Annotated in this window: 54 protein-coding genes, 3 tRNA genes and 1 pseudogene (1 of these 58 cut by a window edge); 17 read left to right on the top strand and 41 right to left on the bottom strand. The window is 65.0% G+C overall.

Annotated features, from left to right (window positions below; translation table 11 throughout):
• Nucleotides 1-97 precede the first annotated feature (97 nt).
• From ACVWY0_RS07230 to ACVWY0_RS07305, 16 genes are all read right to left on the bottom strand, one after another.
• Nucleotides 98-1,138, bottom strand: coding sequence for an alpha/beta fold hydrolase (locus ACVWY0_RS07230; RefSeq protein WP_485836087.1), 1,041 nt, complete (start codon nt 1,136-1,138; stop codon nt 98-100).
• A gap of 94 nt (nt 1,139-1,232) precedes the next feature.
• A complete protein-coding gene (gene pyrE / locus ACVWY0_RS07235; protein ID WP_485836088.1) occupies nt 1,233-1,814 on the bottom strand; it encodes an orotate phosphoribosyltransferase in 582 nt (193 codons plus the stop codon).
• A 127-nt stretch (nt 1,815-1,941) separates the two neighbouring features.
• On the bottom strand, nt 1,942-4,221 hold the full coding sequence (locus ACVWY0_RS07240) for a gluconokinase, GntK/IdnK-type (protein WP_485836214.1): 2,280 nt from the start codon (nt 4,219-4,221) through the stop codon (nt 1,942-1,944).
• Nucleotides 4,222-4,274: 53 nt separating this feature from the next.
• A complete protein-coding gene (manD, locus tag ACVWY0_RS07245) occupies nt 4,275-5,504 on the bottom strand; it encodes a D-mannonate dehydratase ManD (protein WP_485836089.1) in 1,230 nt (409 codons plus the stop codon).
• Between the two features lie 45 nt (nt 5,505-5,549).
• Nucleotides 5,550-6,980: a glucuronide transporter gene (gene uidB / locus ACVWY0_RS07250; protein WP_485836090.1), complete on the bottom strand. Its 1,431-nt coding sequence runs from the start codon at nt 6,978-6,980 to the stop codon at nt 5,550-5,552.
• 300 nt (nt 6,981-7,280) lie between these two features.
• Nucleotides 7,281-8,711, bottom strand: a complete 1,431-nt coding sequence (locus ACVWY0_RS07255) for a mannitol dehydrogenase family protein (protein ID WP_485836091.1) — start codon at nt 8,709-8,711, stop codon at nt 7,281-7,283.
• Nucleotides 8,708-10,114: a glucuronate isomerase gene (gene uxaC / locus ACVWY0_RS07260; RefSeq protein WP_485836092.1), complete on the bottom strand. Its 1,407-nt coding sequence runs from the start codon at nt 10,112-10,114 to the stop codon at nt 8,708-8,710. The genes ACVWY0_RS07255 and uxaC overlap by 4 nt, the downstream gene beginning before the upstream one ends.
• Before the next feature lie 81 nt (nt 10,115-10,195).
• Complete coding sequence (locus ACVWY0_RS07265; RefSeq protein ID WP_485836093.1) at nt 10,196-11,257, bottom strand: LacI family DNA-binding transcriptional regulator; 1,062 nt, start codon at nt 11,255-11,257, stop codon at nt 10,196-10,198.
• A 106-nt stretch (nt 11,258-11,363) separates the two neighbouring features.
• The gene (locus ACVWY0_RS07270; protein WP_485836094.1) at nt 11,364-12,530 is read right to left on the bottom strand and encodes a Gfo/Idh/MocA family protein; all 1,167 of its coding nucleotides are present in this window, start codon (nt 12,528-12,530) and stop codon (nt 11,364-11,366) included.
• A gap of 52 nt (nt 12,531-12,582) precedes the next feature.
• Entirely contained in the window at nt 12,583-13,443 is an 861-nt protein-coding gene (locus tag ACVWY0_RS07275; RefSeq protein ID WP_485836095.1) for a sugar phosphate isomerase/epimerase family protein, read from the bottom strand.
• Nucleotides 13,444-13,490: 47 nt separating this feature from the next.
• Entirely contained in the window at nt 13,491-14,396 is a 906-nt protein-coding gene (locus tag ACVWY0_RS07280) for an ATP-binding cassette domain-containing protein (protein ID WP_485836096.1), read from the bottom strand.
• On the bottom strand, nt 14,393-16,267 hold the full coding sequence (locus ACVWY0_RS07285; RefSeq protein WP_485836097.1) for a dipeptide/oligopeptide/nickel ABC transporter permease/ATP-binding protein: 1,875 nt from the start codon (nt 16,265-16,267) through the stop codon (nt 14,393-14,395). The genes ACVWY0_RS07280 and ACVWY0_RS07285 overlap by 4 nt, the downstream gene beginning before the upstream one ends.
• Entirely contained in the window at nt 16,264-17,205 is a 942-nt protein-coding gene (locus tag ACVWY0_RS07290; protein WP_485836098.1) for an ABC transporter permease, read from the bottom strand. Before ACVWY0_RS07290 ends, ACVWY0_RS07285 begins: the two co-directional genes overlap by 4 nt.
• Before the next feature lie 108 nt (nt 17,206-17,313).
• Nucleotides 17,314-18,840, bottom strand: coding sequence for an ABC transporter substrate-binding protein (locus ACVWY0_RS07295; RefSeq protein ID WP_485836099.1), 1,527 nt, complete (start codon nt 18,838-18,840; stop codon nt 17,314-17,316).
• 191 nt (nt 18,841-19,031) lie between these two features.
• Nucleotides 19,032-20,045: a Gfo/Idh/MocA family protein gene (locus ACVWY0_RS07300; protein WP_485836100.1), complete on the bottom strand. Its 1,014-nt coding sequence runs from the start codon at nt 20,043-20,045 to the stop codon at nt 19,032-19,034.
• Nucleotides 20,042-20,902, bottom strand: coding sequence for a sugar phosphate isomerase/epimerase family protein (locus ACVWY0_RS07305; RefSeq protein WP_485836101.1), 861 nt, complete (start codon nt 20,900-20,902; stop codon nt 20,042-20,044). Before ACVWY0_RS07305 ends, ACVWY0_RS07300 begins: the two co-directional genes overlap by 4 nt.
• 222 nt (nt 20,903-21,124) lie before the next feature.
• Here ACVWY0_RS07305 and ACVWY0_RS07310 point away from each other — a divergent pair, with 222 nt between their 5' ends.
• Nucleotides 21,125-22,141: a LacI family DNA-binding transcriptional regulator gene (locus tag ACVWY0_RS07310; protein WP_485836215.1), complete on the top strand. Its 1,017-nt coding sequence runs from the start codon at nt 21,125-21,127 to the stop codon at nt 22,139-22,141.
• A 141-nt stretch (nt 22,142-22,282) separates the two neighbouring features.
• Nucleotides 22,283-23,104 (top strand): ammonia-dependent NAD(+) synthetase, encoded by an 822-nt coding sequence (gene nadE / locus ACVWY0_RS07315; protein WP_485836102.1) that lies wholly within the window; start codon nt 22,283-22,285, stop codon nt 23,102-23,104.
• A 169-nt stretch (nt 23,105-23,273) separates the two neighbouring features.
• Here the strand turns inward: nadE and ACVWY0_RS07320 are convergent, their stop codons facing one another.
• Nucleotides 23,274-24,056 carry an IclR family transcriptional regulator gene (locus ACVWY0_RS07320; RefSeq protein ID WP_485836103.1) on the bottom strand — a complete coding sequence of 261 codons (783 nt, stop codon included), beginning with the start codon at nt 24,054-24,056 and terminating at the stop codon, nt 23,274-23,276.
• Nucleotides 24,057-24,256: 200 nt separating this feature from the next.
• Here ACVWY0_RS07320 and ACVWY0_RS07325 point away from each other — a divergent pair, with 200 nt between their 5' ends.
• From ACVWY0_RS07325 to ACVWY0_RS07345, 5 genes are all read left to right on the top strand, one after another.
• A complete protein-coding gene (locus ACVWY0_RS07325; protein WP_485836104.1) occupies nt 24,257-24,976 on the top strand; it encodes a CoA transferase subunit A in 720 nt (239 codons plus the stop codon).
• An 80-nt stretch (nt 24,977-25,056) separates the two neighbouring features.
• Nucleotides 25,057-25,755, top strand: coding sequence for a 3-oxoacid CoA-transferase subunit B (locus ACVWY0_RS07330; RefSeq protein WP_485836105.1), 699 nt, complete (start codon nt 25,057-25,059; stop codon nt 25,753-25,755).
• On the top strand, nt 25,752-26,948 hold the full coding sequence (locus ACVWY0_RS07335; RefSeq protein WP_485836106.1) for an acetyl-CoA acetyltransferase: 1,197 nt from the start codon (nt 25,752-25,754) through the stop codon (nt 26,946-26,948). The genes ACVWY0_RS07330 and ACVWY0_RS07335 overlap by 4 nt, the downstream gene beginning before the upstream one ends.
• Nucleotides 26,949-27,192: 244 nt before the next feature.
• Nucleotides 27,193-29,346 carry an amylo-alpha-1,6-glucosidase gene (locus tag ACVWY0_RS07340; protein ID WP_485836107.1) on the top strand — a complete coding sequence of 718 codons (2,154 nt, stop codon included), beginning with the start codon at nt 27,193-27,195 and terminating at the stop codon, nt 29,344-29,346.
• A 22-nt stretch (nt 29,347-29,368) separates the two neighbouring features.
• Nucleotides 29,369-30,379, top strand: coding sequence for a glycosyltransferase family 4 protein (locus tag ACVWY0_RS07345; RefSeq protein ID WP_485836108.1), 1,011 nt, complete (start codon nt 29,369-29,371; stop codon nt 30,377-30,379).
• Between the two features lie 7 nt (nt 30,380-30,386).
• On the opposite strand, the gene ACVWY0_RS07350 is transcribed toward ACVWY0_RS07345, so the two are convergent.
• Both ACVWY0_RS07350 and ACVWY0_RS07355 read right to left on the bottom strand, forming a co-directional pair.
• Nucleotides 30,387-31,133 carry an ankyrin repeat domain-containing protein gene (locus ACVWY0_RS07350; protein ID WP_485836109.1) on the bottom strand — a complete coding sequence of 249 codons (747 nt, stop codon included), beginning with the start codon at nt 31,131-31,133 and terminating at the stop codon, nt 30,387-30,389.
• A 10-nt stretch (nt 31,134-31,143) separates the two neighbouring features.
• Nucleotides 31,144-31,728 carry a GlcG/HbpS family heme-binding protein gene (locus tag ACVWY0_RS07355; RefSeq protein ID WP_485836110.1) on the bottom strand — a complete coding sequence of 195 codons (585 nt, stop codon included), beginning with the start codon at nt 31,726-31,728 and terminating at the stop codon, nt 31,144-31,146.
• A 246-nt stretch (nt 31,729-31,974) separates the two neighbouring features.
• Here ACVWY0_RS07355 and ACVWY0_RS07360 point away from each other — a divergent pair, with 246 nt between their 5' ends.
• The 3 genes from ACVWY0_RS07360 to ACVWY0_RS07370 all read left to right on the top strand — a co-directional run bounded on the left by ACVWY0_RS07360 (nt 31,975) and on the right by ACVWY0_RS07370 (nt 34,234).
• The gene (locus ACVWY0_RS07360) at nt 31,975-33,237 is read left to right on the top strand and encodes a sensor histidine kinase (protein WP_485836111.1); all 1,263 of its coding nucleotides are present in this window, start codon (nt 31,975-31,977) and stop codon (nt 33,235-33,237) included.
• The gene (locus tag ACVWY0_RS07365; protein ID WP_485836112.1) at nt 33,234-33,860 is read left to right on the top strand and encodes a response regulator; all 627 of its coding nucleotides are present in this window, start codon (nt 33,234-33,236) and stop codon (nt 33,858-33,860) included. The genes ACVWY0_RS07360 and ACVWY0_RS07365 overlap by 4 nt, the downstream gene beginning before the upstream one ends.
• A 170-nt stretch (nt 33,861-34,030) precedes the next feature.
• Nucleotides 34,031-34,234: a cold-shock protein gene (locus ACVWY0_RS07370; RefSeq protein WP_013599688.1), complete on the top strand. Its 204-nt coding sequence runs from the start codon at nt 34,031-34,033 to the stop codon at nt 34,232-34,234.
• A gap of 77 nt (nt 34,235-34,311) precedes the next feature.
• On the opposite strand, the gene ACVWY0_RS07375 is transcribed toward ACVWY0_RS07370, so the two are convergent.
• Entirely contained in the window at nt 34,312-35,445 is a 1,134-nt protein-coding gene (locus ACVWY0_RS07375) for an acyl-CoA dehydrogenase family protein (RefSeq protein WP_485836216.1), read from the bottom strand.
• A 162-nt stretch (nt 35,446-35,607) separates the two neighbouring features.
• On the opposite strand from ACVWY0_RS07375, the gene ACVWY0_RS07380 reads away from it, so the two are divergent.
• Entirely contained in the window at nt 35,608-37,335 is a 1,728-nt protein-coding gene (locus ACVWY0_RS07380; protein WP_485836113.1) for an AMP-binding protein, read from the top strand.
• A gap of 2 nt (nt 37,336-37,337) precedes the next feature.
• On the top strand, nt 37,338-37,844 hold the full coding sequence (locus tag ACVWY0_RS07385; protein ID WP_104063182.1) for a MarR family winged helix-turn-helix transcriptional regulator: 507 nt from the start codon (nt 37,338-37,340) through the stop codon (nt 37,842-37,844).
• Between the two features lie 34 nt (nt 37,845-37,878).
• Here the strand turns inward: ACVWY0_RS07385 and ACVWY0_RS07390 are convergent, their stop codons facing one another.
• Nucleotides 37,879-38,460, bottom strand: a complete 582-nt coding sequence (locus ACVWY0_RS07390; protein WP_485836114.1) for a helix-turn-helix domain-containing protein — start codon at nt 38,458-38,460, stop codon at nt 37,879-37,881.
• Between the two features lie 66 nt (nt 38,461-38,526).
• Here ACVWY0_RS07390 and ACVWY0_RS07395 point away from each other — a divergent pair, with 66 nt between their 5' ends.
• On the top strand, nt 38,527-39,501 hold the full coding sequence (locus ACVWY0_RS07395; protein ID WP_485836115.1) for an NAD(P)/FAD-dependent oxidoreductase: 975 nt from the start codon (nt 38,527-38,529) through the stop codon (nt 39,499-39,501).
• A gap of 7 nt (nt 39,502-39,508) precedes the next feature.
• Here the strand turns inward: ACVWY0_RS07395 and ACVWY0_RS07400 are convergent, their stop codons facing one another.
• From ACVWY0_RS07400 to ACVWY0_RS07415, 4 genes are all read right to left on the bottom strand, one after another.
• On the bottom strand, nt 39,509-40,285 hold the full coding sequence (locus ACVWY0_RS07400; RefSeq protein ID WP_485836116.1) for an enoyl-CoA hydratase: 777 nt from the start codon (nt 40,283-40,285) through the stop codon (nt 39,509-39,511).
• Nucleotides 40,286-40,350: 65 nt separating this feature from the next.
• On the bottom strand, nt 40,351-41,265 hold the full coding sequence (gene mmsB / locus ACVWY0_RS07405) for a 3-hydroxyisobutyrate dehydrogenase (RefSeq protein ID WP_485836117.1): 915 nt from the start codon (nt 41,263-41,265) through the stop codon (nt 40,351-40,353).
• Complete coding sequence (locus tag ACVWY0_RS07410; protein WP_485836118.1) at nt 41,258-42,340, bottom strand: enoyl-CoA hydratase/isomerase family protein; 1,083 nt, start codon at nt 42,338-42,340, stop codon at nt 41,258-41,260. The genes mmsB and ACVWY0_RS07410 overlap by 8 nt, the downstream gene beginning before the upstream one ends.
• A complete protein-coding gene (locus tag ACVWY0_RS07415; protein ID WP_485836119.1) occupies nt 42,340-43,839 on the bottom strand; it encodes a CoA-acylating methylmalonate-semialdehyde dehydrogenase in 1,500 nt (499 codons plus the stop codon). Before ACVWY0_RS07415 ends, ACVWY0_RS07410 begins: the two co-directional genes overlap by 1 nt.
• Before the next feature lie 163 nt (nt 43,840-44,002).
• On the opposite strand from ACVWY0_RS07415, the gene ACVWY0_RS07420 reads away from it, so the two are divergent.
• The gene (locus tag ACVWY0_RS07420; protein ID WP_485836120.1) at nt 44,003-44,809 is read left to right on the top strand and encodes an exodeoxyribonuclease III; all 807 of its coding nucleotides are present in this window, start codon (nt 44,003-44,005) and stop codon (nt 44,807-44,809) included.
• A gap of 34 nt (nt 44,810-44,843) precedes the next feature.
• The gene (locus tag ACVWY0_RS07425) at nt 44,844-45,860 is read left to right on the top strand and encodes a DUF8083 family protein (protein WP_485836121.1); all 1,017 of its coding nucleotides are present in this window, start codon (nt 44,844-44,846) and stop codon (nt 45,858-45,860) included.
• 51 nt (nt 45,861-45,911) lie between these two features.
• Here the strand turns inward: ACVWY0_RS07425 and ACVWY0_RS07430 are convergent, their stop codons facing one another.
• From ACVWY0_RS07430 to ACVWY0_RS07505, 16 genes and pseudogenes are all read right to left on the bottom strand, one after another.
• Entirely contained in the window at nt 45,912-46,964 is a 1,053-nt protein-coding gene (locus ACVWY0_RS07430; protein WP_485836122.1) for a LacI family DNA-binding transcriptional regulator, read from the bottom strand.
• Nucleotides 46,965-47,112: 148 nt separating this feature from the next.
• The gene (locus tag ACVWY0_RS07435; protein ID WP_485836123.1) at nt 47,113-48,090 is read right to left on the bottom strand and encodes a carbohydrate ABC transporter permease; all 978 of its coding nucleotides are present in this window, start codon (nt 48,088-48,090) and stop codon (nt 47,113-47,115) included.
• The gene (locus tag ACVWY0_RS07440) at nt 48,087-49,052 is read right to left on the bottom strand and encodes a carbohydrate ABC transporter permease (RefSeq protein ID WP_485836124.1); all 966 of its coding nucleotides are present in this window, start codon (nt 49,050-49,052) and stop codon (nt 48,087-48,089) included. The genes ACVWY0_RS07435 and ACVWY0_RS07440 overlap by 4 nt, the downstream gene beginning before the upstream one ends.
• Before the next feature lie 93 nt (nt 49,053-49,145).
• Complete coding sequence (locus ACVWY0_RS07445; RefSeq protein WP_485836125.1) at nt 49,146-50,486, bottom strand: ABC transporter substrate-binding protein; 1,341 nt, start codon at nt 50,484-50,486, stop codon at nt 49,146-49,148.
• Between the two features lie 310 nt (nt 50,487-50,796).
• The gene (locus ACVWY0_RS07450) at nt 50,797-51,000 is read right to left on the bottom strand and encodes a hypothetical protein (RefSeq protein ID WP_485836126.1); all 204 of its coding nucleotides are present in this window, start codon (nt 50,998-51,000) and stop codon (nt 50,797-50,799) included.
• 105 nt (nt 51,001-51,105) lie between these two features.
• Nucleotides 51,106-51,717, bottom strand: coding sequence for a hypothetical protein (locus ACVWY0_RS07455; protein WP_485836127.1), 612 nt, complete (start codon nt 51,715-51,717; stop codon nt 51,106-51,108).
• Nucleotides 51,714-52,283, bottom strand: a complete 570-nt coding sequence (locus tag ACVWY0_RS07460; RefSeq protein WP_485836128.1) for a hypothetical protein — start codon at nt 52,281-52,283, stop codon at nt 51,714-51,716. The genes ACVWY0_RS07455 and ACVWY0_RS07460 overlap by 4 nt, the downstream gene beginning before the upstream one ends.
• 71 nt (nt 52,284-52,354) lie before the next feature.
• Nucleotides 52,355-52,735: a hypothetical protein gene (locus ACVWY0_RS07465; protein WP_485836129.1), complete on the bottom strand. Its 381-nt coding sequence runs from the start codon at nt 52,733-52,735 to the stop codon at nt 52,355-52,357.
• Complete coding sequence (locus ACVWY0_RS07470) at nt 52,732-52,923, bottom strand: hypothetical protein (protein ID WP_111907359.1); 192 nt, start codon at nt 52,921-52,923, stop codon at nt 52,732-52,734. The genes ACVWY0_RS07465 and ACVWY0_RS07470 overlap by 4 nt, the downstream gene beginning before the upstream one ends.
• Nucleotides 52,920-53,417 carry an Asp23/Gls24 family envelope stress response protein gene (locus ACVWY0_RS07475; protein WP_485836130.1) on the bottom strand — a complete coding sequence of 166 codons (498 nt, stop codon included), beginning with the start codon at nt 53,415-53,417 and terminating at the stop codon, nt 52,920-52,922. The genes ACVWY0_RS07470 and ACVWY0_RS07475 overlap by 4 nt, the downstream gene beginning before the upstream one ends.
• A 71-nt stretch (nt 53,418-53,488) precedes the next feature.
• A complete protein-coding gene (locus tag ACVWY0_RS07480) occupies nt 53,489-53,827 on the bottom strand; it encodes a glycoside hydrolase family 32 C-terminal domain-containing protein (protein ID WP_485836217.1) in 339 nt (112 codons plus the stop codon).
• A 77-nt stretch (nt 53,828-53,904) separates the two neighbouring features.
• Complete coding sequence (locus tag ACVWY0_RS07485) at nt 53,905-54,171, bottom strand: hypothetical protein (protein WP_485836131.1); 267 nt, start codon at nt 54,169-54,171, stop codon at nt 53,905-53,907.
• A gap of 101 nt (nt 54,172-54,272) precedes the next feature.
• A pseudogene (locus ACVWY0_RS07490) lies at nt 54,273-54,440 on the bottom strand (glycoside hydrolase family 32 protein); the annotation flags it as partial.
• 410 nt (nt 54,441-54,850) lie between these two features.
• A tRNA-Phe gene (locus ACVWY0_RS07495) sits at nt 54,851-54,926 on the bottom strand.
• 48 nt (nt 54,927-54,974) lie between these two features.
• A tRNA-Asp gene (locus ACVWY0_RS07500) sits at nt 54,975-55,048 on the bottom strand.
• 90 nt (nt 55,049-55,138) lie between these two features.
• A tRNA-Glu gene (locus tag ACVWY0_RS07505) sits at nt 55,139-55,211 on the bottom strand.
• A gap of 166 nt (nt 55,212-55,377) precedes the next feature.
• Here ACVWY0_RS07505 and ACVWY0_RS07510 point away from each other — a divergent pair.
• Nucleotides 55,378-56,424: a PHP domain-containing protein gene (locus ACVWY0_RS07510; RefSeq protein WP_485836132.1), complete on the top strand. Its 1,047-nt coding sequence runs from the start codon at nt 55,378-55,380 to the stop codon at nt 56,422-56,424.
• Nucleotides 56,425-56,477: 53 nt separating this feature from the next.
• Nucleotides 56,478-56,782, top strand: partial view of a DMT family transporter gene (locus tag ACVWY0_RS07515; protein ID WP_485836133.1) — the 5' end (the start) only. The gene runs 640 nt beyond the window's last position; the window shows 305 of its 945 coding nt (coding positions 1-305); it begins with the start codon at nt 56,478-56,480; the stop codon falls past the right edge of the window.

Below are 56,782 nucleotides of genomic sequence, written 5' to 3' on the forward strand. Positions count from 1 at the left end.
ACGCCGACAACGCACCGTTCCCCGCGCCGTCAAACGCAAAATGTCCAACTGGCCACTCAAGCGAACACCAAAAACCACAAAGTAAACGGCATTGGATCTAGAAGACCGTCACCTTCGAGCCGCCGCGGGGCAGCGGGAAAAAGTCGTCCATCAGCCGCTCCACGATGGGCCGGTAGATGAGCGGATTCCAGCCCGGGCTCGCGTGCGCCGGCAGGGCACCGTCCGTTTGCAGGTCCATGGAGACCAGGTGGGGTTGGAACGCTGCCGACCACGCGTCCTTGGCCGTCTGGTAACGGACTGTGCGGTCTTTCGGGTTGCCGATGTACGCCATCCGCGTGGCGCCGAGCTTGTCCACAAACCGGTTGCCGTCGAAGTGGTAGATGTAGGCCGACTCGGACTGGATGAGCACACTGGAGGGGGCGATCGGGGACAGCTGCTCCAGTGTCTGGTCCAGGATCTGACGCCAGGTGCGCTCGTCCTTGTGGATGACGCGCTCCCCCAGTTCGTAGCTGCCGCGGACCACGGACGGGACCCGGAAGCCGCTCTCGTACAGGAACACCACGCCGTCGAACCAGCTCTCGTCCAGCACGTCGCTCCGGCTGTAGGGGCTGGAGTCCAGCAGGATGAAATCCACCTCCACGCCGTGGAATTCCCGGAGCCGCGCTGCCACCTGGGTGGCCACCATGCCGCCGAAGCTGTGGCCGTAGAAGAAGAGCTCGGTGAGCTTTTTCGCCCGGACGTGTTCGATGACGGCGATCACCACCTCGTCGATGTCCAGCCCTTGGTTGGAATAGCCGACGGCGGCGAGCTGGCCGCGCTTGTTCAGCGCACCACGCATCGCGTTCAGGATCCAGAGAGCCTCTTCCCAGCTGGTCTTGTAACCGGGGAAGAGGAACCAGCTGGCATTCGGGTAGTAGGCGTCGGCGAAGTCGTCCGCGACCTGCAGGATCCTGTTGACCCGCCGCTCCGCCTGGACACGGCGGGTAACCAGCATGTCCGCCGCCAACAGGGCCGAGGCGCCCGTGCCGGCCAGGAACCCGCGGCGCGAAAACCGCTTCAGTGCGGCGGCATTGGCAAGCAGCCGGGCTTGGTGGACACCAGGCTGTTCCTGCGGATCTGCTTCCTCCCTGTACGGCACACCTCTACCGTAGCCACAGCGGAAGCCGCCGCTGCAACCCCGGCCCTCGACAACCCTGGGCGGGAGCGGCTGCCGTACCCGCTAGGAGGCCGAGCTAGGAGAGCCCCAGCTCGTCTTTGCCGAATGCGAACAGATACGGCACGCCGGTCTCGGCTTCGATTTTTTCCTTGGCGCCGGTGTCCCGGTCCACGATGACGGCCACGGCCACCACGTTGCCGCCGGCCTTTTTGACACCCTCAACAGCGGTGAGCGCGGAGCCGCCGGTGGTGGACGTATCTTCCAGCACCAGGACCTTGCGGCCCTCAACCGACGGACCCTCAACCTGGCGGCCCATGCCGTAGGACTTCTGGGCTTTGCGAACCACAAAGGCGTCCACGGTGCGGCCGGCGTCCACCGCGGCGTGCATAACAGCGGTTCCCACGGGGTCAGCACCCATGGTCAGGCCACCGGCGCACTCAAAGTCGATCCCGGCGTCGTCCGTCAGTGCCAGCATTACCTGGCCCACCAGCTTGGACGCCTCATGGTGCAGCGTGATGCGGCGCAAATCGATGTAGTAGTCGGCCTCGGCGCCGCTGGAGAGGATCACCTTGCCGCGGACCACGGCAAGTTCCTTGATCAGTTCCAGCAGGCGGGCACGGGCAGCAGTGCTGGAAGCAGCATCAGGGGTGGCAGTCATGGTCTCCAGTTTACTTGAGGCCTCGACGCGGAAATGGCCCTGTGACGCAGAAACGGAATGGCGCTACGCGTATCCGCGTAGCGCCATTCCATCTGCGAGTCGTCAGCCTAAAACCGCAGCGATAACCCTAGAGCCGGGTGTCGAAGGAATCGCAGAAGACATTCTCGTTAAACGTCCCCTGGAACTCGGACTTACCCATGATCTTCTCGATCGTTGCGCGGATAGCCTCCACGGTTCCCGCATGGGCGTGGATGGCGGTCTTGACCATCGGCACGTCAATGAGGTGGTTGGGCTGGTTCAGCGATACAAACACCGTGGGAACCTCGGTGACGTACCACGGGATTTCCGCGGCCATCGGGGTGGACCACTTGATCCGGATCGCCGCTTCCTGGGCGAAGCCCTTGACGTTCGCGACGACAAACGCCGCGTCGTACTTGTCCGCGTAGTCGCCGGTGGCTTCCTCGGAGATGATGGACATGAAGTTGATGCCCGTCTCCCCCGCAGCTTCGCGCTGAGCGGCGGTTTTGAACAGGTGCACCTCGAAGCCGGCCTTTTCCAACTCGTCCTTGACCGTCTCCAGGTACGCCAGCGGGTCCGCCCGGGTGAAGTCCGAGCCGCCGGAGATGCCGTACAGGCGGATCCGCTTGTGCGTTTCCGGCCGGATGGGCAGGTTATGCGCCGTGTCCTTGACCAGGGTGACGGTCTTGTCCGCGATCTCCGCAGCGATGGCGCGGTGGGCGTCGCTGCCGATCACAGCGAGTGCCTCCACCGGAGGAACCAGTTCGTTGCGGTCCTTGAGGTGGAGCCCCAGCGAGGCCTTGAGGGCCAGGATGCGGCGCAGGGCGTCGTGCAGGCGCCGCTCCGTGATGACGCCGGACTTGTAGCCGTCCAGCATGTACTGGAAGTCTTCGTCGGCGTTGCGGAAGAACAGGAACATGTCGCAACCGGCGGCTATGGTCGCGGGAACCAGGTCCTTGCGCTTCATGGCCTGGGTGAGCCCGATCATCTGCGAGGCGTCCGTGAGGATGAGCCCGTTGAAGCAGAGTTCGCCGCGCAGCAGGTCCTGGAGCAGTTCCGGGGCCAGGGTCGCGGGACGGATATCCTTGTCCGCGATGCCCGGGCGGAAGTGCCGGGAAAGCTCCGGCGCGCCGATGTGCCCGATCATGATGGACTGCACGCCGTGCCCGATCATTTCGCGGTACACGTGGCCGTATGTCTTGTTCCACTCGTCGTAGCCGAGAGTGTTGTAGGACGTGACCACGTGCTGGTCCCGCTCGTCCATGCCGTCGCCCGGGAAGTGCTTCATGGCACAGGCAGTGGGTGATTCACTGATCCCGTCGAAGTACTCCTTGGCCCGTTCCACCACGATCTCCGGCGTGTTGCCGAAGGCCCGTGTGGAGATGACCGTGTTCCGCCAGTTGTAGTGGATGTCCACGATCGGGGCGAAGGCCCAGTTGCAGCCGAGGGCCGCGGTTTCGACTCCGGCAACCTGCCCCATCTGGCGTGCGATGGACTTGTCCGGGTGCGAACCTGCCTGCAGGTGCGTGGACACAAACGTGCCGTCGTCGCAGCTTCCGGCGCCACCCATTTCCGGGTTGGACGCCACCAGCAGCGGCACCTTGGACTTCGACTGCGCGTGCCGGATGTGTTCCTGCACGGCAGCGGACGGGCCCGGCCGGTACCGCATGCCGCCCACGTGGAAGTTCTCCAGCACACCATCGAGGTACTCCGGGGAGTAATCGTTGTTGTGGTTGATGAACAGCTGCCCGATCTTTTCCTCAAGCGTCATCGATTCCAGGGTGGTGTTCACCCAGGTGACCGCTGCGTCGTCGAGGTTGAACGGCGCGGCCTGGAGGTCGACGTCGAACTGGCGCTCTGGGGTGCCGGTGGCACCAGCGGCACTTTCGTCGGCGGAATTTCCGACGGCGGCAGTCACCGCAGCTGCGATGCCCGCCAGCGCGTCGGCCACAACCTGGTCCACGGGACCGGCGATGTCCACCACAATGCCTGCCTCATCGGCTTCGAGCGCTTCGAGGGTGGCCAGCTGGGATTCCAGCAGCGCTGCCGGCATGAAGTGCCCGGAGCGGCCTTCCAGCCGCGAACCCAGGACTTCCTTGCTGCCATGCAGGTGCAGGAACACCGTATCCGGCGCCTTGGCACGGATGGCGTCGCGGTAACTGCGGCGAAGAGCCGAGCAGGCCAGAACCAGGCCGCCCTTGGCCGCTGCCAATTCAGAGCCCACCGTGGCGAGCCACGGCCAGCGGTCCTCGTCGGTCAGCGGAGTGCCTGCTGCCATTTTGGCGACGTTCTCCACCGGGTGGAGGGAATCGCCGTCGAGGAACGGCACGCCCAGTTCGCGGGCCACCAGGTCACCGATGGTGGTCTTTCCGCAGCCGGAGACGCCCATAACGATGACGCGGGGACCGGCGGCTCCCGTCGTGGAGTGGGAAATGGTGGCGGTCACCAGTCGTGCACCGTTCCGTCCACCAGGCGGTTGTACGGCAGGTAGGCCTGCTGGTACGGGTACGCCGCTGCGGCTTCCTCGTTGAATTCGACGCCGATGCCGGGCTTGTCGCCCGGGTGCAGGTAGCCGTCCTTGAAGGTCATGGACTGTTCGAAGACCTCGTTGGTCTTGTCCGAGTGCTGCATGTATTCTTGGATGCCGTAGTTGTGGATGGCCAGGCCAACGTGCAACTGGGCGGCGAAGCCCACCGGGGAGATGTCCGTGGGGCCGTGGAAGCCGGACTTGATCTGGTACTGGGCGGCGAAGTCCATGACCTTCTTCAGCGGGGAGATGCCGCCGAAGTGGGTGGAGGCTGCGCGGACGTAGTCGATCAGCTGTTCCTTGATGAGCGTCTGGTAGTCCCACACGGTGTTGAAGATTTCACCGATGGCCAGGGGGGTGGTGGTGTGCTGGCGGACCAGGCGCAGGCCCTCCTGGTTTTCGGCCGGGGTGCAGTCCTCGAGCCAGAACAGGTCGTACGGTTCCAGGGCTTTGCCGAGCTTCGCGGCCTGAATGGGCGTCATGCGGTGGTGGCCGTCGTGCAGCAGCGGGATTTCCGGGCCGAACTCGTTGCGCACGGCTTCAAAGACGGTGGGCAGGTGGCGCAGGTATGCGCGGGTGTCCCAGTCCTCTTCCTGCGGGAACGCGCCGCGGCCGGCGGGCTCGTAGTCGTAGCGTTCGCCCGAGGCCTGGGCCTGCGCGGCCACACCGTAGACGGCCTTGATGCCGGGGACAGCGGTCTGGATGCGGATGGACTTGTAACCCAGGTCCAGGTGCTCACGGACTGAATCGAACAGCGACTCGAGGTCAGCGCCGGAAGCGTGGCCGTAAGCGCGCAGGCCGTTGCGTGAAGCGCCGCCCAGGAGCTGGTAGACCGGCATGTTCGCCATCTTGCCCTTGATGTCCCACAGGGCCATGTCCACGGCGGCGATTGCGGCCATGGTGACCGGGCCGCGGCGCCAGTACGAGCTGCGGTACAGGAACTGCCAGGTGTCCTCGATCTTGTGCGGATCCTTGCCGATCAGCAGCTGGGCCACGTGCTCTTTGAGGTAGGCGGCAACAGCCAGTTCGCGGCCGTTCAGCGTGGCGTCACCGATGCCGGTGACCCCGTCGTCCGTAGTGATGCGCAGGGTCACGAAGTTACGTGACGGGCTTGTCACGAAGACTTCAGCGGCAATGATTTTCACGGCAGATCCTTTCGGGGACTTCTGGTCAGTTTGTGGTGCTGGGAGTTAGTGGCCGGCAGCGCCGGCGCCAACCGGCGTGCCGGCGTCAGCGGTTGTGCTGGCATCGGTGGTGGTGCTGGCGTCAGCGGCTTCGCCGGCGCCCACAGTTTTGGTCCGGCGTTCCTGGATCTCCTTGAGGATCTCCGCGTGCTTGGCGTCGGTCAGCGTGTACTTGGACATTACTAATACGGCAAGGATAGTCAGCACGGAAGGGATCGCGCCCGCCGCAATCTGGATGCCGAACAGGGCGTCCGCGGTCTGCGCCGCTCCGGACTTGTAGCCGCCCAGTGCCAGGGCGTATGCCGCCAGGGCACCGCCCACAGCCTGGCCGGACTTGCGGGTGAAGGAGAACAGCGCGTACGTGATGCCCTCGGTGCGGACACCGGTCCGCCATTCGCCGTACTCCACCGTGTCGGCTTCCAGGGCCCACACCACGATGTTGACGGCCAGGACACCCACGAGGCTGACCACGAGGCCGGTAAAGCCCATCCAGACCTGGCCGGCCGGGGCGAAGAAGATGATCGCACCGCCGAGGACAGTGACCAGCGAAGAGTAGATGTAGACGCTCTTCTTGCCGACGTTACGGACAAGTTTGGGCATAAAGGCGGCCAGGAAGAAGGTAAGCGCCAGCTGGATGATGGACAGTACGGGGTACAGGTCCAGGCGGCCCAGGACGTCGCGCAGGTAGTACAGCTGCACGGAGGTCAGGGCGAGGTAGCCGGAGAGGAAGAAGAAGGAGCTCAGGCACAGCATCAGGAGGGGCTTGTTGCCTTTGACTGTGTCCACGCTCTGCTTGAACGTCACCTTGGGGACGGCGCGGTGCACGCGTTCCTTGGCGGTCAATGCGGTGAAGAAGTACAGCGCCGCCCCGATGACCACAAACACAAGGGTGATGGTGGTGAACATCGGCTGGAGATCGGCACCGGGCTTGATCAGCGGCGCAACGAAGATGCCCAGTGACGAGCCCACCAGCAGGGCGCCCACCATGCGGGCCGAACCCAGCTTGGCGCGCTCCCCCGGATCCTGCGTCATGGCGCCGGCCAGCGAGCCGTACGGAATGTTCACGAGGCTGTAGGCAAGGCCGAGGGCCGCATAGGTGACGTAGGCATACAGCAGTGTGCCGGATTCGCCCAGCTGCGGAACGGAGAAGGTTGCCACGCTCAGGAGGAGCAGCGGGATGGAGCCGAACATGATGAAGGGACGGAACTTGCCGAAGCGCTTGCTGTAGGTCCGGTCAACGATCCGGCCGGCGAAGACGTCAGCGAAGGCGTCAAAGAGCCTGACCACGAGCAGCAGGGTTCCGGCAGCCGCTGCGGAGATGCCGGCAACATCCGTGTAGTACACCAACAGGAACATGGTTGCGGTGGTGAATGCGAGGTTGTTAGCTGCATCGCCGGCGCCATAGCCGATGATGCTGAGCTTGTTTAGCTTTTTCATGAATTGGGCTCCTTTACCCTTGCCGCCGTGTTGGCCAGCGAAAATTATTGAAATGCTATGAAGCGGTGAATCTGTGGCGATGCTGGAGGCGGCAGGATCCGCATCCGGCGGGCGTACCGCCGTGTGTTTCTCGTTGTCTGTAATCCTAGTCATTTGGCAATAAAATGGCAAGCGGTTGCCATAGATTTCTGTTGAAGCTTCACAAAACTGCCCGTCATCGAAACAGCACTGCCCGGTCCAGGAGCCTGGACCGGGCAGTGCTGTTCTTGATGAAACAGAAGAGCCGCTGGGGCGTGATGCTTAGGCGTCCGCCGGGAATGTTCCGAGCAGGCCGGAAACCAGCTCCACTACGGCGTCATCCGCTGCGACGGCAGGATCCACCAGCGCCAGGACCGCCCGCAAACGCTCCGTGCCTTCCAGCTGGTTGGCCGCGGCCACCTCGGTTGCCAGCGGATCGTGGAACGTCTCGGCCGCTGCGCTGAAGTCAATCCAGGCCGCGATCATCAGCGCTGCAGCGGCACCGGACTTGCCCTGGGCCCGTTCGGCCAAGAGGACAGGCACGGCCCGCATGCGCAGCTTGGTGCTGCCGTCCATGGCGATCTGGGCCAGGTGGTGGGCAATGCGCGCATTGCTGAAGCGGGCCAGCAGGGCAGCGCGGTACGCCGGGATCTGCAGGTCCGCGCCACCGGCCGCGGCGCCGGACAGGTTCGCCTCGGCTTCGTCCCAGAAGCTTTCGACGGCGGTCAGGCACTGCGGGTCCGCGAGGGCCTGCGCCACCGTGGTGTGTCCGCGGAGCTGGCCGGCGTAGGCCAGCAGGGAATGAGCGCCGTTCAGGAGCCACAGCTTGCGGTTCTCGTAGGGCTCGATGTGGTCAACGAAGACCGCGCCGGCATCTTCCCAGCGCGGACGGCCAGCGGGGAAATCTCCGCTGAGCACCCAGTTGGTGAAGGGCTCAGCCACTACGGGCGAGTTATCCCGGTAGCCGCAGGCGGCCTCGACGGCGGCGATGTCCGCTTCCGTGGTGCGCGGCGTGATGCGGTCCACGGAGGTGCTGACAAAACTGACGTTTTCCTCGACCCAGGCAGCGAGCTCCGCGTCCCAGGCCTGTGCCAGGCCCGCCACGGCGTTGCGGGCTACCGTGCCGTTGTTGGCGAGGTTGTCGCAGCAGACGACAGCGAGCGGTCCGGCTCCGGCAGCCCGGCGCGCGGCGAGGGCGAAGACCAGCCGGCCCAGCGGCGTCGACGGGTTTCCGCTGCCGGAAGCCAGCAGCGCAAGGTCGCCGGCGACGTCGGACGCCGTCGTGTCCAGCTGTCCGTCGGCACCGAGCCGGTACGCCGCTTCGGTGACTGTCAAGGTGACTATGGCGGTGGCCGGTGCCGAAACGAGCTCTGCGAGCCGCTCCACGTCCGCGCCGTCCACCGCTTCCACGATGCTGCCGACGACGGCGAACGAGTCGCCGCTGTCAGCGCGCTCCACGAGCGTGAAGAGGCCGTCCTGCTCGGCAAGTGCCAGGGCAGCGTCCGGGCGCCGGCCGGTGAAAGCCGCAATGCCCCAGTCCGCGGCGTCGCTGGCCTGGCTGGTGTACCAGGCCTGGTGCGAGCGGTGGAAGGCACCAAGTCCGAGGTGGACGATGCGCACGGGTGGCTTGGCGGCGGCGTGCGTGCTCCGGTTCAGGTGCGGCAGCGATGCGGCAGCAGCCTTGCCCGTGGTGTCTGTCTCTTCGATGCTCACAGCTTGAAAACCCTTCGCGGGGAGGAATCGACGGTGTCCACGATGATTTCGTGGGCGCGGTCTTCACTGACACGGTGCTCGGCCACCAGTCGGGCCAGGAAGGAGGCTTCGATCCGGCGGGACGCATCGTGGCGGGCGGGGATGGAGCAGAAGGCTCTGGTGTCATCGATGAAACCGGAAGAACGCGAGAAGCCGGCCGTTTCGGTCACGGCGGAGCGGAACCGGAGCATGGCATCCGGGGCGTCCAGGAACCACCACGGTGCGCCCAGATACACGGACGGATAGAAGCCGGCCAGCGGCGCGAGCTCGCGGGAAAACACGGTCTCGTCCAGGGTGAACAGCACCAAGTGGAAGTCCTTGGCGGTGCCGAAGTCCTGCAGCAGGGGCCGGATGGCCTCGGTGTAGTTGGTGGCGAACGGGATGTCGTGGCCGGTGTCGGCGCCGAAGGCCTCGAACGTGGGCGTGTGGTGGTTGCGGAAGGAGCCCGGGTGGATGGTCATGACCAGCCCGTCCTCCACCGACATCCGGCCCATCTGGTACATCATGTGGGCTTCGAAGGTGTTGCGGTCCTCGGCCGTGGCCTTGCCGGCGCGGGCGAGTTCGAAGATCCGCTCGGCTTCGGCCTGGTCCAGCTTGAGCGTTGCCGGGGTGGCCACACCGTGGTCTGCCGAGACTGCGCCGTGCTCCACGAAGTAGCGGCGGCGGTTCTCCAGGGCGGTGATGTAGCCCGCGTAGCCGGTTGCGCCGTCAGCGGCGGAATCGATCAGGCGGTCAACGTTGGCACTCCAGGTGGGGTGCGCAATGTTCAGGTATGCATCGGGACGGAAGGTCGGCAGGACGCGGCCGTTGAACGTGGAGTCCTCGGCGATGGCCTTGTGGCTTGCGAGGTTGTCCAGGGGATCGTCCGTGGTGGCCAGGACCTCGATGTTGAAGTCCTTGAAAAGCTGGCGGGGACGGAAGCCCGGCTCCACGAGTTTGGCGGCGATGGCGTCATAGCTGGCGTCAGCGGACATCTCGCCCAGGTCTGCGTCCAGGTTGAAGACACTGTCGAACTGATTGCGCAGCCAGTATCCGGAGGCCGTGCCCTCGAAGAGGGGCCAGGCATCCACGAACGTGCGCCAGATTTCGCGTGACCCGGGCGTGGTGGGACCGCCGGCGCGCAGCTTGTCCAAGGGGGCGCCGTTGGCGTGGATCAGGCGGGTGACGTAGTGGTCCGGGCTGACGAGCAGCGCTGCCGGGTCCGGGAACGGCGTGTTGTGCTCGATGACGGCGGCGTCAACGTGGCCATGCGGGGAGATAATGGGGAGGTCCTGTACGCGCGCAAGGAGGTCCCGCGCAATGCTGCGCGTTCCGGGGTCGGCGGGCAGGAGCCTGTCTGGGTTGGCAGCAATCGACTGTGACATAGATCAATAATCTGCCTGGCGCCTCGTTTTGTCAACCGGTTGCCATGAATTGCCAAATGCTGGAATCGGCCCGTCCAGGACTCACTTCGCGGGCAGGATCCTCCCACTGGAACCCCGCAGCACCAGCTCAGTCTCCACGCTCAAAGTGCCGGCCTGCTCCCCGCTCCCGTGGAGGAAGTCCAACAGGCGCGTCGCGGCAGCCTCGCCGCATTCCCCCAGCGGCGAACGCACCGTGGTGAGCGGCGGCGTCGTGAAATCCGCGCCGAAGATGTCGTCAAAGCCGATGATGCTGATGTCGTCGGGCACCACCATGCCGGCGGCCTGGAGCTCCTGCATGAGCCCGATGGCCAGCAAGTCGTTGTACGTCATGACCGCGGTGGCACCGCTGGCGCGGACATCGCGCGCAGTCTGCCGGCCGCCGTCGACCGTTGGTTTGCTGGACTCAAGCCGCACCGCTTCGAGCCGGGACCATTCGCAAGCTGCCTGCACACCCTCCCAACGGCGTTCGGACATCCAGGACTGCGGCGGCCCCGCTACGTAGGCGATCCGCTGGTGTCCGTTGGCGGCCATGCTCCGGACCGCCTCGCTGATCCCCTTGTTGACGTCCGGGACCACGCACGGCACGCCCTCGACTTCGCGGTTGATGACCACCACGGGTTTGTCCTGTGCCAGGGCGCGGATGTTGTCATCGTCCATGCGCGGGCTCGCGAGAATAAGGCCGTCCACGGTGGCCATCAGCCGACGGGCGGCAGTCAGTTCGGTTGCCGGGGACTCCGCCGACTCGGCGAGCACCAGGGTGTAGTCCCGGCTGGTGGCGGTGGTCTCGGCGCCGCGGATGATGTCAAAGAAGGTGGGGTTGGTGATGTCCGCGACGATGAGGCCGAACGTGTTGGTCTTGCCCGTGGGAAGGGCGCGCGCGAACGGATTGACCTGGTAGTTCAGCTGGGCGGCCGCATCCTCGATGAGCTTTTGTGTTTTGGGACTGACCCTGCCCGGCTTACTGAGCGCGCGGGAAACGGTGGACGCGTTAACGCCGGCCAACTTGGCGATGTCGTAGATGGTCGCATTGGACTTGCCGTCGCGGCCATGCTTTTTGACCGAACCCGTTGATGGGGCGGTGTCCGGCGTTTGGGGTTCAGTCACCGCCCCATCCTAACGATGAAACCACTTAAGCAGGTCGCAGCTGTGGCCGTTTTGATGGTCCAAAACGGCCACAGCTGCTACTCAGCACCGGTACTCCCTCAGGAGGTTACGCGCGCTGGGGGAACTTGCCCTCTTCGGCGATGCGCTTGTTGAGCTCGGCGAGGAACTCGTTCTCGTCGAAGTCCAGTCCAACTTCCTTGCCGGTCCAGGCGGAGAGGTGGATGGCGTTGGCCAGGCGGACACCGTTTATGCCGTCCGAGCCCGGAGCCAGCAGCGGCGTGCCGTCCAGGATGTTGGCGGCGAAGTTCTCCAGGACACCGGCGTGCTGCGCACCCCAGACGGACTCGAACTCGATGACCTCGGTGGTGTAGTACTCCTCCGGGTTCAACTCGCCCATAAAGAGCTTGCGGACATCGTCCATGCCCATGCCGTCGCTGAGTTCGCGCTCGGGCTTGTGCAGGCGCGTCACCGTGGCGGTCTTGCTGCCCTCGACGACGATCTTGCCCTGGTCGCCCAGGATCTCGAAGCGGTCGGTCCCGGTCAGATCGTGCGTGGCCGTGACAAACACGCCGGTAACGCCGTCTCCGTAATCAACCACCGCAGTCACTTCATCTTCGACGGCGATGTCACGGCGGAAGCCGAAGGAAACCTTGGAGTAGACGGACTTCGGCACGCCGCAGATCCACTGCCACAGGTCCAGCTGGTGCGGTGCCTGGTTGACCAGGACGCCGCCGCCTTCGCCGCCCCACGTCGCGCGCCATTCGCTGGAGTTGTAGTAGCCCTGCGGACGCCACCAGTTGGTGATAATCCAGTTGCTGCGGCGGATCTTGCCGATCTCGCCGTTTTCCACAATCTCTTTGAGCTTCTTGTACAGCGGGTTGTTGCGCTGGTTGAACATGATGCCGAAGGAGAGCTCGGGCTTGGAGGCAGCGAACTCGTTCAGTTCCTTGACCTGCTTGGTGTAGACGCCAGCCGGCTTCTCCAGCAGCGCGTGGATGTTGCGCTTGAGGGTCTCGATGCCCATTTCGGGGTGCAGGAAGTGCGGCACGCAGGTCACGACGGCGTCAACGTCGCCGCTTTCCAGCATGGCGATGTAGTCGTCATAAAAGGGAGCGTCCGGGTACGTGGCCGAGGCGAGTTCCTTCTTGGCCGGATCGGTGTCGCAGATGGCGCCGATCACCATGTTGGGGACCATGCCGTCCGTGATGAACTTGGCGTAAGCGCCGCCCTGCTGGCCCAGGCCGATGATGCCGAGGCGTACTTTCTTGCTCACAGTTATTTGTCCTTCTCGTTGGTTGAGCTTGTCGAAACCAGAAGCGGTCCGCTTAGAAGAGCTCGGACTGCCCCAGGGCAACCAGGTTGTCGTAGGAGGTCTGCAGCGCTTCCCAGACCGTGCGGCCATAGAGTTCGTCCTGCTCCACCAGCAGGTACTGCGCGCCGGCAGCCTGCGCGGCCGGAATGATGGAGGCAAAGTCCAGGTTGCCTTCGCCCACTTCGGCGAACTGGACAACATTCTTGAACTCGGCCATGAAGCCCATAAAGTCGCCGGAATCCAGCAGACCCATGGCCGACTCCGGCATTTGGCCTATCCGGTAGTCCTTCAGGTGGACCATGGCCGTGCGGCCGGCGTACTTTTCCAGGGTGCGGACCGGGTCCAGGCCGCCGCGCTGGACCCAGTGCACGTCGATTTCCATGCCCATGGCCGGGGAGTTCTCCGCAATGATGTCCAGCATGTATTTGCCGTCGAACTTCGCGAACTCGATGTGGTGGTTGTGGTAGTACAGCCCCAGGCCCTGCTCCCGCAGGCGCTCGGCATACTCATTGGCCTGCTTGGCGAATTCAATCACCGCGCCGATGGACGTCATCGCCTCGAACGGCAGCATACCGATCCGCAGCAATTTCGAGTCCAGGCTCTTTGCGTCATCCACGATCTTGTCAAAGTGCTCCGCCAGGGAATCGCCGGGCCGGCCCTTGGGGGTCTCCATGGCCACGGAAAGGGCTGCGATGTCCATGCCCAGCTCGCTGCGGGACCGATCCAGTTCAGCGACGTTTTCCGGCGTCATCGGGATCTGCGAGATCTCGACGGCGTTGTAGCCGATGCCGCTGACCTTGCGGAGCGTTTCGAACGCCCCGATTTCGGTGAAGCTGTCCTTCAGCATCATTGCCTGTACGCCAATTTTGGCCACGTTATTCCTCCATTGTTGTTGCTGTTGAGTTAGTTCGGGCACGAGCCCTAGGCAAGGACAGCGGTCTGCTCGTTCTGCTGGCCCTGTTCTTCGAGCAGCCGGTGACGGTCGGCACGGCGCTTCTCCTGGCGGTCCGGATCCGGCACCGGGGAAGCGAGCAGCAACCGCTGCGTGTAGGGGTGCTCGGGGTTGCGCGTGACGATCTCTGCGGGCCCCTGCTCCACGATTTCTCCACGGTACATCACGGCTACACGGTGGCTGATGTGGCGGACCACGTCAAGGTCGTGGGAGACAAACAGGTAGGAGACGCCTGTGTCCTTCTGGATCTGCAGGAAGAGATCCAGGACGCGGGCCTGGGTGGACAGGTCCAGTGCGCTGACCGGCTCATCACAGACGATGAGCTTGGGAGACAGTGCCAGGGCGCGGGCAATCGCCACGCGCTGGCGCTGGCCGCCGCTGAACTCGCGCGGAAGCCGGTGGATGGCGTCCGACGGGAGGCCAACCTGGTCCAGGAGCTCCTTCACGCGTTTCTTTGCTGCTGCCTGCTCCATGCCCTGCACGCCCAGGGGTTCGGCCAGAATGTCGCCGATTTCCAGGGCGGGGTTCAGTGACGTGTAGGGATCCTGGAAGACCACCTGCATGTCGCGGCTGAGGATGCGGCGCTGCTTCCGGGTGGCGTGGCTGATGTCCTGGCCTTCGAAGGTGATCTTGCCGCCGCTCACCGGCGCGAGACCCAGTACAGACCGGCCCAGGGTGGTCTTACCCGACCCTGATTCGCCCACCAGGCCCAGGGTCTCACCCTGGCCGATGCTGATATTGATGTCGGTCAGGGCGCGGAATTTCTTGGCGCGGAAACCCTTGCCTGCGTAGTCCACCACCAGGTTCTCGACGCGAAGGAGTTCTTCGCGTGCCGGGGCTGATACCGCGGCGCTTGAGGCTGCAGTTTCCGTCACAGGACATTCTCCTTAGCACTTGATGACGCGGTTGAAGACGAAGCAGCTGAAACCAGCATGGTCATCGGTTCCTTGCCTTCCAGCATCGAAGCCAACAGGGTCTGGGTATAGCGTTCCTTCGGTTCGCGCAGGATCTCCCGCACGGGGCCCTCCTCCACCAGCCGGCCGTTCTGCATGACCACAACTCGGTCGCAGAGGTCAGCCACAACGCCGAAGTTGTGGGTCACCAGGATGACGCCGACGCCGAGCCGGCGCTGGAGGTCGCGGATGAGGTCCAGCACATCGGCCTGTACCGTGACGTCCAGTGCCGTGGTGGGCTCATCGGCAATGATGAGGTCCGGTTCGCAGCTGATGGCGCCGGCGATGAGCACACGTTGGGCCATGCCGCCGGATACCTCGTGAGGGTAGGCCTTGAAGGTGCGCTCCGGGCTGACAATGCCGACGTCGGAGAGGAGCTTCATGGCCCGCTTGGTGGCTTCTGCCTTTGAGATTCCCAGGACACGCATCATGGGCGTGACCAGCTGGTAGCCGATAGTGAAGGCCGGGTCCAGGTTGCTCATGGGTTCCTGCGGGATGTAGGAAATCCGCTTGCCGCGCAGCTTGGAGAGGCGGTCCTGATTGACCTTGTCCTCACCTGGGGCGACCGTGTAGTTGCCATCGAACTGGATGGCGCCGCCCACGATTCGTGCGGTGTCCGGCAGCAGGCCCAGGATGGAGAAGGCCGTCTGGGACTTACCCGACCCGGATTCGCCCACGATACCGAGGATTTCGCCGCGGTCAACGTGGAAGGAGACGTCGTCCACTACCTTCTTGATGGTGCCGTCAGCCTGTGGGTAGCCGACGCCGAGGTTGGTTACTTTGACGAGGTGGTGCTCGGTTCCGGCCTCGACGGCCGCAATGGTCTTGCGTGCTGTCTTGGCGGCGCTGGCGGCGGCAGCATCTTCGGCTTGATGGGCTTTCTGCCTGCGGTGCTTGATCTTCTCGCCGTCTTCCAGGGCATCGCGGATGGCGTTGCCCAAGAGGACCAGGGCGCCGATGGTCAGCGCCATGGCAAGCGCGGGCCAGAAGAGCAGTGTCGGCGTGAGGTAGACGTTCTTGAAGCCCTCGCTCAGCATCACACCCCAGGTGGCCTTGGCGGGATCGCCCAGGCCCAGGAACTCGAGCCCGGACTGGATGGCGATGGCCACGCCGGCGATCGCGGCCGTCTGGATGATGATGGGCGCGCGGACCACGGAGAAGATGTGGCGGGTGATGATACTGAGGTCTGACAGGCCGGAGACGCGGGCGGCATCGACGTAAAGCTCATTACGGACCGACTGCACCGCTGATCGTGTCAGGCGGAAGTAGGAAGGGCTGATCAGCACACCGAACGCGATCATGGCAATCCATACTGAAGGACCGAAAGCGGCCCGGATGGTCAGCAGGACAATCAGGCCGGGGAGGCTCATCAGGATGCTGACAATCCAGTTGGAGACCGCTTCAAACTTGCCTGCGTAGTAGCCGGCCACGAGGCCGGCCGGGAGGCCGATGGCAATGGCGACGGCGGCGCAAAGGAGCGCGGAGCTGAGGGTCAGCTGTGCCCCGAAGAGCAGCCGGCTCCAGACGTCGCGTCCTGAGCTGTCCGTGCCCAGGATGTTGACAGCGTCCGGCGCGGCGAGGGTCTTGGAGATGTTGGCGAAGTTCTCGTCGAACGGGGCCAGGACATCGGCGAAGACGGCCATCACTGCCATTGCCAGCAGAATGACGATGGCGATGATGCCGAGAGGATTCTTGAACAGGCGCTTGAGGACTGTTGACCGGACGACGGTCCCGGTCTGGCCCGACGTCCCAGGTGCGGGCGTCAGTGCTGAGGTTTCGACGGACTCGGTCACGAGGTACGCACCTTCGGGTTAAGCCAGCCGTTGAGCAGGTCAACGATGAGGTTGACCACAATGACGACGGCGACAGTGTACATAACAACGCCCATGACCACCGGCTGGTCACTCTGGCTGGTGGCGGCTACGGCCAGCGGCCCCATGCCGGGAAGGGCAAAGATCTGCTCGATGATGACCACGCCGCCCAGCATGCCGATCAACTGGAGGCTGAGCACGGTCAGTCCAGCCGGAGCTGCGCTGCGCAGGACGTGCTTGAACAGGACCTCGCGCTCACCGATGCCGCGGCTGCGCAGGGTGCGGACGTAATCGCGTTCGAGCTGCTTGATGACGGCGCTGCGGATCTGCTGCGCACCGCCGGTGACGCCGTTGATCAGCAGGGCGATCACCGGAAGGGTCAAGGAAAGCACCCAGGCATCCGCGCCGACACCGGGCGAAATGGTACTCGTGGCGGGGAACACGCCCATCTGGATAGCAAGGATGGTCACCAGGATGATGCCGATGACAAAGCCGGGGACAGAATCGCCGATGATTGCACCGATCTGGACGACGCGGTCCACCCAGCCGCGCTTTACTGCTGCGGCGACGCCAATGAGGGTGGCGATGATGGAGATCAGGAGCATGGCTGCAATCACCATGGTCATGGTCACCGGAATGCGCGTGGCGAGGGCGTTGGAGACGGGTTCAGAGGTGAACCAGGATGTGCCCAGGTCCCCCTGCAGGGCGCCCGTGAGCCAGCTGAAGTAGCGCGTGATGATGGGCTGGTCGAGCCCCAACTCCGCTTCCTTCACGGCCAGCTGATCCGGCGTGGCCTGGTCACCCAGGATGTTCCGCGCAATGCTGCCGCTCGATACGTAGAGCAGGGAAAAAACGAGGATCGAGACGGCGAACAGGACTACGAGTCCGCTGCCGAGGCGTTTAAGGATGAAAGTGATCATTGCTGGCTCCATTGAACTGGCATGGATTGGTTGCCCGGTCCGGCAGCCCATCGTTGGTGATGGGCTGCCGGACCTGCGCAGGGTTATTGTGTGGCTACGTACCCGGTATTACTTGGCCGGCGAGTAGTTGTAGATCGATGGAACGGCCTGCTGGACCTGCGGTTCCACGGTGATCTTGGAGTTGTGGTAGTACATCTGGTTCACGCGGAACATCGGGGCGAACCAGGCCTGCTCCACAACGTACTTGTTGACTTCCTGGGCCAGCTTGCCAGCGTCCTTGCCGCCCTTCTCGACTGCATCGATCTTGGCCTGCAGCTCGGGAGTGGTGTTCTTGAACGGGTTGTAGAGGGCCTTCGTGGAGATGATCTGGTTGGTGGCAACCCACGGCTCACCCTGGAAGAGGGAGAAGAACATGGTGGTGAACTTCTGGGCGGCGACATCGCTGGTGAACGTGTTGGTGATGGCGGCACCAATGTTCACGGTGATTCCAACGTCCGCCAGCTGCTGCTTGATCACTGCGAGCTGGGTTTCCCAGCCCGGAACCGACGGGATGTCGAGGACGACGCCGGTCTCGTAGCCGGCTTCCTTCAGGAGGGCCTTGGCCTTGGCCGGATCGTAGCTGTAGTAGTTCTCCAGCTCTTCGGTCCATGCACCGCTGGCCTTGCCGAACGGCTGCGACGTGGGGGTGCCCTGGCCCATCAGGACCTGGTCCAGGATGGTCTTGCGGTCAAAGGCGTAGTTGATCGCCTGGCGGACCTTGACGTTCCCCAGCGCGGGGTTCTTGGTACCGTCGCGGTCCATCAGCAGGAGACCCTGCCAGTCCACCTCGGTGGCGACCAGGTTCATCTTGGCGCCTTCAGCCTGCTTGCCGGTCTTGGGGTCCAGCAGCGTGGCGTCCACCTGGCCCGAAACGAGGGCGTTGGTGCGGGCGGTCAGGTCAATCAGGATCTTGAAGGTGACCTTCTCGAACTTCTGGAGGTCCTTGTTCCAGTAGTCCTTGCGGGCGGTGAACACCGACTGCGAGTCCTTCACTGTGGCGGCCTTGTCCATAACATACGGGCCGCTGCCTACGGGCTCGGTCTTGATGGCGTCGGTGCCCAGCGCCTTGGGGCTGCCCATCAGGCCGGCGGCCTGGCTGAGGTAGAACTCCAGGGACGGATCCGGGGCGGTCAGGTTCAGTTCGATGGTGTCGGCGTCAACAACCTTGACGTCGGAGACGGCGGTCAGCTGGGCCATCTGCGGCCCGTTGGCCTTCTTGAAGTGGTCCATGTTGGCCTTGGCGGCCTCAGCGTCGAACTTTGCGCCGTCGCTGAAGGTCACGTCCGTGCGGAGGTCAACCGTGAGCTTGGTGTTGGTCTCGTTGTACTTCCACGCGGTGGCCAGCATGGGGCTGAGCTTGCCGTCCGGTTCCCGCAGGATCAGGGAGTCGTACGCTGCCTGGTAAGGCTGGAGATAGTGACCGACGTGGGCCTGTGCCGGGTCCCAGGAGCGGAGTTCCTGAACTGCACCCAGTGACAGCGTCGCTGTTTTGGCCGTTGCGCCGGCGCCGGCGGGAGCGCCGCCGCCGCAGGCGGTCAGCGCCAGTGCTGAGCTGATGATAATAGCGGCAGCTGCCGCCTTGGGACCTAACTTCATTGTTGGCTCCTGAATCTGTGGAACGTGAGAGTTGCGATTGGGCCGGTGTGGCGTGGGCCACACCGGCCTTCGAGATTCAGAGTACGCATAATTGCCAACTTTGGCAACCGATTGTCAATATTGTTGCAATCTTGGCGAAAATGGCCGCGAATGAAACGTTCTAAGGGCTTCAATCGGTTGCCATAAGGCGGTCAGGAAACTTTCGCCGCCGCGTCCGGGTAGCTCTGCCGGTAAATTTCCTTGACGATCCTCAGCGATTTTTCCGCTTCCTCAGGGTCGATCCAGAACGGACCCTCGTCACCGAGCCGGGCATAGAAGTCGCTGATGAGCAACTCATGCGAGACCCCCCAATAGGCGCGCCCACCGGACTCCACCACACGCTCGGGAACCACTTCAACGCGGCCGTCCGCATAGGTGACCGTCAGGTCCCCGCGAAGACTGAGCGTCGCTTTCTCCGTGACGATGTCCAACGTAACCGGCGCGTTGACGGCGTTGGCCAGCGTGGCATAAAAGGCGCTGCGCGCACCGTTGGCGTGCTCGGCAACGAACTCCGCAGTGTCCTCCACCTCGATAGTTTCGCCCAGGAACCGGGTGGCCGCGTTGCCGGACAACGAAACGACGTCGCCCACCAGCCACTGCAGCAGGTCAACGGTGTGGATGGCCTGGTTCATCATGAGCCCGCCGCCGCCACCGTCCCAGGTACCCCGCCACGGCCGGCTGCGGTAGTAGTCGGCGTCACGGTGCCACAGCACCGTAGCTGAAGCCCCCGTTACAGCACCCAGCTCACCGGAGGAAATCAGGGCATGCATGGCCTGGGAGGTGGCGTTGTAGCGGTTCTGAAAGCAGACCGCGATCTTGGCGGTGGACGCTTTCGCGGTCTCCACCAGCCGGTGGCCCTCCTCGAGCGTGTGCGCGAGCGGCTTTTCCACAATCACATTCACGCCACGCTCAAGGCAGTCCGCCGCGATCGAGGCGTGCATGTTGTGCGGCGTCGTAATGTGCACAACATCCGGTCCGATGGCCTCAATCATGCTGAGGTGATCGGGGAATCCCGGGACGCCATAGGCGGCCACGGCTGCCGCGAGGCGGCCGGGATCTGAGTCACAGACCCCGGCCAGCCGCGCGCCGTCGAGCTTTGCGATTGCCTCAAAGTGGACTGCCGACACATCACCGCAGCCAATAACTGCGGCCTTGAGGTCGGTCACGAAAGTTCGATTCCGTTCTTGGCAGCAAGGACCGCGAAGGCGCGCGCGGCCATGCCGAAGGCAACCGGACCGGAGAAGCCGCCCAGTTTGTGGTGGCTGGCGAGGTGGGGTTCGAGTGAGGCAAAGCCTGCGTAACCGTCCGCCTTCAGGGCAGCAATGGTGGCGTCCAGTTCGCCGTCGCCGTGGCCGGAAGGCACAACCTCACCCGTGGCCATGATGGCGTCCTTGACCTGGAGGTATTCGAGGTAGGGGCGGAGCATGGCGTAACCATCGGTGTAGGGGCGGACGCCAACCTGGACGAAGTTGGCGTTGTCCCAGGCGATCCGCAGTGCGGGAGAGTCCACGGACTGCATGATGTCCAGGACGCGCTGCGGCGTATCGCCGTAGATGTCCTTTTCGTTCTCGTGCAGGAGTACGACGCCGGCGGTTTCGGCTTCAGCGGCCAGTGCCCGCATGCGCGTGAGGACGTCGTCGCGGATTTCCTCCGGCGTCTGGGCTTCGCTCCGGAAGAAGGAGAAGATCCGGATGTATTTGGTATCCAAGCCCTTGGCCACGGAGATGATCTGGCGAAGGCGCTCCACCTCGTGCTCCACGGGCAGGCTGATGTCCACCTTGCCGATGGGGCTGGCCACGGCTGAGACCTTCAGGCCCTTGGCGTCCAGGAGTTCCTTGAGATCGGCAACCTGCTCAGGCGTCATTTCTGAGACGTTGACGCCCCAGGCGCTGCGTACTTCGATGTAGTTTGCGCCGAGCGCCAGCAGGACAGCAGCCTGGATGGCGGGGTCCGTATCCACCTCGTCGCCGAATCCTGAGAGCGTCCAGATGGTGCTTGCTGCTTGGGTTGGTGTTTCGGTCACGGGAATCTCCTTAGGTGTGCCCGCGACGGGACAGCCTAGTGCCGCTCCGGCGCGCGGGTGACTCAGTTCACAAAAAAGTGCTGCCCTAAGTCTAGACACGTCAACTGTCAATGACAACCGATTGCCAAATGATTGCAGGCTGTGGCAATCTAGGAGCTACAGGGCTGTTGCAACCGTCACAAGCCCCCTGTCATCCCGTTCAGTGAGGAGCGCGCCATGGCGATGCAAGCAGCCGGAACAGACCGCCCTGCCACCATCCACGACATCGCCGCGATCTGCGGGGTGGCCGCATCCACCGTGTCCCGCGCACTTTCCACTCCGGACCGGGTCAACGTCCGCACCCGCACCCGCATCGAGGCGGCGGCCGCCGAGCTGAATTACACGCCGAACAGCCAGGCGAAGGCCCTGAGCTCCGGCCGCACCGGCGCCGTCGGCGTCCTGGTACCTGACATCACCAACCCGTTCTATTTTGACCTCATCCGAGGCACCCAGCTGCAGCTCAAGGCGGCCGGTTACACCCAGCTGCTCGTGGACACGGAAGAGTCCGACGAGGTTGAGGCCTCCACCATGGAGCAGTTGCGCAAGAGCGCTGACGGAATCATCGTCGCTGCGTCCAGGCTCAGCGATGAGGCGCTGCTGGCCGCGGCCGCCAGGATTCCCATGGTGACCATCAACCGCGACGTAGCCGGCGTTCCCGCCGTCGTGATTGACACGCCCTCCGCCACCAGCCAGGCGCTGGACCATCTGATTTCCCTCGGCCACACCCGCATCGCCTACATGGCCGGTCCACTCACGTCCCAATCCAGCACCCTCCGCTGGACAGCCCTGGCGGCCGCCGCCGAGGACCGCGGCGTGGACGTGCGCAGGCTGGGCCCGTTCGCCCCCAAGACACAATCAGGTGCCGCCGCAGCCGATGCGGCCGTGCACTCCGGCGTCACCGCCTGCATTGCCTTTAACGACCTCATCGCCATCGGCATGCTTCAGCGGCTGCGCGAACGCGGCATCCGGGTCCCGGAGGACATCAGCGTGGTGGGCTGCGACGACATCTTCGGCGCGGACTTCTGCAATCCCCCGCTGACCACCATGACGTCGCCGATCGAACAGGCAGGCCGCGTAGCAGTGTCCATGCTCCTGGCCCAGCTCAACCCGCTGGCGGGCGGTGGCAGCCGCAGCCGGTCGCTGATGCCTACGCATCTCACCGTCCGCGGTTCAACGGGAGCGGCACCGGCAGCGCTGTAGCTCTGGGCCCCAAGTGTCCGTTCGCGCTGAGGGTACCCAAGTGTCCGTTCGCGCCGGGCTGTGAGTGGTTCGGGTGGACACGTGGGTGGTTCGGGTTGACACAGTTGAGCGTTGTTGACAGGGCTGACTAGGCTGGATCACATGCGCGAACTCCAGGCCACCATCATCGAAGAAATGGGCGTGCAGCCCCGGATCGACCCCCTCGGGGAGGTGCGCAAGCGGGTGGATTTCCTGAAGGATTACCTCCGGGCAACCCACACGAAGGGCTTTGTCCTGGGCATCTCGGGCGGGCTGGACTCCTCCCTCGCCGGCAGGCTGGCCCAGCTGGCCGTGGAGGAGCTTGAGGCCGAAGGCGTGGAGGCCAACTTCGTGGCGGTCCGCCTTCCGTACGGCGTCCAGCACGACGAGGACGACGCCCAGGCCGCCCTGGACTTCATCCAGGCCAAGACGGAATGGACCTTCAACATCTCGGCCGCCGTGGATGGCTTCGAGGACGAATTCGAGAAGACGGTGGGGAACGGCATCTCCGATTTCCACAAGGGAAACACCAAGGCACGCACGCGGATGATCGCGCAGTACGCCCTGGCCGGCGAGCACAACTACCTGGTGATCGGCACCGACCACGGCGCAGAGTCCGTCACCGGGTTCTTCACGAAATTCGGCGACGGCGGCGCGGACATCCTGCCCCTGTTCGGCCTCAACAAACGCCAGAACCGCGAACTGCTGGCCGAACTGGGCGCCCCTGCCCGGGTCTGGGAAAAAGTACCCACCGCCGACCTCCTGGACGGCAAGCCCGGACGCACCGACGAAGACGAACTGGGAATCACGTACGACCAGATCGATGATTACCTCGAAGGCCGGGAGATCCCCGAAGCGGCGGCCGAGCTGATCGAACAGAAGTACCTCCGCACACGCCACAAGCGCACCGTGCCGGTCACCATCTTCGATACGTGGTGGAAATAAGCGGCACCCGAAGCACCCTCCCTGGATCCCTGATCAGGCCCCCTGACGCCCACCTGGCGCTGGAATTCCCCACTTTTGGGGCACGACGGCAGCGGGTCGCCCGAAAACGCGGCGCGCCGTCGTCGTTCCTTCCCTAAGCCGGGGAAACTCAGCGGCGACGACCGTGGATTCAGCGGCCGGTCAGTGTTGAACTCAGTGTGGAGCTGATCCGGTGGGCTTCCTCCATCAGCAGTTTGCCGAGGAACTCCTGCCGTTCCGGCCGGAACCGGGGTTCGATGCCGGTGAGTGAAAGCGCGCCCACGGGCCTGCCCAGCTGGTCGAACACGGCCGTCCCCATTCCCCAGCTGCCTTCCAGCACGAGGCCGGGATTCACTGCGAATCCATGCAGCCGGGTCCGTTCCAGGTTCCTGCGCACCACGTCCATGCTGTGGCCTGCCGCGAAACTGCCGGCGTGATGGTCCCAGCCGGACAGGATGGCTTCCTGTTCCTCGTCCGGGAGGAACGCCATGATGGCGGTCCCGGCCGAGGCCACACCCAGTGGAAATCGGACTCCCTCGTGCAGCACGAAGGAACGTACCGGGAAGCTGCCCTCTTCCCGCAGCACGCAGACCGTCTCCTGGCCCCTGCGGATGGAATAGAACGCGCTCTCGCCGGTCTCCTCCGCCAGCCGGCGCAAGCCTGGCCGCGCCAGGTCCTCAAACGGGAAGCGGGCCGTCGCCACTGATCCCAGCAGGAAAATCTCAGGGCCCAGGATCCAGTTTCCGCTGCGGGCATCGTGGTCCAGGAGGCCCTCCGCGGCAAGGGAGGCCAGGAGCCGGTGGACGGTGGGGCGGGTCAGCCCGGACTCCCGGACCAGCCCGGCAATCGAGCTGCCCTCCGGCTTCCGGCCGACAAGCCGGAGCAGTGATGCGACGCGGCCCACCACCTGCGCCCCTTGGACTGGATTCTTCATTCGGCTCACCAAACTCTCAAGAAATTCTCCACAATGTGGACAACTCAAAGCCTAGCGTCCACGCTGTGAAATATCTGCTGCGCTGGCACGATTGTGTCGTTGACTAGCTCCAGCGGCCGCCGTAGGCTCCTTCTTCAGGTCCAATGTCCACAAAGTGGATAACTTGAATGGCTCTGCACGCTCGATGACGAGGAGACGGAATGTCCAAACTGAAATCCAACGCCGCCGCAACCCTGGCGGACGTGCTACGGGATGGAATCACCCTGGCTGTGGGCGGCTTCGGCCTGAGCGGCATCCCGGCGGACCTCATCGAGGCCGTGCGCGATTCCGGCGTCCGCGACCTGACCGTGGTGTCGAACAACATGGGCGTGGACGGGAAAGGCCTAGGCGTGCTGATCGAAGCCGGCCAGGTCCGCAAGGTGATCGCATCGTATGTGGGCGAGAACAAACTCTTCGCCGAGCAGTACCTCGCGGGCCTGCTTGAGGTGGAGTTCACCCCGCAGGGCACCCTGGCCGAGCGCCTCCGCGCCGGCGGCGCCGGCATCCCCGCCTTCTACACCAAGACCGGCGTGGGAACCTTTGTTGCCGAAGGCAAACCGCTCGCAGAGTTCGACGGCGAAACGTACGTCCAGGAGCGCGCCATCCGCGCCGACGTCGCACTGGTCCACGCACACACCGCCGACACGGACGGGAACCTGATCTACCGCCACACAGCCCGGAACTTCAACCCCGTAGTGGCCACCGCCGGCCTGGTGACCATCGCCGAAGCCGAAGTCATCGTGAAGCCGGGTGCACTGGATCCCAACCACATCATCACCCCGGGCGTGTACGTCCAGCACCTGGTCCAGGCGAGCGGCCGGGTGAAGGACATCGAACAGCGCACCGTCCGCCCCCGAGAAGCGGCAACAGTGCCCGCCTGAACGCCACCCGACCCGCCCCCGCGCCACAGCGCGAACGAACACTTAAGGCCCCGCAAACTTTTAACCCCAAGGAGAACCCCATGGCCTGGACCAGGGCTGAAATGGCTGCCATCGCGGCCGAGGAACTGAACGACGGCGACTACGTGAACCTGGGCATCGGCATCCCCACGCTGGTGGCCAACAACCTGCCCGACGGCGTCCGCGTGGTCCTGCAGAGCGAAAACGGCCTGCTCGGCATGGGCCCGTTCCCCTATGAGGGCGACGAAGACGCCGACCTCATCAACGCCGGCAAGCAGACCGTCACGGTCCTGCCCGGCAGCAGCATCTTCGACTCCGCCATGTCCTTCGGCATGATCCGCGGCGGCCACGTGAAGGTGGCCATTCTGGGAGCCATGCAGGTCTCCGGCAACGGGGACCTCGCCAACTGGACCATCCCCGGCAAAATGGTCAAGGGCATGGGCGGTGCTATGGACCTCGTGGCCGGCACGCCGCGCGTGGTGGTCCTGACCGAGCACAACGCCAAGGACGGCACGGCCAAGATCGTCAACGAGTGCACTCTGCCGCTCACCGGCCTGCGTTGCGTGGACCGGATCATCAGCGACCTCGCCGTTTTCGACATCGTGAAATCGGACGACGACGGCGGGCGGCAGCTCACGCTGACCCGCCTTGCGCCGGGGGTCACAGTGGAGGAAATCCGTGAAATGACTGAAGCCGTGTTCACGGTGTCCCTGGACGAAACTGGCATCGAAGAAACCGCTCTGGAAGGAGCCACAGCATGAGCCTCAAGGAACAGTTCGGCAAGGATGTCCTGCTCACCGGCTGGGGTCACAGCCGCTTCGGCAAACTCACCGACGAGACCCTCGAGTCCCTGATCGTCCAGGTGGCCACCGAGGCGATCAGCAACGCCGGGATCGAGCCCGGACAGATCGATGAGATCTACCTGGGCCAGTTCAACTCCGGCATGATGCCGCTGGCGTTCCCGTCCTCGCTGGCATTGCAGGTCTCGGACCAGCTGGCCAACGTCGCCGCCACGCGTGTGGAGAACGCCTGCGCCTCCGGGTCGGCGGCGTTCCAGCAGGGCACCAAGTCGCTGCTTGCCGGGACGGCGAAGACCGTGTTGGTGATCGGCGCCGAGAAGATGACCCACGCCGGCGCCGACGTTGTGGGGGCCGCCCTGCTGGGCGCCGACTACGACATGGCCGGCCAGACGTCCACCACCGGCTTTACGGGCCTGTTCGCGGACGTCGCCAAGCACTACGAAAAGCGCTACGGTCGCGGCGACGGACAGCTGGGCGACGTGCTGGGCTCCATCGCGGCCAAGAACCACCGCAACGGCGTCGACAACCCCTACGCCCAGCTCCGCAAGGACCTCGGCGAGGAGTTCTGCCGCACCGTCTCGGACAAGAACCCCATGGTGGCCGATCCGCTGCGCCGCACCGACTGCTCCCCCGTGTCCGACGGCGCCGCTGCCGTTGTGCTCAGCACGTCGCCAACCGGCGGGGCCACCGCGCCCGTGCGGCTCGCCGGCTTCGGCCAGGCGAACGACTTCTTCCCGGCCGAACGCCGGGACCCCACCGCCTTCGCCGCCACGCGCATGTCCTGGCAGCGCGCGCTGGGGATGGCCGGCGTCGGGCTTGAAGACCTGGACTTCGCTGAGGTCCACGACTGCTTCACCATCGCCGAGCTGCTGATGTACGAGGCCATGGGCCTGACCGAACCCGGCCAAGGCGCCCGCGCTGTGCAGGAAGGCTGGGTCTTCAAGGACGGGAAGCTGCCCATCAACGTCTCCGGCGGACTCAAGGCCAAGGGCCACCCCGTGGGTGCAACCGGCGTATCCCAGCACGTCATCGCCGCCATGCAGCTCACCGGGACCGCCGGCGACATGCAGCTCGCCAACCCGAGCCGCGCCGCCGTCCAGAACATGGGCGGTGTAGGCATCGCCAACTACGTCAGCGTCCTCGAAGCGGTCTAGGGATACGTGGTGGGTTCCGCACCTAGCGTCCACAGAACCACAAGCGTAGGGTCATAGAACCAACGTGCTCCTGATGGAGGTCGGCCATCACAGATTTGTTGCCCATCAGGCTCCGTTGGAGCCGACGAGGACGAAGATCCCACGACTGATTGATCCGCGGCGGCAGCCCTTCTGATCCACCGCGGGATCCACAGGAACGGGCCCCGCAGCGTTGCTTACAGGATGAGCGTCAAAGGAGCCAGGGATGGCTGGATGGAATGCTGACACCGCGGCTGGCCCTCTGGGGGCCACGGTGACACTCGTGGATGGCTCGAACTTCTGCATTTCCGGTCTTGCCGGCGACATGTACTCCGACCGCCCCCATGGCGTGTTCCATGAGGACACCCGCATCGTCTCCCGCTGGAGACTGACGGTCAATGATGTGACTTTGGAGCCGCTGGCCGCCCGTGCCCTCGAACCGTACCGGGCCGTCTTCATAGGTCGTCCGGGCCGGTCAGCCGGCCATGCGGACAGCCCTTTGATCGTGGAACGAAACCGCGAGGTGGGCGCGGGCATCCAGGAAGAGATCACCGTCCGGAACCATTCCCGCGAGCCTGCCGTGTGCGTGCTGGAGCTGGCGATGGACGCGGACTTCGCGGACCTCTTTGAGGTGAAAGACGCCCGGATCATCCGATACTGGGACCAGTCCCGGCACCCGGAAGGCGACTCCCTCACCATCAAAGGCGTCTGGCGGGGAATACACAAGGGGGTTGTACTCCAGGCTCCCGACGCGACTTTTAGCCACGAAGGCCTGGGCTACCGCACCGTGGTGCCGCCGCACGGCCAGTGGCGCACAAGGGTGACGGTGTCGCCGCTACTGGACGCAGCCGAAACGCCCGCGCCCTTCCAGCGCCAGGCAACCGGCACCTCGCCTGCGGAAATACGGCGCCAGGAGTGGATCCGGAAGATCCCCGCGATGTACGTCAGCAACGTGTCGATTGCCCGCACCCTGCAGCGCAGCCATGATGACATCGGCGCCCTCCAGATCGAGGACCCGCTGCATCCGGACCGGACCGTCGTCGCAGCGGGTGCTCCATGGTTCATGGCCCTCTTCGGCCGCGATTCGCTTCTCTCGTCCTATATGGCGCTGCCTGTGGACCCGTCGCTGGCCTTGGACACCTTGCAGACGCTGGCCGAAAGGCAGGGCAACGCGGTGGACGCGCTGACCGAAGAGCAGCCCGGCCGGATCCTCCATGAGGTCCGGCTGGGCGTCAGCACGGGCCTGGCACTGGGCGGCAAGTCCGCCTATTACGGCACGGCCGATGCCACGCCGTTGTTCGTCACGCTGCTCGGCGAAGTCAGCCGCTGGGGGCTCGCCGCGGACCAGGTGGCCGCCCTGCTGCCCAACGCTGACAGGGCGCTGGAATGGATCAGGGATTACGGGGACAGCGACGGCGACGGCTTTGTGGAATATCAGCGGCTCAACAACCAGGGGCTGATCAACCAGGGATGGAAGGATTCCTGGGACGGCATAAATTTCGCGGACGGCCGCATGGCAGAGCCGCCGATCGCCCTCTGCGAAGTGCAGGGTTACGTGTACGGCGCCTACATCGCCCGGGCGTGGATGGCGTACGACGCCGGAGACCTGGCTTTGGCGCGGGAGTTGCGGGAACGCGCGGCGCGGCTTAAAAAGCAGTTCAACGAACAGTTCTGGCTGCCGGACCGTGGCTACTACGCCATCGCCCTGGACCGGGACAAGAGACCCGTGGATGCCTGTGCCTCCAACATGGGGCACTGCTTGTGGAACGGGATTATCGACGCCGACAAGGCGCCGCTGGTGGCTGCCCGCCTGATGTCGCCGGAAATGTTCAGCGGCTGGGGGATCCGCACCCTGGCCACGGACATGGGTGCCTACAACCCTGCGAGCTACCACAACGGATCCGTGTGGCCGCATGACAACGCGATGATTGCTACGGGCCTGATGAGGTACGGATTTGTGGACGAGGCCCAGCGGGTTGCCCGCGGACTTATTGAGGCGGCGGATTTCACGGACCACCGCTTGCCTGAATTGTTCTGCGGATTTGACCGCGCTGATTTCCCGGAACCGGTGCCTTACCCGACGGCTTGCTCGCCCCAGGCCTGGGCTGCCACCACCCCGGTGCATTTGCTGCGCACACTGCTGCGGTATGACCCCCACGTCTCCATGAACGGTATGTGGATGGACCCTGTGCTGCCGGAGTCCTGGGGCCGGGTCCACATCACCAACTGCCCCATAGGCGATGGCCGGATCACCATCGACGTGACCGGCAGCCAGGCCACGATCGAGGGGCTCCCGCCGGGGATGACGTTCCACCGCGGGACACGTCCCCCCCTTGCCGATCTGGTTGAGCTCGCCGAGAAGCTGGACAAGACGGGCTAAACCCCGAACAGGAGCGCGCATCTTGCGGATAGGACTGATAGCTCCACCATGGCTCCCCGTCCCGCCCCTAGGCTACGGCGGAACGGAGGCGATGATCCATGCGCTGGCCACCTCGCTGGCGGCGGCCGGGCACAGCGTTGTGCTTGCCGCGGCGGCCGACAGCACCTGCCCGGTGGAACGAATCGGCGGCTTCGCCCCGGCGGAGCGTGCCGCCATGGGCAGAACAAGCTCTGAGTTGCCGCACGTGATCAGGGCCTACGCCGAACTGGTCGACGTCGATATCATCCATGACCACACCCTGGCGGGACCGTTGTACCGGCACCGCCCACCCGGGATTCCAGTGGTCAGCACCATTCATTCGGACATGCGGCCGGAGCTGTGCCGGGTATATGAAGCCTTCAGCCGGGACGTGTCACTGGTGGCCATCTCGCAGCACCAGGCCAACAGCGCCCCGGATGTGAGAATCCGACGGGTCATCCACCACGGCATCGATCCCGCAACTGTTCCACCCGGTGCCGGAGCTGGTGGCTACGCGTGTTTTCTGGGCCGAATGGCGCCGTGCAAAGGCATCGCTGAGGCCATCACGGTGGCCCGCAGAGCGGGAATTCAGCTCAAGATCGCCGCAAAAATGAGCGACCCGGCGGAAGTGGATTATTTCCGCTCCGTGGTCGCTCCCTTGCTCGGGCCTGATGAAGAGTTCCTCGGAGAACTGGACGCAGACGGAAAGTTCGCCCTGCTGGGCAATGCCGTCGCGCTGCTCAACCCTGTGCAGTGGGACGAACCCTTTGGAATGGTCATGATCGAGGCGCTGGCCGCCGGCACCCCCGTTGTGGCCACTCCGCGGGGCTCCGCACCGGAAATCATCGAACACGGAGTCACCGGTTTCCTCGCCGCGAGTACCGATGCACTGGCCAGCTGCCTGCAGCGTGCGTCCGGCCTGGACCGGCATGACTGCCGCTCCGCCGTCGAAACCCGATTCAGCGCGGAGGCGATGACGCGGAAATATGTGGAGTTGTTCGAGGACGTGCTTTAGCCCTGTGTCAGCGGGCACGGATCAGGGCAGCGATCTCGCCGAAGCCCAGCCGCTCCGCATTCTCCAGCGCGGTGCGGCCTTGAGGATCCCGGATGCCCGGGTCCGCACCGGCGTCGAGGAGCTGCCGGACCACGTCCTGTTGCCTGAGGCCGCCGTTGTTGAGCAGGATGGCCTCCTGCATGGCGGTCCAGCCCAGGTTGTTCACATGGTTCACGGGCACTCCAGCGGCCAGGAGGATGCGCACGGTCTCCACATGGCCGTGTTCGCTGGCTGGAATCAGTGCCGTCCCGCCATAGCGGTTGGTGCTGGAAACGTCCGCGCCGGCCGCCAGCGTCAGCTGGAGCACCTCGTTGAAGCCCTCTGCCCCGGCGTAGAGGAAGGCCGAGTCCTTGATGGCGTCCTTGGCGTTCACGTTGGCGCCGCGGCCGATCAGCTCACCAGCCAGCGCCACATTGTTGGCCTTCGCGGCGGCGATAAGCTCCTGGTCGAGCCGGGTCTGGGCCTCGGCGGACAGGGCTGGTGGTTTGGTGGCTGCCGTTGCGGTGGAAGCAGGCGGGGACGTACCCGGCGAAGTCGACGGTCCGGACGGGGGCTGGCTGCCGGGGCTGCCCAGGACGGACGACGGCGGCGAATCCTGCCGTTGCGGCTCGCCGGGACCCGTCTGGCAGGCGGCCAGGCAAACTGATACACCGCCCGCCAGAAAGAGAATTGCCGCCGCCCTGCGTGCCCGGCGCCAGGTCCTGAACCGCCTCATGGAGCCGAGCCTACTTGCCTGAGCCGGCAGCTGCAGCGGCGACGGTCTCGGCGCCGGCGGTGGCGCAGGCTTCGTCCAGGTTGCCGTCGGGGGCACCGCCCACGCCGATACCTGCCACGGACACACCATTGACCTTGAGCGGGACGCCGCCGGGCAGGAACAGGGTGCCGGGGAGGTCCGCGATGCTGGGCCCGTTGCCGTTGACGCGCTTGGCCAGCTCGCTCGTCGGTGCGCCGAAAGCGGCCGCGGTGTAGGCCTTCTGCTGGGCTGCTTCGATCGTGTGCTCGGCGGCGTTGTCCCCGCGCAGGAGCGCCTGGACGGTGCCGAACCTGTCCACCAGGGCCACCGTGACGAACGGCAGCTTGTCAGCCTGGCATTTCGCAAGGGCTGCCCGGACCGCATCGGCCGAGGCACCCGCGGTGATGCGGTTCTGCGCCACCACGGTCTCTGGCGCCTGCGGGATATCGACGGCGGGTACCGCGGCGGGAGCGGCCGCCTGGCTGGTCCCGGCGTTGGCTGCAGCGGTCAGCCCTCCCGTCAGCAGCAAGGCTCCTGCGGCAGCAGCGGCGGCGGCAATCTTGTTGGACTTCTTCACGGTGTTTCTCCTTGGGTTGGTGGACTCACGTTGATGGACGCACGTTGCTGGACTCACGCTGGCGGAATCCATTGGAACGGGCATCGGCTCCATCCATCCTGTCCGGCCCCGCCGGAACAAACATCGGGCCTTTGGCTGCGCCCCGCTCCCCCGGATGGCCAGCAGCATCAGCCAAAAGGCGGAGAGACCAGCAACGGCGCGGGCAATAGCATGGGATAGGAACGCCCCTGACCTGAACCGGACCCCATGCCCTCCCCAGCCACTCCCCGTAAAACCCTGACCGACGGATCTTCGCTGACCACCGGACGCGCCCAGCCTCGTGGACCGGCCGCCTCCCCTGGCCGGTTCGGCCGGATCGACACCGCCGTCCACCTTGGCTTCGCTGTCCTGCTCGTCGCTTCGGCCGTCCGCTATGCTATGCGGCACAGCCTGCAGGACAACCTGCTGGTCCTCGGCCTGGCAGGAGCGGTGTGCGCCCTGTATGCCGTCATCGCCGTACTGGCCCGGCAGAGACGCCCATGGGCGGTCTGGATGCTCGTGTTTGTGGCCGTCTGGGCAGCGCTGGTTATCGCCGCACCCAGCTTCGCTTGGTGTTCTTTTGCGATCCTCTTCCTGTGCCGGACGGCCTTTAAGGGCGCCGTGGGTTACGTGGCGGCAGGCGCGACGGCGGCCGCCACCGCCGTCGGGCTGTTCCGGCTCAGCGACGGGACGGACCTCGCGATGCTGCTGGGGCCGCTCGCCGTCGGCGTGATGCTTACGCTGATCTATGACCGGATCGAGCACGACGCCGCGGAGCAGCGCCGTCTCCATGCGGAGGTATCGCTGGCACACGGGCAGCTGGCGGCCAGCGAGCGCCTGGCCGGCACCATCGCCGAACGCGAGCGCGTATCGCGAGAGATCCACGACACCGTGACGCAGGGCCTGGCCAGCAGCCTGCTGCTCCTGGAGGCCGCCGACCGTTCGTGGCCAGGCCAGGCATCGCGCCAGGAGCTCAACCAGGCTACGGAACTGCTGCGCCGGAATCTCTCCGAGACGCGCAATCTGGTCCACGAGCTCGCCTCCCCGGGCCTCGACGCATCGCCGCTTCCCGAAGCCCTGCACCAGGCGGCCGCCCAGTACGTCCCGCACGCCCGGCTCCTGGTCACCGGCGAACCGAGGGACGTCCCGGCGGAAGTCCGGCACACCCTGCTGCGGGTGGTCCAGAGCGCGGCCGCTAACATCCAGCAGCACGCAAACGCCGCCACCACAACCCTGACGCTGGGGTTCCTTCCTGACTCGGTCACCCTAGACATCTACGACGACGGGACGGGCTTTGACCCGTCGGCGGCAGCACCGCCGTCGGACGCCGGAGGCTACGGGCTGCGGGCAATGCGCCAGCGGGTTGAGCAGCTGGGCGGGGTATTCTCGGTGGAAAGTTCCCCCGGCGAAGGGACCATCGTGGCCGCACAGGTGCCGGCCCGGGTGCAGTCAGCGCCACCTGGCCAGCAGATGACACCGGAGGACGCATGACTACCATCACTGTCCTCCTGGTGGACGACCACCTGGTGGTCCGGAGCGGACTCAAGGCACTGCTGGGTACGCAGCCTGACTTTGACGTGGTGGCCGAGGCCGCCTCCGGCGAGGAAGCGCTGGGGCTGGTGGAACACCACTCCCCTGCCGTGGTGGTGATGGATCTGGCCATGGGCGCCGGAATGGACGGGATCGAGGCCATCAGGCAGCTGCGGCAGCGCAACAGCCGGCAAGCCATCCTGGTGTTCACCACATACGATTCCGACGCGGACATCGTCCGGGCGGTCGACGCCGGCGCCATGGGCTACCTCCTCAAGGACGCCGCCCCGGACGAAATCTTCGCCGCCATCCGCGGTGCCGTGCAAGGGAAGAGCGTCATGAGCGCCCCCGTGGCCTCCCGGCTCTTCCAGCAGCTGCGCAATCCCGACGAGGTCCTGACGCCCCGGGAGGCGGAGCTGCTGAGCCTCCTGACCGAGGGGCTCAGCAACCGGGAACTGGGCCAGCGGCTCTTCATCTCCGAGGCCACCGTCAAGACCCATCTGGCGCATATCTACGCCAAGCTCGGGGTGGAGACCCGCGCCGCGGCGATCGCCACGGCCATCCGCCGGGAGGGCATGCGCTAGCCCGCAGTGGTCAATTCCCGCGTACCACTTCTGTAACAGCAGTGACACTTGATGACTGCAGCTATTGCACGCCCACCGCGCAGCCCCTAGGTTTGAGACAGCGGACTACAGACTCCGCGTCTGCCTGCCGTCCGAGCAGGACCAGAAAAGGGTTACAAAGGAAGTTAGCAATGGCAACAGGCACAGTTAAATGGTTCAACGCTGAAAAGGGCTTTGGTTTCATCGCTCCGGACGACGGATCCGCCGATGTTTTCGCGCACTATTCCGCAATCGCCAGCAGCGGCTACCGCTCGCTGGATGAGAACCAGAAAGTCGAATTCGATGTGACCCAGGGTCCCAAGGGCCCGCAGGCAGAGAATATTCGCCCGCTCTAAGGTTCTGATCAACTGCCCTGACCGTGCTGCAAAGCATGGCCAGGGCAGTTTTTTCTTAAGTTCTTTCCCGTGAATTGCTAGACGAAGGCCGATTTTCCGGTAACGGCCCGGCCAACAATCAGCGAATTGATTTCGTAGCTGCCTTCATAGGTATAGAGGATTTCAGCATCACCAAACAGCTTGCCCATTTCAAAGTCCGAGCTGATCCCGTTGCCGCCCAGCAGCGACCGTCCCATCGCCACCGACGCGCGGGCCAGCCGGGTGCACGTGGACTTTGCCATGGCCGCCTGCGCCATCTCCAGCTTGCCGTCCGTCTGGATCCGGGCGAGCTGGGCCATCAACGCCAGTGACGCGGAGGCGTTGCCCAGGATCTCCGCCAGTTGCTGCTGGACCAGCTGGAAGCATGCCAGTTCCTTGCCGAATTGCCTGCGTTCCAGGGAGTAGGAACGGGCGACGTCGAACGCGGCCAGCTGGATCCCGGCACCTTGCCAGCCAACCCAGGCGCGCGAATCCCGCAGGAGGTCGTTGGCTTTGGAGAAGTCCGTGGCGCCCGGCAACATGTTGGACGCCGGAATCCTGACGTTGTCCAGCACAATGTCCGCGTTCTGCATGATCCGCAGGCCGATCTTGTTGGCAATCTTGGTTGCCCGGTACCCAGCGCGGTCCGTCTCCACAATGAAGCCCTTGATGTGCCCGTCCGCAGCGTCGCGCGCCCACACCAGGCCAAAGTCCGCGATAGTCCCGGAGCCGATCCAGCGCTTCGCGCCGTTGATCACCCACTCACGGCCCTCCAGCCGCGCGGATGTTTCCAGCCCGCCGGCGATGTCCGAGCCGTGCTCCGGTTCGGTCAGGGCGAAGGCGCCCAGCTGGGTAAAGTTCTTCAGGCCAGGCAGCCACCGCTGCTTCTGTTCCTCGGAACCGAGGGCATCGATCATCCCCACGATCAGTTCGTTGTGGATCCCCACGAGTGCCGACAGCGAAACGTCCGCCCTGGCCACTTCGACGTACATCAGGCCCTTGAAGAGCTTGGACGTGCCGTCCGTCTGCAAGGTGCCAAGCCCGTGCTTGCCCATTTCCGCCAGCAGCCCGAACGGGAATTCCTCGCGGTTCCAATAGTCAATGGATGCCTGCCGCACCGTGGACTGCAGGAACGCCCGGATCTCCAGGTAGCGCGCGCGCTCCGCTGCGGGCAGGAGGTCCACGATGTGCATCAGGTCTGCCTCTGGAAATGGCGGGGCTTCGGTCACAACACGCTCACGTCCTTGTGGCTGCACGCTTCATATCCCTTCGGTCTTCCAAACCCTTGGATGTCCTAGTATATTGCACAGGGATGACTTCTTAGTGATGCGCATCACTGGACGAAAGGTGTCCCCATGTCAGTCACCGATGACTTCCGCGAGGCACGCGACCGCCTGCTGACCCTGCATTCCGACTACCACCAGGCCAGGCGCGAGTTCGTGTGGCCGCGCTTCACGGAATTCAACTTTGCCCTCGACTGGTTCGATCAGATCGCCGCCGATCCTGAGAAGGCCGACAATCCGGCCCTGGTCATCGTGGAGCAGGACGGATCGGCTGCCCGCCGGAGTTTCGCGGACCTCGCCGCCCGTTCCAACCAGGTGGCCAACTGGCTGAGAAGCCAGGGCATGCGCCGCGGGGACCGCATGATCGTTATGCTGGGCAACCAGGTGGAGCTCTGGGAGCTGATGCTGGCCGGCATCAAGCTGGGCATTGTCCTGATCCCCACCACCACCCTGATGGGTCCGGAGGACCTGGCCGAACGCGTGGAGCGCGGCGAGGCGGGCTGGGCCGCCGTCGGACGTTCCAACATCGGTAAGTTTGCCGGCGTTCCCGGCGATTACCGCCTCATCGAAATCGGCGCCGGCGGCGGTTCAGCCGGCACCCCCGGTGCCCTCCAGTACACGGATTCGACGACGACGGCAGTCACCTTCACGGCCGACGCTCCCACCCAAGCGGACGAGACGCTGCTGCTGTATTTCACGTCCGGAACCACGTCGAAGGCCAAGCTGGTGGAGCACACGCACACGTCGTACCCCGTGGGGCACCTCTCCACGATGTACTGGATCGGCCTGGAACCCGGCGACGTGCACCTGAACGTGGCATCGCCGGGCTGGGGCAAACACGCGTGGTCCAATTTCTTCGCCCCGTGGATCGCGGAGGCGTGCGTATTTGTCTACAACTACGCACGGTTCGACGCCCGTGCCCTGATGGAGCAGATGGACCGCGAGCGCGTCACCAGCTTCTGCGCCCCGCCCACGGTCTGGCGGATGCTGATCCAGGCGGACCTGAAGGTGCTGAAGACCCCGCCCACCAAGGTGGTCTCCGCGGGCGAACCGCTGAACGCCGAAGTGATTGAGCAGGTCCAGCGCGCCTGGGGCCAGACCATCAGGGACGGCTTCGGCCAGACCGAAACCACCGTCCAGGTGGCCAACACGCCCAGCCAGCCGGTCACCATCGGCGCCATGGGGCGGCCGCTTCCCGGCTACGACGTTGTGCTGGTGGATCCGAACACGGGGGAAGAAGCCGACGACGGCGAGCTGTGCCTGCGCCTGGACCCCCGGCCGGTGGGGCTGATGAAGGGCTACTACGGGGACGCGGAACGGACCGCCGAGGCGTTCCGCGGCGGCTATTACCACACGGGCGACATGGCCAGCCGGGACAAACACGGTGTCATCACCTACGTGGGCCGCGACGACGACGTCTTCAAATCCTCCGACTACCGGCTCTCGCCGTTCGAACTGGAGAGCGTGCTGCTGGAACACCCGGCCGTGGCCGAGGCGGCTGTGGTTCCGTCGCCGGATGCGGTCAAGCTTTCCGTCCCCAAGGCCTATGTTGTGCTGGTGTCCGGGCTGGAGCCGGGGCCGGAGCTGGCCGAGGACATCCTGCGGTACTGCCGCGAACACCTGGCGCCGTTCAAGCGGATCCGGCGGCTGGAATTCGCGGCGCTGCCCAAGACCATCTCGGGCAAAATCCGCCGTGTGGAGCTGCGGCACAACGAGGAGCTCCGGCATGGCGGGGGCACGCATCCAGACGGCTTCGGCGTGGAGTACTCCGAGGCGGATTTCCCGGGGCTGAAGGGCTGAGGATGGCCGCGCCGCTTCCTCGGGACCCCATCGCCGACGCCCAACGGAACTGGGAGGAGCACGGCTGGGCCGACGTCGCCGCCCCCATGGCCGCGATCACCGCGATCATGCGCACCCAGCAGATCCTGCTGGCCCGGATCGAGGGCGCCCTGAAGCCGTTCGGGCTGACCTTCGCCCGCTACGAACTGCTCGCGCTCCTCAGCTTCGCCCGCAGCGGCGCGCTGCCCATGAACAAGGCGAGCGCCCTGCTCCAGGTCCATCCCACCTCGGTGACCAACGCCGTCGACCGTTTGGAAGGCTCGGGACTGGTGACACGTTCGCCGCACCCTACGGACGGCCGCACCACCCTGATCGAGCTCACCGCGGAGGGACGGATCGTTGCCAAACGGGCGACGGCGGTGCTCAACACCGAGGTTTTTGGCCAGTCAGGTTTCGACGCGGCCGATGTGGACCAGCTGATCCGCATCTTGGGCACGTTCCGCCGGAATGCCGGGGACTTTGCGGACTAGGGGGCGTCCCTTAGCGCTTGGCGGCCCTACGGGTCTAGGAGGAGCGCGGTTTGGCTCTGACGTGCATGCGTTCGCCCTGGGTTCCAAAGAGGCTCAGGAACTCCACGGCTTCTGTGTCCGCGCGGCCGAACCAGTGGGGTACACGGGTGTCGAATTCAGCTGCTTCGCCGGGCCCCATCACCAGGTCCTGGCCGCCCAGGACCATCCTGAGTTTGCCGTTGAGCACATACAGCCATTCGTACCCCTCATGGACCTGGGGGTCCGGCTGGTCCGGCGTGCCGGCCGGCAGGATGTGCTTGTAGGCCTGGATCCCGCCGGGCCGCCTCGTCAGCGGGATGATGGTCATGCCGTGCCGGACCATGGGGCGCAGGTGCAGGCGCGGATCGCCCGTGGCGGGAGCCCCCACCAGTTCGTCCAGCGGGACCCGGTGAGCTTTGGCCAGCGGCAGCAACAGCTCAAGGTTGGGGCGGCGCTGACCGGACTCCAGCCGTGAAAGTGTGCTGACCGAAATCCCGGTGGCCTCGGCCAGGGCCGCCAGGGTGGTGTTGCTGTTGAGGCGGAGGGCCCTGAGCCGCGGCCCCACCGCTGCCAGAACGTCGTCGAATTCTTCATCCATGTGCCCAGTTTGCCATTCCAGCAACTTTCCTTGCCACCCTGAGCAGGTGCCGCGGACCATGGAGTCATGAGAACAGACAATGACAACACGTACGACGTCCTGATCATCGGTGGAGGTGCCGCCGGCCTGAGTGCCGCGCAAATGTTGGGCCGGTCGCGCCGTTCCGTGGTGGTGGTTGATAGCGGCGAACCCCGCAACGCCCCCGCCCAGGGGGTCCACGGATTTCTGTCCCGCGATGGTGTCAGCCCCGCCGACCTCCTGAGGATCGGACGTGCCGAAGCCGAGCACTACGGCGCACGGATAGTGGAGGGCGAGGCTGTTGCCGCTGCGGGCAATGCGGCCGACGGTTTTTCCGTGACCCTGGCGGACGGCAGCGTGATCCGCGGGCGCCGCCTGCTGATCACCACCGGGCTGGTGGACGCATTGCCGGGGATTGCCGGGCTCCGCGAGCGCTGGGGCAAGGATGTGCTGCACTGCCCGTTCTGTCACGGCTGGGAGGTGCAGGACCAGGCCATCGGCATCCTGGGCAACGGGCCTTGGTCCGTGCACCAGGCCCTGCTCTTCCGGCAGTGGAGCGGCAACATCACCCTCTTCCTGAACGACCTGACCCTGCCCACCGACGACGAGCTGGAGCAACTGGCCGCCCGGGGCATCAGGGTGGTGGCGGGCGCCGTTCAATCATTGCTGGTGGAGCAGGACGTCCTGCGCGGCGTCGCCTTGGCCGGCGGACCCGAGATCGCCGTGGACGCGGTGGTGGTGGGACCCCAGGTGCGCGCACGGCTGGGCGCCTTCGCCGGGCTTGGCCTCGAGCCGGCACCCCATCCAATGGGGATCGGGGACTTCCTGGAGACCGATGCCGACGGCGCCACCGCGGTCGCGGGGGTGTGGGCGGCGGGCAACGTGACGGACATGCGTGCGCAGGTCCTGGCCTCCGCGGCGGCTGGTGCGTGGACCGCCGTCGTGATCAACAACCATCTGATGGCCGAGGAACTGGCCGCAGACGTTGCCGCCCACCGGGAATCCCTGTCGACTGCCCGGTAGTTACCGGTCAGCGGTGGGTGAACTCGGGCTGCCGTTTTTCCGTAAAGGCGGCCATGCCTTCCTTCTGGTCCTCGCTGGCGAAGAGCGAGTGGAAGAGCCGGCGTTCGAACAGGACCCCCTGGGCGAGTCCCGTTTCAAAGGCCGCGTTGACGGCTTCCTTCGCGAGCATGGCCACGGGCTTGGACTTGGACGCGATTACCTCCGCGGCCTTGAGCGCCTCCTCCACCACATTCTCCGCGGGCACCACGCGCGAGACGAGTCCCGCGCGTTCAGCCTCCTCGGCGCCGATGAAGCGCCCGGTGAGGATCATGTCCATGGCCTTGGCCTTGCCCACGGCGCGCGTGAGCCGCTGGGAGCCGCCCATGCCCGGCAGCACGCCGAGGTTGATCTCCGGCTGGCCGAACTTGGCGTTGTCCCCGGCGATGATGAAATCGCACATCATGGCCAGCTCGCAGCCGCCGCCCAGCGCGAAGCCGGACACGGCCGCGATGACAGGGATCCGCAGCCGGGTGAAGTCCTCCCAGCCCCGGAACCAGTCTGCGGCGTACATGTCCATGTAGCCCTGCGAGGCCATTTCCTTGATGTCGGCACCCGCGGCGAACGCCTTGCTCGAGCCGGTGATTACCACCGCGCCCACGCCGGGGTCGGCGTCCATGGCGGTGACGGCTGCCACGAGTTGGTCCATGGTGGCTTTGTCCAGGGCGTTGAGCGCCTCCGGCCGGTTAAGCGTGACCAGCCCTACCCGGCCGCGCTGTTCCACCAGGATGTTCGTGTACTCCGTCATGCCTGACCTTTCAGCTGTTTTCGCGTGTTGCTGGTGCTGCAGAGTTACCAGTGCTGCAGATGGTGCTAGTGCTGCGATTTGTCGCGGATATCGGTGATGATTCCGGAGAAGTCCCGGCCTGCTCCGCCTTCAGCGGCAAACGTATCGTAGATCTCCGAGGCGAGCGGTCCCAGCCGGGCGGCCACCCCCGTACTTTCCAGCGCATTCAGCGCCAGCCGCAGGTCCTTCGCCATCAGCGCCCCCGCGAAGCCCGGCTGGTAGTCGCGGTTGGCGGGGCTGGTGGGGACCGGTCCGGGAACAGGGCAGTTGGTGGTCAAGGCCCAGCATTGTCCGGAGGCGTTGGAGGCGACGTCGAAGAGCGCCTGATGCGTCAGGCCCAGCTTCTCGCCCAGCACAAAGGCTTCGCTGACCGCGATCATGGAGACCCCCAGGATGAGGTTGTTGCAGATCTTGGCGGCCTGGCCGCCGCCGTGCCCGCCGCAGTGGACCACCCGTTTTCCCATCACCTCGAGCAGCGGCCGTACCGCCTCGAAGTCCTCAGTTTCGCCGCCCACCATAAAGGTCAGCGTGCCGGCTTCCGCACCCACCACACCGCCCGAGACCGGGGCATCCACGGCACGGTGGCCGGCCGCAATGGCGAGCGCGGAGGCTTCGCGTGCCTCGTCAACGTTGATGGTGGAGCAGTCCAGGAACATGGTCCCCGGCCTGGCCTCGGCCAGCAGGCCCGGCTGTCCGTCCGCGCCGCGGTAGGCGTCCAGCACATGCTGTCCGCTGGGGAACATGGTCAGCACAACGTCGGCACCGGCAATGGCGTCCAGCGGACTGGCCGCCGTGGGGACACCGTGCGTTTGGGCCGCGTCCAGCGCGGCGGGGACCACGTCGAAACCCGCCACGGTGTAGCCGGCGCGGACCAGGTTCACTGCCATGGGCCCGCCCATGTGGCCCAGGCCCAGGAAAGCGACGGTGGTTTGTTCAGGCATTGTCCGGCTCCTTTGTGTGCAGGTTGAGCTCCCGGTCCCCCAGCGGCGCGAAGAACCGTTCCACGTCCGTCGCGTGCACCTCGTGCAGCGTGGCCGGCTTCCATTGCGGAATGCGGTCCTTGTCCACCACCTGCGCGCGGATCCCTTCGCGGAAGTCCGGCGCAACCAGGAACCGAAGCCCTACCCGGTATTCCTGCGCCAGCGCTTCGTCCAGCGTCAGTCCCTTGGCCCGGCGGAGGGACTCCAGGGTCACCTTCACGGCCGTGGGCGACTTCGCTTCGATGGTGTCGGCGGCCTCTGCCGCTTCGGCCGCAGGCTCCCCGCCCGGCGCGCCTTCCGTTGACCCACCCACGGCCCGCAGCTGCCGGACAATGTCCTCCACGTCATCGCTCGCGTAGGCCGCATCGATCCAGTCGCGCTGCGCCTCCAGCCCGGAGGGCGGCGGGTCCTGGGCAAAGCGTACGACGGCGGCTTCCGCACTTTCGTGTTCGAGCGCGGCCGCCAGCTCCGGCAGGCTCCCCGACGGGACAAAGTCGTCCGCGAGGCCCAGGAACAGCGCATCCGCCCCGGTCAGGTGGGCTCCGGTCAGCGCGGCGTGGGTGCCGGTCTCCCCGGGTGACTTCGCCAGCAGCCAGGTCCCGCCGACGTCGGGCACAAATCCGATGGTGGTCTCCGGCATTCCCGTCCGGGTCCGTTCGGTGACCACCCGCACGGAGCCGTGCGCGGAGATTCCCACACCGCCGCCCAGCACCAGGCCGTCCATAAAGGCCACATAGGGCTTGGGGTACGCGGCGATGAGGGAGTTCAGCCGGTATTCGGCCTGCCAGAAGTCAGCAGTTTCCGCACCGCCGCCAAGGATGTCCCGGTAGATCGCCACAATGTCGCCCCCGGCGCAGAGGCCACGCTCGCCGGCGCCGCGCACCAGGACGGTGGCCACGCCGTCGTCGTCCGCCCAGGCGGTGAGCTGCGCCAGCATGGCGTCCACCATGCCGGCATTCAGGGCGTTGACGGCTTTGGGCCGGTTGAGCGTGATGACGCCCAGGTGGCCGCGCTTCTCGGACAGAACCTCCGTCATCAGCTGCCTTCCGGCATGATGAAGCTGGCGCCTTGGCGGATCCCGGACGGCCAGCGCGTGGTGACCGTTTTGGTCTTGGTGTAAAAACGGAACGCATCGGCGCCGTGCTGGTTCAGGTCGCCGAAGCCGGACGCTTTCCAGCCGCCAAACGTGTAGTAGGCGATGGGAACCGGAATGGGCACGTTGATGCCCACCATGCCCACCTCCACCCGGCTGGCGAAGTCCCGGGCGGCGTCGCCGTCGCGGGTGAAGATGGCCACGCCGTTGCCGAATTCGTGCTCGGAACACAGCCGGAGGGCTTCGTCGTAATCGGCGGCGCGGAGCACGCTAAGGACGGGTCCGAAGATTTCCTCCTGGTAGATCTTCATGTCCTTGGTGACGTGGTCGAAGAGCGTGGGGCCCACCCAGAAGCCGTCGTCATAGCCTTCCACCGTAAGGCCGCGCCCGTCGGCCAGCAGGGTGGCACCCTCGTCCACGCCGGACTGGATGTAGCCCTCGATCCGTTCCTTGGCACTCGCCGCCACCACGGGCCCGAAGTCCGAGTCCTTGTCCAGGCTGTGGCCCACCCTGAGGTGCTTGACGCGCTCGGCCAGCTTCGACACCAGGGCGTCCGCGGTCTTCTCCCCCACCGGGACGGCCACGGAAATGGCCATGCAGCGCTCGCCCGCGGAACCGAAGCCGGCGCCGATCAGGGCATCGGCGGCCATGTCCAGGTCCGCGTCCGGCATGATCACCATATGGTTTTTGGCCCCGCCGAAGCACTGGGCCCGCTTCCCGTGGGCGGCCGCGGTGGCGTAGATGTACTGGGCGATGGGCGTTGAACCCACAAAGCCGATGGCCTTCACGCGGGGATCTTCCAGCAGCGCGTCAACGGCTTCCTTGTCCCCGTTGACCACGTTGAACACACCGTCCGGCAACCCGGCTTCGGTGAACAGTTCGGCCAGGCGCAGCGGAACCGAGGGGTCACGTTCGGAGGGCTTGAGGATGAAGGCATTGCCGGCGGCTAGGGCCGGACCGGACTTCCACAGGGGGATCATGGCCGGGAAGTTGAACGGGGTGATTCCCGCGACCACCCCAAGTGGCTGGCGAAGCGAGTGGACGTCGATGCCTGCACCGGCGTCGTCGGAGAACTCGCCTTTGAGCAGGTGTGGGGCGCCCGCCGCGAACTCCACCACTTCAATGCCGCGCTGGATATCGCCCTTGGAATCGGCGAAGGTCTTCCCGTGCTCGGAGGATAGCAGCGTGGCGAGTTCGTCCATGTTCTCGTTGACGAGGTCAACAAACTTAAGCAGGATCCGGCCGCGGCGCTGCGGGTTCATGGCGCCCCACTGGACCTGCGCTTTCTCCGCGGCGGCCACCACGTTCCGGACCTCCTCTCCGCTGGCGAGGGGCAGGCGCGCCTGCACTTGGCCCGTGCAGGGGTCAAAAACGTCACTGAAGCGGCCGGAGGTCCCCGTCACCCGCTGGCCGTCTACGTAATGGGATAGTTCGCGCACCATGATGCAATGCTCCTTCGCATGTGATCCAGGTCATCTCTGCAAGCGAATATACTCGGACTTCCTACTAAATTCCAGACTGTCCCTGCAACGGTGGACAACGGCCTGCGCGGGCTTTCCCGCCGAGGCAACGCCTCCGGGCAACAAGTTCGGTAAGTTAGGGACTGTGAAGATTGCTACCTGGAATGTGAACTCCCTCCGTGCCCGCGCCGACCGTGTGGAGGCCTGGCTGCAGCGCAGCGATTGCGACGTCCTGGCCATCCAGGAGACCAAATGCAAGGACGAAAACTTCCCCTGGGAACTTTTCGAACGCATGGGCTACGAGGTGGCCCACTTCGGTGTGAACCAGTGGAACGGCGTGGCCATCGCGTCCCGGGTAGGCCTGGAAGACGTCGAGCGCACCTTCCTGGACCAGCCTCCGTTCGGGAAAGAAGGCAAGGACCCCGTCCAGGAAGCCCGCGCCATGGCCGCGACCTGCGGCGGCGTCCGGGTCTGGAGCCTCTACGTGCCCAACGGCCGCTCCCTGGACGACGAACACATGCCGTACAAGATCAAGTGGCTTGAATCCCTGAAGACTCACGCCCAGGGCCTGGTCGCGGCGAACCCGGATGCCCAGGTTGCGCTGATGGGCGACTGGAACATCGCTCCGTTCGACGACGACGTCTGGGACATCGACCTTTTCGTCAATAACAAGTACACCCATGTCAGCCCGCCGGAACGCGCTGCGTTCCACGCCTTTGAAGAGGCCGGATTCAAGGACGTGGCACGCGAGTACACCCCCGGTCCCGGCGTGTACACGTACTGGGATTACACCCAGCTGCGCTTCCCCAAAAAGGAGGGGATGCGCATTGACTTTGTCCTTGGCTCCCCCGCGTTGGCGGCCCGCGTCACGGGCGCGTCGATCGACCGCGAGGAACGCAAGGGCAAGGGCGCCTCGGACCACGCCCCCGTTCTGGTGGAACTGGCGGACTGATGGCTGCAGCCGGGGCCCAGGAAGGGAGACTGTAATGACGGGAAACCTCTACCGGGGCCAGGCCGGGCTGCCGTTCTCCTCCACCCTGCGCGTCTACGAACCGCTGGAAGCGTTCCCGGAAGGACAGCGGGAGGCCATCCGGTCCGCCGGTGCCCGCACAGCCTCCCGGGCCGCCGTCGAAAACGCCGAACTGCTGGCCTCGCTGGGCCGGATCACCCGCTCCGGCGGGGATCCCTTCCCCACGGGGCGGACGGACCTGGTCCGGGTCACCAGCATTCCCGGTGTACCCCCCGGGCGGACCCCGCAGCCAGGAACGTCCGACGCCGGCGCTGCCGCCGGCCCGGGTGCAGAAACCGGCCCGGGTGCCGAGTCAGGCTTGGGTACCGGGATAGGCGCCGGTTCCGGCCTTGGGCCTGACGCTGGGGGGGACGGTGGGCGTGACGCTTGGTCCGGGCGCGTCCTGCTGTACTGCCCCAGCCAGCTGGTCCTGCGCGCTGGCCTCGCCGCCAATGCCCTCATGGAAGGCATCCACGGCCCGCTGGCCGAAATGCTGATTCCGGAAGAGCAGCGGGACAAGCACCAGGAACGCATTGACCAGGTCAAAGCCCGTGACGGCGCCATCCGTGTCCATACCCGCGCCTCCACGTGGGGCATCCCTTTCAGCTGGTTCTCGCTGTTTATGGAAGGCGACCATAAGGACGTGGTGGAATCAGGCGGGCGCATCCTCACCGTCAGGGTGTGGGCTCCCATCACCGAAGCCATGGAGCGGGCACGGTACGCCGTGGCCCACCTGGCGCTGGCGGCCCCGGACCTGGACATGCTGGACGACCTCGCGCAGCTGACCGAATGGCTGGAGCTGTTCCACGTCAATTCCATGGTGGAACTCGACTACGGCGCCGTGGCGGACAAGGTGTACCCGGACGAGTCGCCCATGGACATCCGGCTGGGCATCGAATGCCTGGCAGAGGGCGACATGACGGGCGCCGCGGCGGCCTACCGCAGGCTGGCTTCCCGCTGGATTCCCATCCGGCAGCTCGCCCGCGCGTCCTGACCGCTGTTTCCTAGACACGGCTTCCTGGCTGGGATGCCATGTCGTGCCTCCTCAGGAAGGAGGCGGCGCCGTCGTACGCCTGACGATGAGCTGGTGGGGCGCGACGGCGGATTGGACCGCCCCGACCGTGCCGTCCAGTTCATCGAGGAGCATCTTGGTGGCCAGCTCAGCCTGTTCGTCGGGCCGCTGTCCCACTGTGGTCAGGCCCATCGCGTCGGCGAAATCGTGGTCATCGATCCCCACAACCGAGAGGTCCTCAGGCACCCGTACGCCCATGCGAGCGGCTTCGAAGATGACGCCCATGGCCATTTCGTCGGAGGCGCAGAAGATGGCTGTTGGTTTGGGGCCCGGCCGGGCCCAGAGGCGCCGGAAGGCCTCCTGCCCGCTGCGGACCGTGAAGTCTCCCCATTCGTCCCACTCAGGGCGGGTGGGCAGCCCCGCTCCTGCCATAACGTCCTTGAAAGCCAGGATCCGCACGCGGGGAACGTCGAAGTTAAGGTCCGTTTCGTCGTCGCCGTGCAGGAGGGCAATGTCCCGGTGACCGAGGTCGATCAGGTGCCGTACGGCGGTGGACGCTGCGGCGTAGTCGTCGATGCCGATATACGCGCACTCCTCCACATGGCCGCCCACCACGATCAGCGGGATATCAATCTTCTGGAGATGGTCCAGTTCCTCGTGGCTGAGCGCCATACAAAGGACAAGCAGGGCGTCAATCTGTTTGTACACCATGGTCTTGCTGAACAGGCGTTCACGGTTGCTGCCGTGACCGCCCAGGTTGAAGAGGGAAAGGTTGTAGTGGCGGGCGTGAAGTTCGCGGTCCGCACCCTCAATGGCCTTGGAGAAGAACCAGCGGCTCACGAACGGTGCCAGGACGCCAATGGTCTTGGTGCGGCCGGTGGCCAGTCCTGACGCCGACGACGACGCCACATAACCCAAGGCACCCGCCACCTCGAGGATCTTCTCCCGGGTGGCGGGCGAAACCCTGGGCAGCCCGCGCACGGCCCGGGAAACGGTGGCAGTGGATACGCCTGCGGCTGCCGCCACGTCCTCAATGCTGACGCCGCTGTGGCCACCCCGTTGAGACCTTTCAGCCATGCGTGCCACCGTTTCCCCTCATGGGCTCAAACTTAATATCCGCTATGCATTTGCCCCCAAGCCATGCTAGGTTGCGGGCCTCCCGACGTCACAGTGTTACCTGCCGGCCCGCTCCTTGCGTCCGGCCGGCCCCTCATGCTGGTCAGTCTGGGGCCGGTCAGCCCTTGAGGCCGCCGGCCAGGAGACCACGGACAAAGTAGCGCTGCAGGCCGAAGAACACAGCCAGCGGCACAATGATGGACACGAACGCAGCCGCAGGGTTCAGGTAATCCCTGTTACCACGGGTACCTGAGATCTCAGCGAGCCGTTGGGTGATGGGTGCTACGTCTGCCGTTCCACCGGAGAACACCAATGCCACGAGCAGGTCATTCCAGACCCACAGGAACTGGAAGATGGCCAACGACGCCAATGCCGGCACCGACAACGGCAGGATGATCCGCCAGAAAATGGTGGTGTGGCCTGCCCCGTCCACCTTCGCGGCCTCGATAACTTCGCCCGGGATCTCCGAGATGAAGTTGTGCAGCAGGAAGATGCCCAACGGGAGCCCGAACATGGTGTGGGCGATCCAGAGCTGCGTATAGGACCCGGGCGGAATCTGAAGCACCTGCGTGAACAGCGTCAGCAACGGAATGAGGGCCATCTGCAGCGGGATGATCTGCAACGCGAAAACGATGATGAACGCCCATTCGCGGCCCTTGAAGTTGCCCCATGCGAACATGTAGGCCGCCATGGAGGCCAGCACCAGGACAAAGACGGTTACCGGGATGACAATCGCAAGGGAGTTGACGAAGTACTGCGAAAGGTTTGCCGACTGCGATCCTGCCGCTGCCGTGACATCGACGTAATTCTTGAAGGTGAAATCCCAGTCCGCAAAAAAGTTCCACCAGCCATCCGAACGCGGGCCCACTTGCTTGGCCGCCGGACGGATCGAGGACACCAGGAGACCTAACGTAGGCACTGTCCAGATCGTCGCAATGATCACGGCGGCCGCGGTGGCCCACCGTGAGGTCAGCTTGGTCTTGACCCGCCGCATGATCGGCTCGGAATCCTCCGGCGTCGCGGGACGGGCCTTGTCTTTGCGTGTCTGGGTCCGGGAAGTGTTGGCCGCCGCATCCGGCGCTGGCATGACGGTCATCGGATTTCCCTTTGCTGACGGAGTACGCGGGCGTTGTAGACCACGATTGGCAGGACGAGGAGGAACAGGATGAGGGCCAGTGCTGCGCCCCTGCCCGGTTCGCCGGCACGGAAGGCCTGCGTGTACATCTCGTTGGCGACCACTGAGGTGTCATAGTTGCCCGCCGTCATGGTGCGGACAATGTCGAAGACCTTCAGCGTGGCTATGGTGATGGTTGTCAGCACCACGACCAAAGAGCCCCGAATGCCGGGAACGGTCACGTTGCGGAACTGCTCCCAGGCATTGGCGCCGTCGAGGCGCGCTGCCTCAACCAGTTCCATGGGAACGCCCTTGATGGCAGCAGAGAGGATCACCATGGCAAAGCCTGTTTGTATCCAAACCATCACGATGATGAGGAAGATGGTGTTTTCCGGGGCATCCAGGAGGAACTGCTTGGGATCCATTCCCAGCATGACCCGCAGGGCGTTAATAACGCCTGTCTGTTCGATGCCGGGGCCGCGGTAATCGTAGACGAGCTTCCAGATAATGCCGGCGCCGACGAATGAGATGGCCATCGGCATAAAGACCAGAGCTTTAAGCACTTTTTCGCCGCGGGCCTTGTCGATGAACACCGCGTAGGCGAGGCCGAAACCGGTGGAGAGCAACGGCACCAGCACCGTCCAAATGACAGTGTTGCGCAGCGTAACCAGCGCCTCGGGCTGCGTAAACATCCAGACGAAGTTATCGGCTCCGTTTGGCTGTCCGGAGGCATTCGTGAACGCCAGGATCGATGTCTGCACGGCCGGATAAACCAGGCCGACCAGCATCAGGATTACCGCTGGCGCCAGAAAGCCAACGATCGTCAGTTTGTCTTTGACTGATTTGGGAGCCCTGTCCACAATCAGCATGATCAGCCCAATTAGCGCGGCAAAAACCGCTAAGGCGATAAAAACTTGAAAAAATTTTCCTCCAAGAAACTCCATTGCCCAACCTCCGTGGTGTGCGTGGATTAGTTCGTTCGGTATCAACATTGCGCCCTTGGGACTTGTTGTCCCAAGGGCGCGATGCGAAGGAGGTTAGCTCTTAGGCCAGCTGCCTTCGACGCTGTCGGCAACCTGCTGGGCGGGAGTGCCGTTGATCCATGCAACGATGCCCTTCCAGAAGGAGTTGGAGCCTACGGCGCCAGGCATCAGGTCAGAGCCGTCGAAGCGGAAGACGGTGTCCGGATCCTGGAGCAGGGCGATGGACTGCTTGTCGAGTTCCGTCTGGGCACTCGCCGGGTCCAGTCCCTTGTTGGCACTGATGACGCCACCGAGCTTGACGCGGTTGTTGGCGAACTCGGCGCTGGCCAAGTAAGCCAGGAAGGCCTGGACCTCGGGGGTGTCCTTGTAGGCGCCCACCATCTCGCCGCCGCCGGTGATTGCCTGGCCCTTGCTGGGGTCGATCGGAGGCGTCATGAAGGCCCAGACGTCGCCATCGGGAGCCACGGCGGTCCCTTCCGGCCAGTTGGCTGCCTGGAAGTTGGCCTGGTGGTGCATGGCGCACTGGCCATCGAGGACGGGCTGACCTGCCTGCGCGAAGCCGGTGGTCAGGATTGAACGAACGTCGCCAAATCCGCCGTTGACATAGTCGGAGTTCAGGAGGATCTCGCCGGTCTGGTTCAGCGCATCCACAATCTTGGGGTCGTTGAAGGGAATCCCGTGCGTGACCCACTGGTCGTATACCTCGGGGCCCTGGGCGCGGAGGACAACATCCTCGACCCAGTCAGTGCCCGGCCAGCCGGTCGCTTCGCCGGATTCGAAGCCGGCACACCAGGGCTTCATGGCGCCGTCATCGGCGATCTTCTTGGACAGTGTCAGCATTTCGTCCCAGGTCTTGGGAACTTCCCACCCCTTGTCCTTGAACGTCTTCGGGGCGTACCAGACGTAACCCTTGACGTTCGCGAGCATCGGTGCCGCGTAGAAGGTCCCGTCCACCGTGCCGTACTTCTTCCAGTCAGCGGACCAGTTCTTGTCCACAAGATCCGAGACTGCCTTCGGAGCCGGCTTCAGGCCGCCTGCCTTGGCCTGATCGGCCAGGAGCCCGGGCTGCGGGAAAATGGCGACGTCCGGGGCGTTTCCTGCCTTGGCCCGGACACCGATCTGGGTCTCGAATTCCTTGCTGCCCTCGTATTTGATGGTTGCCCCGGTGCATTCTTCAAACGTTGCCCAAGCGGTTTCCAGGTTGGTAGCTTCGATGTCCACGATGGTGGAGTAGACGGAGACGGTCTTGCCGTCGTGCTTGCCGTAGCTCTCGTAGGCAGAACAGTCGCTGCCGGTGGTGGTGCCGCCACCGCCCCCGCCGGGACTGCAGGCCGTCAGGGACAGTGCCAGAATTCCGGTGGCAGCAACCGGAAGCAGGTATTTGCGGTTTTTCATGCTGAGGACTCCTCGGTGAGTTACAGAACTTCAACAGGTGCGATTAGGGTGACGTACGTCATGACGTGGTGTGAATCACACACTAATCGAGTCCAGGCCAGGAATGCAAGCGCTTACACACGTCGTGTCCGAAAGGATATCTAGGCCCCTGCCAATGGGCGTTTTGGGCGCCGCAGCAATGTTGTGCGGGACCGCGGGACGCCGTGGACGTGCGGCTATCCTGCCCACAGGCCGCAAACAAGAAGGGCGCCGCGCTCCCCGGGGAGCGCGGCGCCCTTTGGGCACCATGGGGCATGCCCCGTGGTTGGGTCTACTTGCCGCCCTTGAACAGCCCTGCGATCTTCGCGCCAAAGCCCTTCACGTTCTCGGTCACGCTGCCGGCCAGTTCCTTGGCGTTTTCAGCAACATCGCCAGCAAGTTCCTTGGCGTTCTCCGCAGCCTCGCCAGCGAATTCCTTGGCCTTTTCTGCCGTGCCTTCGTCTACCGCTCCGCTGCCAGTTACTTGCTCGCTCATGGTGTTCTCCTTGATTCCCCGGTTATTCCATCCGGACAGTGGTGGTGGCCCGTTGCCTGGCGATGTCCGCCGGCATCGGCACGAATAGATGTCCCCCGGATCACACTAACGGACGCGCTCAGCGCGGCTGAACCGTGTCCTGGCCCCGGCACCAATGTGAATCAGGACGGGTGTCTGTTTTCCCACCACTTGGTCCAAGGCATCCACCAGGGCAGAGACTTCGGCCGCAAGGAGATGCGGCGCCACGCCCTGGCGCGGCTGGAGCCGGATTTTCAGGGCAGGGCTGCCCTGAACATCGTAGGTTGCCACCGTGGCACCCGCCAGATCGGGCCGTTCAGCCAAGGCGTGCTTCAACGCTTGCTCCGCTACTCCCCCGCTGATCCGGACGTCCCCGGCCACTGTCCCGGGATCGTACTCGGCCACCAACAGGTTGCTCCGGCCTTTGCCCTGCTGCGCAATCCAGGCAACCATCAGGCCGATCAGAACCACCAGGGCAAGCGCCATCACAATCCAGAGCCAGCTTTCCGGACGTCCCGGAAAGCGGGTGCTGTCGAAGGCCTGGTTGACGCTGCGCCAGGCCGATCCGGACCAGGCATGCCACCAGGTTGCCACGGGTGGAACGGTGGCCAGCAGGACGAGCAGGATGCCCACGGCGAGCAGCTTGAGTCCGAGGATGCCGAGCAGGATCCGGTTGAGGAGCGAGGGTGTGGCCGTCATGCTCCAATCACTCCTACGGTGGAAATGTTCACGCGGACGTCAGGTACCGGGACCAGTGACATCCCGCTGAGTTCGTCCTGGACCGCGGCCAGCACCGCCGCTTCCGCTACTGGAACCCCTGAGGTGGGGCGCACGTTGACGATAATCTGCCGCCGGGACACCACCACCATGACCTGCTCCGGGGTGACATTGGCAGCGAGCCGTGCGCTGCGTGCCAGGGCGGAGGCGATGACCTCGTCATCGACCACCACGGCGGACGAAGTTCCGGTGCCGTTCAGCACGTGCCGGGCTCGTCTTCCCGGCAGGATGGCGTTGAGCAGGAAAAACATGCCCACCATGGCTACTACGGCACCGCTGGCACCGAGCAGCAACGGCGGGATACCCGCCGGAAGTGCAACGATCCGCTCCGCCGCCAGCTGCGGTTCGATCAGCCAGGCCGGCTGACCAATGGCGTGAACGGCAGATTCGAGCAGACCATAGCCTGCCAGCCCCATCACCAGGACCGCTGCCACTGTTGCCACCACTGCCCGCGAGGAATGGGTTTCCCGGAAAACAACCCTGCGCATATCGGGTTGCGGCTGGGCTCGGGCGCGACTTGGTTGCCTCGAATCCAGGTCTCCGTCCACTGATCCTCCGCTCACTGGACCCGGCCTCCCTCGATCGGCTTAACGCCGCTGATGCGGATATCCACCCTGCTCAGACTGGCACCGCTGAGGGCCGTGACCGTCGAAAGGATCCTGGATTTGGCATCCACTGTCCGGTCCCAAATGGATCCACCGAATGCGGCGACCCGGCCTGCGTCCCTGAGCACGGTGGCCAGCGGCGGGATCCTGATAGGGGACACCAGCGACAAAGCCAGCAGGCCGTCGTCGTCCGTCCAGTCCGCCCGGACATCGTGGGGCTCCACACCTAGGGCTTCCGCGGCCGCCGTCCTGGCAAGGCTGGTCAGGGCCTGCGTGCTGATGCGGTTGTGTCCGCTCAGGACCTGCCCCTGGATGGATGGTGCCGCTGACGTCATGACGATGAGCGCCGGCCGATGATGGCATCCAGGACGCCGCGCAGGTCCAGTTTCCCTTCCGCTGCGCGGCCAAGGAGGGCGCCGATGGCCATAAAGAGGAGCGAGACCAGGAAGCCCCACAGCCCGAACTGGAAGGACATAAACGCCACGAAGGCGCCCATGGCGATGCCCACAACGGTCAGATTCACAGCAGTGCCTCCCTCTCGGCGACGGCGACGGCAGGGGCTCCGGCCTTCGCCGGCGGCGCCACGTAGACATCGGTTACTTCGACATTCACTTCAATGACCTGCAGGCCGACGAGTTCCTCGACCGCGCGGTAAACGGCTGATCTGACCTGATTGGCCAGGGAATGCAGGGGCGTGCCGTAGGAGGCCACCAGGCTGATGTCCACCGCCACCTGCGTCTCACCGACCTCGGCACGGACGCCGGCGGCGTGGTCCGAACTGCCGACGGCGTCCCGGATGGCTCCCAGCGCACGCGACGGAGCCGAGCCCAAAGAATAGACGCCGGGCACGGCACGGGCAGCGATGCCGGCAACTTTTGCCACGGCGGTCTCAGCGATCACTGTGCGGCCATGACCGGGCACGGGCGCCTGGCTGGCGGCATGGTGGCTGGTAGCAGGCTGGCTGGTAGCATGCTGGCGCTCGACTCCCGCATCGGGTTGTGGGTTCTGGTATTCCATCAGACACTTCCCCTTCTGTTGTTCCCAACCCTATCCCCTGCGTGCGGGAACGCACGGGAATCCGTGGCGAGTCAGGCCAGCTTCCGGCCGGTCAGCGTAAATCCGGTCTTTCCGCCTTCGCTGAACACCGACGTGTCAGTGTCGGACCAGTCGGGCAGGAAGAGGTCTGTGACAACAGTGCCGCTTCCGGGGGCGAACACTTCCACCGAGGAGGTATCGAGCAGTATCCGCAGCTTCAGTTTTCCGTCCACGAGTGGGACGCTCACCTGGTGGTAGGGGCTGAACTTGTCCGAAAAGTTTGAGGTCCCTGCCGCGGACCGGTCAACCGTCAGCGTGCCTGACTGCGCTTGGTAACGGATCTTGAGCCCGCGCAGTTCGATTCCGGCCTCCGCAGCACCGTCCGGCGTCAGTTCAACATCAAGGAGTTGGGACCTGGAGGAGAAGTCCTCCCCCGCGGCTTGCTTTCATCGGCAACGGTCAGTTGCCGCTAGGAGGCAGCTCCACTGGACAAAACTTCAGCGGGGGCAGCGGCGATGGACGAGCGCAAGGCGGGCCTGCCGCCGTCGTCGTTACCGTTGCTGCTGCTGCCACCAGAGAGCGTCAGCTCACGGGGAATTGCCATGGCGCCGCGCCAGGGAGTGGTGGGCATCTTCTGGGCGTAGTCCCAGTTCCCCATCCAGCCGAAGAGGACGGGCTTGCCGCCGGGGGCTCCGGAGATGGTGGTGGCGGCGTAGAAGTCCGCGCCGTAATCCACCCTTGGTGGTCCTGCAGCGGAGCGTCCGGACTTGCGGCGCCCTCGGCGCGGAACGTCACGCCGTCGAAGTCTCCCGTGAAGTACTGCATGCCTGAGCCGCCGGCTATGCCGCCCGGGTTGATACTGAGGAGCATGACCCAGCGCCGCTCGTCCGTCCCTTCCACGGGAACCTCCAGGAGTTCAGGCATCTCCCACAGTCCGCCCTGTGCGCCGACACCGGAGAAGTCGCTGAGGAAGTCCCAGTGCAGCAGGTCCTTGGACTGGAAGATTCACGTGCCGTTTGCCTGCTTTTCCTCATCGGTTGCTCCGTAACGGCCGTTTTGAGGCCCCAAAAGGGCCGCTGCGGAGCAATCGATGGGGTGCCGGGCGCCCGGTCCAGTACAGCGGGTGCCGGGGGTCGCCGTCGTCCCACGCGGAGAAGACGAGCACATCGTCTTGAAGAACTTTCCGAACGCCGCGTACTCGGCATCGTCGCCACAGGCGCCTCGTGCGGGCTTCCTATATGACGCGCAAATTTCCTACCGCCACAGAAACGGCCTGACGACACGCGAATCCCGGTAGCGACAGGGTTTTTGCGCGTCGCAGGCGAGAGTGCGCGTCGCAGGCCGGAGGCAGCCTCGTCATCGATGATGGGGTTAAAGAAGAAAAGCACCAGTTCCGAAGAACTGATGCTTCCCAGTGGTGGCTCCGACCGGCGTCGATCCGGTGACCTTTCGATTTTCAGTCGAACGCTCTACCAACTGAGCTACAGAGCCTAGGTGACATGTCACCTTGACCGCCGGAATTTCTTCTGGCAATCAGAGCGACCCTGACGGGACTTGAACCCGCGACCTCCGCCGTGACAGGGCGGCGCGCTAACCAACTGCGCTACAGGGCCTTGATTTTCTTGCTTCGCGGCATCGCTACCGCTTTTTTCAAGGCTTCCAGCTTACCAGACGTTTTCAGCCTGCCAGACCAGTTCCTTGCGTACCCCCAACGGGATTCGAACCCGTGCCGCCGCCGTGAAAGGGCGGTGTCCTAGGCCGCTAGACGATGGGGGCCAGAACCCGTTCGGCACAAAATAAAAGGCTTCGAGCCGAGGCTCTCAGTCTTCGTTTTGCAGTTGCTCCGAACTGGACTCTAAAACTATAGGGCCTCGGCGGGAATAACTCAAAATCGGCTCCCAGACACCTGACCGAAGCCGCCGATACAGGCGAAGATGGACAGATGGATGCCGTCGCCGCACTCAATGAAATTGCCTTCTGGTTGGAACGGGAACGCGCTGCCACCTTCAAGGTCCAGGCCTTCCGGAAGGCGGCCGGGATCATCGCCGGGCTTGACCCATCCGAGGTGGCGTCCCGGGCCCGGGACGGCAGGCTCAAGAGCATGAAGGGCATCGGCGACAGGACCTACCAGGTGGTCCGGCAGGCAGTAGACGGCGACGTGCCCGAGTACCTTGAGGACCTGCGTCAGCGCAGCGCGAAGCCTCTCGCGGACGGCGGGGCCAAGCTCCACGCAGCACTCCGTGGCGACCTCCACAGCCACAGCGACTGGTCCGACGGCGGCTCCCCCATCCAGCTCATGGCAGACGCCGCCCGACTTCTGGGCCGCGAGTACCTGGCCCTGACAGACCACTCTCCGAACCTGACCATCGCCAACGGGCTCAGCGCCGAGCGCCTGACCGAACAGCTCGACGTTGTGGCTACCATCAACGCCGCTGCAGTTGACGGCAAAAAGGACGGATTCCGGCTCCTGACCGGCATCGAAGTGGACATCCTGGAATCCGGCGAACTGGACCAGTCACCGGGCATGCTGGAGCGGCTGGATATTGTGGTGGCAAGTGTCCATTCGAAGCTCCGGGCGGACCGCGACACCATGACCCGGCGGATGCTCCAGGGCATTCATAACCCCCGTACCAACGTGCTCGGCCACTGCACCGGACGCCTGGTGGAGGGCTCCCGTGGCACGCGACCGCAATCGGACTTCGACGCCCGGAAGGTCTTCGCGGCGTGCGCCGAATACAACGTGGCGGTGGAGATCAACTCCCGGCCCGAGCGGCAGGACCCGCCGGACGACCTGATCCAGACGGCCCTCGACGCCGGCTGCCTGTTCTCGATCGACAGCGACGCCCATGCTCCTGGCCAGCTCGACTTCCTCCAGTACGGGGCTGCCCGCGCCGCGCACAACAACATTCCCGCGGAGCGCATTGTGACCACCTGGCCCCTGGAACGGCTGCTGGAGTGGTCGGCCCGGGATTGGCAGAAACTCGACTAGACGTGACCGATTCCCGCCAGCTGCCGGCGTCGCCCTGGGGATAGATTGGCAGCATGGCTTCAAGCACCCCTCCCAGCGCAGCAACAACAACAGCGCTTCGCCCACCACCTGGCCGCACTAACGCGCTCGGCGTCGCCGCCGTGGTGGTCACCGTAGTGCTCTGGGCTTCGGCGTTCGTGGGGATCCGGGCCATCGGCCCCACGTTCTCCCCCGGATCCCTTACCCTGGGCAGGCTGGCGGTTGCCGCCGTCGTGCTCGGTGCACTGGTGCTGCCGCAGCTGGCCAAAAGCAGAGTGCTGCCGCAAGGCCGCGAATGGTGGCCCATCCTGGGGTACGGCGTGATGTGGTTCGGCGGCTA

It is taken from the genome of Arthrobacter sp. UYNi723 (assembly GCF_054057635.1).

Coding starts and splice junctions, on each gene's coding strand:
- ACVWY0_RS07400 (WP_485836116.1), bottom strand. CDS start 40,285: ATGACGGAGTACACGAACATCCTGGTGGAACAGCGCGGCCGGGTAGGG.
- ACVWY0_RS07450 (WP_485836126.1), bottom strand. CDS start 51,000: ATGAGCGAGCAAGTAACTGGCAGCGGAGCGGTAGACGAAGGCACGGCA.
- ACVWY0_RS07380 (WP_485836113.1), top strand. CDS start 35,608: ATGTCAGTCACCGATGACTTCCGCGAGGCACGCGACCGCCTGCTGACC.
- ACVWY0_RS07510 (WP_485836132.1), top strand. CDS start 55,378: ATGGATGCCGTCGCCGCACTCAATGAAATTGCCTTCTGGTTGGAACGG.
- ACVWY0_RS07445 (WP_485836125.1), bottom strand. CDS start 50,486: ATGAAAAACCGCAAATACCTGCTTCCGGTTGCTGCCACCGGAATTCTG.
- ACVWY0_RS07240 (WP_485836214.1), bottom strand. CDS start 4,221: ATGGGCGTCTCCGGCTGCGGAAAGACCACCATCGGTGACCTGGTGGCC.
- uxaC (WP_485836092.1), bottom strand. CDS start 10,114: ATGTCACAGTCGATTGCTGCCAACCCAGACAGGCTCCTGCCCGCCGAC.
- ACVWY0_RS07325 (WP_485836104.1), top strand. CDS start 24,257: ATGTCCAAACTGAAATCCAACGCCGCCGCAACCCTGGCGGACGTGCTA.
- mmsB (WP_485836117.1), bottom strand. CDS start 41,265: ATGCCTGAACAAACCACCGTCGCTTTCCTGGGCCTGGGCCACATGGGC.
- ACVWY0_RS07475 (WP_485836130.1), bottom strand. CDS start 53,417: ATGGAATACCAGAACCCACAACCCGATGCGGGAGTCGAGCGCCAGCAT.
- ACVWY0_RS07460 (WP_485836128.1), bottom strand. CDS start 52,283: ATGCGCAGGGTTGTTTTCCGGGAAACCCATTCCTCGCGGGCAGTGGTG.
- ACVWY0_RS07330 (WP_485836105.1), top strand. CDS start 25,057: ATGGCCTGGACCAGGGCTGAAATGGCTGCCATCGCGGCCGAGGAACTG.
- ACVWY0_RS07365 (WP_485836112.1), top strand. CDS start 33,234: ATGACTACCATCACTGTCCTCCTGGTGGACGACCACCTGGTGGTCCGG.
- ACVWY0_RS07435 (WP_485836123.1), bottom strand. CDS start 48,090: ATGACCGTCATGCCAGCGCCGGATGCGGCGGCCAACACTTCCCGGACC.
- uidB (WP_485836090.1), bottom strand. CDS start 6,980: ATGAAAAAGCTAAACAAGCTCAGCATCATCGGCTATGGCGCCGGCGAT.
- ACVWY0_RS07320 (WP_485836103.1), bottom strand. CDS start 24,056: ATGAAGAATCCAGTCCAAGGGGCGCAGGTGGTGGGCCGCGTCGCATCA.
- ACVWY0_RS07465 (WP_485836129.1), bottom strand. CDS start 52,735: ATGACGTCAGCGGCACCATCCATCCAGGGGCAGGTCCTGAGCGGACAC.
- ACVWY0_RS07290 (WP_485836098.1), bottom strand. CDS start 17,205: ATGATCACTTTCATCCTTAAACGCCTCGGCAGCGGACTCGTAGTCCTG.
- ACVWY0_RS07455 (WP_485836127.1), bottom strand. CDS start 51,717: ATGACGGCCACACCCTCGCTCCTCAACCGGATCCTGCTCGGCATCCTC.
- ACVWY0_RS07360 (WP_485836111.1), top strand. CDS start 31,975: ATGCCCTCCCCAGCCACTCCCCGTAAAACCCTGACCGACGGATCTTCG.
- ACVWY0_RS07410 (WP_485836118.1), bottom strand. CDS start 42,340: ATGACGGAGGTTCTGTCCGAGAAGCGCGGCCACCTGGGCGTCATCACG.
- nadE (WP_485836102.1), top strand. CDS start 22,283: ATGCGCGAACTCCAGGCCACCATCATCGAAGAAATGGGCGTGCAGCCC.
- ACVWY0_RS07395 (WP_485836115.1), top strand. CDS start 38,527: ATGAGAACAGACAATGACAACACGTACGACGTCCTGATCATCGGTGGA.
- ACVWY0_RS07375 (WP_485836216.1), bottom strand. CDS start 35,445: ATGCACATCGTGGACCTCCTGCCCGCAGCGGAGCGCGCGCGCTACCTG.
- ACVWY0_RS07310 (WP_485836215.1), top strand. CDS start 21,125: ATGCAAGCAGCCGGAACAGACCGCCCTGCCACCATCCACGACATCGCC.
- ACVWY0_RS07425 (WP_485836121.1), top strand. CDS start 44,844: ATGACGGGAAACCTCTACCGGGGCCAGGCCGGGCTGCCGTTCTCCTCC.
- pyrE (WP_485836088.1), bottom strand. CDS start 1,814: ATGACTGCCACCCCTGATGCTGCTTCCAGCACTGCTGCCCGTGCCCGC.
- ACVWY0_RS07295 (WP_485836099.1), bottom strand. CDS start 18,840: ATGAAGTTAGGTCCCAAGGCGGCAGCTGCCGCTATTATCATCAGCTCA.
- ACVWY0_RS07385 (WP_104063182.1), top strand. CDS start 37,338: ATGGCCGCGCCGCTTCCTCGGGACCCCATCGCCGACGCCCAACGGAAC.
- ACVWY0_RS07390 (WP_485836114.1), bottom strand. CDS start 38,460: ATGGATGAAGAATTCGACGACGTTCTGGCAGCGGTGGGGCCGCGGCTC.
- ACVWY0_RS07370 (WP_013599688.1), top strand. CDS start 34,031: ATGGCAACAGGCACAGTTAAATGGTTCAACGCTGAAAAGGGCTTTGGT.
- ACVWY0_RS07415 (WP_485836119.1), bottom strand. CDS start 43,839: ATGGTGCGCGAACTATCCCATTACGTAGACGGCCAGCGGGTGACGGGG.
- ACVWY0_RS07340 (WP_485836107.1), top strand. CDS start 27,193: ATGGCTGGATGGAATGCTGACACCGCGGCTGGCCCTCTGGGGGCCACG.
- ACVWY0_RS07440 (WP_485836124.1), bottom strand. CDS start 49,052: ATGGAGTTTCTTGGAGGAAAATTTTTTCAAGTTTTTATCGCCTTAGCG.
- ACVWY0_RS07335 (WP_485836106.1), top strand. CDS start 25,752: ATGAGCCTCAAGGAACAGTTCGGCAAGGATGTCCTGCTCACCGGCTGG.
- ACVWY0_RS07350 (WP_485836109.1), bottom strand. CDS start 31,133: ATGAGGCGGTTCAGGACCTGGCGCCGGGCACGCAGGGCGGCGGCAATT.